Raw genomic sequence first — 56184 nt, 5'->3', positions numbered from 1 at the left:
ATTGCCGTTACCGCCATGCTCGGCATTGCCGGCATGATCGTGGCGCTGGACGCCTTCGGGCCAGTGACCGACAATGCCGGCGGTATCGCGGAGATGTCGCATCTGCCGCCGGAGGTGCGCAAATCCACCGACGCGCTTGATGCGGTCGGCAACACCACCAAGGCCGTCACCAAAGGCTACGCAATCGGTTCTGCCGGTCTCGGCGCGCTGGTACTTTTTGCAGCCTATTCGAACGATCTGAGCTATTTCGCCGCAAATGGCGACAAATATCCTTACTTCGCCGATGTGGGGCAGATCTCCTTCGACCTCTCCAACCCCTATGTGGTTGCCGGCCTGATCTTCGGTGGCCTCATTCCCTATCTCTTCGGTGGCATTGCCATGACCGCCGTCGGCCGTGCAGCCGGCTCGATCGTCGAGGAGGTTCGCCGGCAGTTTCGCGAGAAGCCCGGCATCATGGCAGGCACGGAACGGCCGGACTATGGCCGCGCCGTCGACCTTCTGACGAAGGCGGCGATCCGTGAAATGGTCATCCCTTCGCTGCTGCCGGTGCTGGCGCCCGTCGTCGTCTATTTCGGCGTGCTGCTGCTTTCGGGCTCGAAGGCTTCGGCCTTCGCGGCTCTCGGTGCCTCTCTGCTGGGTGTCATCGTCAACGGCCTCTTCGTGGCGATTTCGATGACTTCGGGCGGTGGCGCCTGGGACAATGCCAAGAAGAGCTTCGAGGACGGTTTCGTCGACAAGAACGGCGAACGTCATCTGAAGGGCTCCGACGCCCACAAGGCGTCGGTGACCGGCGATACCGTCGGCGACCCCTACAAGGACACGGCTGGTCCGGCGGTCAACCCGGCGATCAAGATCACCAACATCGTCGCTTTGCTGCTTCTGGCCGTCCTCGCCTGAAGCGCATCGCCGAAATGAAAAAAGCCCGCGAGACAGTGTTTCGCGGGCTTTTTGCTGGATCGAGCAGAACTTAGTTGCCGAAGTCCTTGAACAGGCTGCGCGCCGCGGCCTGACCGGCGCCGGGCCCGGTCAACAGCTGGCCGAGGAAGCTCGTTTCCTTGCCGCCTGTCGGCGTCGTGCGGGTCAGCATGTCGAAGACCTTGCCGTCCTTCAGCGTGTAGTGAGCAAGCTGGCTGACGGTGCCTTCCTTGTCGAAATAGACGGCCAGGATCGACTGGTCGACCAGCTGCGGCTTCATGAAGGCGACAGGGCGCTTGCGCGTCTGCGAAATGTAGTAGAACACTTCGTTGTCGAAGGTTGCCGTCGTCGAGGGCGTGCCGAGCGAGAGCAGCACCTGCTCGCGGCTGGAGCCGACCGGAACGAGGTTTAGCGTTTCCTGATCAACCACATAGCCCTGATGGAGAACTTCGCCGACATTGGCGGACTGGCAGGCAGAAAGGGTAAAACCGGCGATTGTGGCTACGACCGCCACGCGGCCGAGGGTCTTAAAGTTTTTTCTCAAATACCGCTTCGTCAACGACAGCTCCCCTTGGAGAAACGATGGCAGATCCGCCATTGCAATTCGTGCCTGCTTCGGTAAACCAGCTTCGGCTGTCATGCAACAACGTCATGGGCGCTTGCGCGCATTTCGAGAAAGCCAAGCCCGAGCTTTGTGATGATTTTTGGACTGTTTAAAAGAAAAAGTGGCAACACCGCGATTGTCGAGCGGCAATATGCATTGCTGACGGCCGCCGCACGCCAGCCCTACCTCTACACCGACCTCGATGTGCCGGACACGGTGATGGGACGGTTCGAGATGCTGTCGGCAACGCTGATCCTCTATTTCCGCCGTACGCGCGCTTCGGCGAGGGCGGGCCAGGAAATCGCCCAGGAGATCATCGATGCCTTCTTCGAGGACGTGGATCATTCGATCCGCGAGCTCGGCGTCGGTGACGCCGGCGTGCCGAAGAAGATGAAGAAGCTGGCCGGCATGTATTACGGCCGGCTCGAATCGTACGCGGCGGCGCTGGAAACGAAGGACGTCGAGGCTCTGGCGGCCGCGCTCAGGCGCAACTTCCATCCGGATGGCGGCGACGCCGCGCCTTCGATGGTGGCGCTTGCTGGCTATCTGCTGGCGGTCGAGGCGCAGCTCGTCGATGTCGCGGAAGACGTCGTCGAAGTCGGCCAGTTGCACATTCCGCCGGCTGGGGCGTAATAGAAAACAAGAGCGTCGCCACCGGCAGCCGGTCGGCGGCTGCATTCGCGATGGGCGCCAGGTAAGCCCGCGCGAGGAAGGATCCAATTATGAAAGACGAAAGCCGGCCGGCCTTTTCTTACCCGGTGAAGGTAGGGCACATTTCGGCGAACGCGGTCAGCGTTCACCTCTCCGCCAATGAGCGCGAGCGCAAGGCGCTTGCCGAGCTTTGGAACATCAACGATGTCCTGTCGCTCGAGGCCGACCTGCAAATCGCGCGCTGGAAGAAGGATGGCGTGAAGATCAAGGGCGACGTCAAGGCCCGCATCGTGCAGAGCTGTGTTGTCACGCTTGAGCCGGTCGAAGCCGATATCAACGAGCTGGTCGAGGCGATCTTCGTGCCCGAGGGCTCGCGGCTCGCCCGCCAGACAAGCAATGACGGCGGCGAGATGGTTCTCGACCCTGACGGTCCCGATATTCCCGATACCTTTGTCGGCGACACCATCGACGCCGGCGTCGTCGTCAGCGAGCAGGTCGCGCTCGCGATCGACCCTTATCCCCGTAAGCCCGGCGTGACGTTCGGCGAGCGCATCGAGAGCACATCTGCCGATGACAAGAAGCCGAACCCCTTTGCGGTCCTGAAGGACTGGAAAAAGGACTGAGGTCGCGAAAGCGTCATCTACAATTCGGTTGTCACGCAATGGAAAAGCAGTATTTTGGCCCCAAACCGGCCAGAAGAGCCGCCAAAGCGATCTGCCGCGTGCTTGGCTCAAGCGTCAGAAGCAATATGTTTCGTCTATGCGTTTCCGTTGAGTGCGCCGCGGCGGCACGTGTTGTGTGGCAGAAATAAAGGATAAGACACGCGTGGTCAGAATTTCACTTGACGTGATGGGGGGCGACTATGGTCCTGAAGTCGTCATCCCCGGCGCCGCAAGAGCGCTTGAACGTCATCCGGACATCAAGTTCGTTTTGTTCGGCATCGAAGCGCAGTGCGCGGGCCTCCTTGAAAAATATCCGAAGCTGAAGGCCAACAGCACCTTTTACGACTGCGAGATTGCAGTCGCCATGGACGAGAAACCGAGCCAGGCGCTTCGCCGCGGCCGCGGCAAGTCGAGCATGTGGAAAGCGATCGACGCGATCAACGCCGGCGAGGCAGACGTCGTCGTCTCCGCCGGCAATACCGGCGCGCTGATGGCCATGTCGGTCTTCTGTCTGCGCACCATGCAGGGAATTCAACGGCCGGCGATCGCCGCCATCTGGCCGACGCTGAAGGGCGAGAGCATCGTGCTCGATGTCGGCGCGACGATCGGTGCGGACGCGCAGCAACTGATGGATTTCGCGCTGATGGGCGGCGCCATGGCGCGCGCGCTGTTCGAGATCGAACGACCGATGGTCGGGTTGCTGAATGTCGGCGTCGAGGAGATCAAGGGACAGGAAGAGGTCAAGGAAGCCGGCCGCCTGATCCGTGAAGCCAATATCGACGGCTTCGACTATTACGGCTTCGTCGAGGGCGACGATATCGGTCGCGGAACCGTCGACGTCGTCGTCACGGAAGGTTTTTCCGGCAATATCGCACTGAAGGCTGCCGAAGGCACCGCGCGCCAGATCGCCGAATATCTGCGCGCCGCCATGTCGCGCACGCTTCTTGCCAAGCTCGGCTATATCCTGGCCAAGGGCGCCTTCGACCGCCTGCGGGAGAAGATGGACCCGCGCAAGGTCAATGGCGGCGTGTTCCTCGGCCTCAATGGCGTCGTGATCAAGAGCCATGGTGGTGCGGATGCCGAGGGTTTCGCAGCCGCGATCGACGTCGGCTACGACATGGTGAAGAATGGCCTGAAGGCGAAGATCGAGCTCGATCTGGCGAAGTACCATGGCGGCGAACCGCCCAAGGCCCTTTCCGCCGGCATGAATGATGAGGTTTGAATAGATGATCCGGTCCGTCGTTCGCGGTTTCGGCGCAGCTTTGCCGAAGCGCGTGGTCACCAATCAGGAGCTGGAATCCAAGGTCGATACGTCCGATGAGTGGATCGTGCAGCGCACCGGCATCCGGCAGCGTTACATCGCCGGCGAGGGCGAGACCACGGCTTCGCTCGGCGAAGGGGCGGCACGCGCCGCGCTCGCCAATGCCGGGCTTACGCCTGATGACATCGACCTGATCATCCTGGCGACCTCCACCCCGGACAACACGTTTCCGGCAACGGCCGTCAACATCCAGGACCGTCTCGGCATGCGCCATGGCGCGGCCTTCGACATGCAGGCCGTCTGCTCGGGCTTCGTCTACGCGGTCACCACGGCGGATGCTTATATCCGCGGCGGGCTTGCCAAGCGCGTGCTGGTGATCGGCGCGGAGACATTCTCCCGCATTCTCGACTGGACCGACCGCACGACCTGCGTGCTCTTTGGCGACGGCGCCGGCGCCATCATCCTGGAAGCCCAGGAAGGCGAGGGCACCAATGCCGATCGCGGCGTGCTGACGGCGAAGCTTCGCTCCGACGGTGCGCACCGCGACAAGCTCTATGTCGACGGCGGCCCGTCGACCACGGGAACGGTCGGCCATCTGAAGATGGAAGGCCGCGAAGTCTTCAAGCATGCGGTCGGCATGATCACCGACGTCATCGAGGCCGCCTTCGAGGCGACCGGGACGACGGCCGAAGATCTGGATTGGCTGGTCCCGCACCAGGCCAACCGCCGCATCATCGACGGTTCCGCCAAGAAGCTTGGTATCCCTCTCGACAAGGTTGTGGTGACCGTCGATCTGCATGGCAACACATCCGCAGCCTCCATTCCGCTGGCATTGAATGCGGCGGCGGGCGATGGCCGGATCAAGAAGGGTGACCTTGTCCTGCTCGAGGCCATGGGCGGTGGCTTCACCTGGGGCTCCGTGCTCCTCCGCTGGTAAAGAAATTGCTTAAGCAACAGGCGCTTGACCGCAAAAGGCAAGGGCAATAGTCTTCGGACGCTGATCGGCGTACCAGACGTTGGTGGGGGAAGATGAGCGGAAAAACAGTAACACGGGCGGACTTGGCTGAGTCGGTTTTTCGCAAGGTGGGTCTGTCGAGGACAGAGTCTGCCGAGCTGGTGGAAACCGTCATTGACGAAATATGCAACGCAATCGTGCGTGGCGAGAGTGTGAAGCTGTCCTCTTTCGCGACCTTCCAGGTCCGCGACAAGAACGAACGTATCGGGAGAAACCCGAAAACCGGTGAGGAAGTGCCGATTTCGCCCCGGCGCGTGATGACCTTCAAGGCGTCGAACGTCCTGAAGCAGCGCGTGCTGAAGGCGCATCTGGGCCGCAGGGCCAAGCAGAAACCGGTGTCTCCCGTTTCGTGAACGCCAGACGACAGCCACAAATGTGGTTGAAAACCCATCCATAAGCCGTTGAAATGGAGCCGATTCGTGCCATCATTGGCGCGGTATCGGCTCATTGTCGGCTTTCGAGCCTGAGTCGCATGGCATGGATTGGGAACGATATGGAAAAGAGCCCGGACGCTTTTCGCACCATCAGCGAGGTCGCTGACGATCTCGACCTGCCGCAGCACGTCCTGCGTTTCTGGGAAACCCGCTTCCAGCAGATCAAGCCGATGAAGCGCGGCGGTGGCCGGCGGTATTACCGGCCGGAGGATGTCGACCTTTTGAAGGGCATCCGGCATCTGCTCTATGATCACGGCTATACGATCAAGGGCGTTCAGAAGCTCCTGAAGACCAACGGCAACAAGTTCGTCGCGGCGATTGCGAGCGGCGATCTCGCGACCGTCGAGGCGCTTGCGGCCTCCAGCAACGAAGAGCCCGCACCGCCGAAGGCTGGTCTTTCCGAGGAGGATCAGATCGTTGGCCGCGCCAAGGCGCCCGCGAGCCGCCGCTTCTTCTCCTTCGGCGGCAGCAGTGACGACGTGCCCGAGATCTCTCTCGGAAAGTCCTCGTCCGTGGGCAAGGAGGATCGCGCCCTGCTACAGGAGGCGCTCTATGACCTTCTGGAGTGCAAGCGGTTGCTCGACCAGGTGCGCTGAGAAAGCCATTCCAGAGGATCGATCAAGACCGGTTTCGGATGCCCGACTGAATGTCGGCCGAGCCGTCTCGACGCAAGTATCTTTTATACGGTCACCAAGACGGCGCCTGTGCCGTCGGCGCGCTACCCGACGGCGAGGAGCATATGCGCGCCTATCCGCAAGACGTTCGCGCGACCATCCTCAACAGCGTTTGAAAAAGCGTCAGTAGGAGATGCGGAAGCCGCCGGGGCTCGCCGCGGAGACGTCAGGCTCAGGGTAGGGGCCTGTCCACTGCGCATAGGTCGTGTTGGTCGAACCCGAGGTCGCACAGCCGGAGAGCGTGAGAAGCACAAGCGCGGTGAGGGCCATAAGGGACTTAAGAGGCATGGTTTTCTCCTAGAAGGGGAGACGCTCCAGGCCTCAAGGGCCAGTATCAAACTGTCCCTCAATTCATCCATGATGGCAAGCTCACGTTGCGTTAGGCAGCAAGTTTCGAGCGACGGGATCTCGTTTTGGTGAAGGTTCCGTAGCCGGACGCGCGGTCGGTGTTTTCGTCGCCACGCAGCATCGGACCTCGCAGGCATCCAGTGGCGCGCGGATGGTAGGGGCTTTCTCTGTCCGCAGTCGCGTCACGGGGGCCATGCCATGCCGTGAATTTGCGGAATGTCCTGTCGGACTTTCGGCTCCCAAGCATACTTTTCCACGCCGTTTGTTCCTTTTTCGATCCAGGCCGCATTTTCCCGCTTGCGCTCTAAGCGTTGGTTATATAGGGGTTTCCTCGGTTCGGAGCGTAGCGCAGCCCGGTAGCGCACTTGACTGGGGGTCAAGGGGTCGTGGGTTCGAATCCCGCCGCTCCGACCATTTTCCCCTTCGGCTTTGATGTCCGAAATCCCCCGAGGAACTTCGATTTCCCTTCATCTTTTCGATTAGCGACCGATCACTTCGGCGGCCCTGCCGTGAGGGATGGGCGAATAGCGGGGCATTGTCTTGATGGCCTGGCACGATTTGGGGGGCTTGATGCGTGCGGAAACGGATGAATCGGCTTTGGCTTTAAGCGCGTGTTTTGTCGTCACTTCCGTGGACCGCAGGTTTGTCGAGTTCGCCGGAGTGATGTTGCATACGCTGGCTCTGAATGGCGATGTCGACGAGGTCAACGTCACCGTCTTCTGCGACGGACTGACCCCCAAGGATAAATCGCATCTGAGACAGTGCGGCGGGCGCCTGCGCTTAACGCTGTTCGAATTGTCCGAAGAAACGCTTCGGCAATTCGAGGGCTTGAAGACCAACAGCAACTGGAGCCGGTCGATCTATACCCGGCTTGTCTTGCCAGACCTCCTTGGCTGCAAGGAGGGGCGGCTCGTCTATCTCGACGCCGATACGATCGTGGTCGACAGTCTGCGTCCGTTGCTGAACCTGGATATGTCCGGCATGCCGGTGGCCGCTGTCGGCGGCGTTTCCAACCAGGACAATGCGCGTCTGAAGCTTCCGGACGGAACGAGAACGATGAATTCCGGCGTTTTGCTGATCGACATTGTGGAATGGTTGAAGAGGGATCTTTCCAGTCGCTGCCTCGATATTGTCCGTTCACAGGCCGCAAGGCTGAAATTCTTCGATCAGGACGCTTTGAACATCGCTCTCGCTGGGCAATTCGCTTCCCTCGACCGTCGTTGGAATGTGATCCTGCATTCGCATGCCGACGAACCGGCGATCTTCCATTTCACGCACGACAAGCCCAACTCCGTTCGTTGCCAGCACCCGGCGCAGCCCCTGTATTTGCAGTACCGGCAAGCGACGCCTTGGGCAAAGAAGCGTCTCAAGTCGCGCTGGCACAAGCGGATCAGTCGGCTGACGCACTCCGTCCGAAGACTTTTCGAGCGCTGAAACTCGGCCAGCCGGAGTTCTGTCGGCGGCGTCCGCAATCGTGATGTCTCCTTGCCGGCTCCGGTGCTCCAAGCTTCAGTTTGGCCTTGTAACGGGCTATCTCAGCATCGCCCCGGCTCGGGTCGCACTTGGCTGTGATCGGCGCACGAAACCGCACGGCCCCCCGTTGGTTGCAACGCATAAAATTTATCGCTCATCCGAAATCGCTAAAATGCCTAGTTCCGGTGCGATGGTCCACGCGGCTGGGGCCGATCGCCGTCCTCGCGAAAGTGATGGAATGGCCTTATGGCGGGCGCCTGCCTGCCAAAGGAGGAAATGGAATGAAGACGCTTTCGAAGATTTTTGCCGCGTCGTTGCTCGGGCTTTCGACCCTGACGGCAATGCCGGTCATTTCGACGTCCGGCACCGCCCGTGCCGACGACGCCGTCATCCTCGTTCCGGGCCAGCCTACCGGCTCATCGGGTGATACCGGCACGGCGAGTTCCAACCCGGATACCGGTGCTGCGAGCTCCAACCCGGATACCGGCACCGCCAATTCCAACGGCGATACGGGGGCACCGAGTTCGAATCCCGATACCGGCGGTGGTTCGGGCGCAGAAGGATCGACGCCCTAAGCGATCCTGCAAATGCAGCAAAAGAGGTCCTTCAGCAGGGCCTCTTTTTTGTTCTCTGTAGGCGCGCTGCAGCAATCACGCCGCCGCTGTCCGTTCTAGCTGACTGGCTGAGGGGCGGCCTTCTGCAGTTTTGCCGCGTTCCGGTAAAGGGCCTCCGTGCGGTCGAGCATGACGGCAAGCGTAAAGCGGTCCTTCAGGCTTACCGCGCTGGCCGACAGAGCCTTGAAGAGTTCGGGCTCCGCGGCACTAATCATGCTCTCGGCGAGTGCTGATGTGTCGTCGCTGTTGGGAAGGATATAACCGTTCCGCCCGTCCTCGATCACCGTGCGCGCGCCACCGATATCGGTGGCGATGATCGCCTTGCCGGCCGCAGCGCCTTCAAGCATCACATAGGACATCGCCTCGTAGCGGCTCGGCATCACCAGGAGGTCGAAGGCCGGCACGGCCTGCGGGCCGGTGAAGGCGGAGGTCAGATGCATCCGGTTCTGCAGCCCGCTTTCGGCAATCGCCTTGCGAAGGCTGCCCTCGAGCTCGCCGCTGCCGACCATGACGAGGTGGCTGTTTCTGACCGAGGCGGCCACACTCTTGAAGGCGGCGATCAGCCGTTCCGGCGCCTTCTGGGCGGACAATCGTCCAACGAAGCCGAAAACGAAAGCGTCCGGCGCGATCCCGAAGCTGGCGCGCAGCGTCTGCGCCATTTCGCCCGAGGGCGGTGCCACGCCATTGACGATCACCGACATGCGCTTCTCCGGCATATGCAGTGACAGCGCGTGATGGAACTCGTCGTCGGAGACGCAGATCAGGTGATCGGTAAAGAAGCGGGCCAGCGCCCATTCGATCGTGCCATAGATCAGCCGTCCGCCGCGGCCGAGCGTCGGGTCGAGCGTGCGAAAGGCGTGTGGTGTGTAGATACGCGGCACATGAGAACCGGGCAGCCGCAGGCGCGTCAGCGCACCGGCCTTGGAGCTGTGGCCATGGACGATGTCGAAACCGTTGTTCTGGATGATGCGCCGGAGTTCGAGAAAGCAGCCGACATCAGATGGCCCGGGCGCGCGTCTCATCGAGACGGCGTGTACCGCCGGCAGGCCGATTGCCTTCAGTTCGCGAACGAAACCTTCCTCGGCGCGCACCGGCGAATAGACGGCCTCGACGTGATGCCCGCGCTTGTGCATGCCGCGGCAGAGATCGAGGAAGTGGCGGCCCGAGCCGCCGCCGCTCGGCTCCAGCACTTCTAGGAGCTTGAGGGAAGGGGCCGGCGACCGGCGCGGAACCACATGTTCCATGGTCAGGAGCTCCGGCCGGCGCGCGCCTGCCGGCGATGGCGATATTCAAGGGCGGCGCAACCCCAGATGATTCCGATGAGCAGGTAGAAGTGGCGCCAATGGTCCGTGTCGATGACATTGCCCACCCCGACATGGCCGAGGACGGCGACCCAGGCGATCATCAGATAGGTTTGCCAGGGGCGGTTGAGCAGCAGAAAGCGGAAGCCGAGCGAGAGCGTCCAGATGATCAGCGTCACGTAGCTGATGAAACCGAGCCAGCCGTAGGAGGTCAGCGACTTCAGCCAGACGTTGTGCTCATCCTCCGGAAAGATCGTGCTGAAGACCATGGGACCGATGCCGAGCGGCTTTTCCATCGACATCAGGAAACCGAGCCTGTGGCGGTCGAAGCGCCCGAGGTGGCCGCCGTCGTAATCCTGCACCAGCTGCGATCGGCTGGAAAAGAGGGTTGCGACCTGCTCGGACTGCAGCGCGACGAGGAGGGCGCCGACGATCATGATGCCGCCGACCAGCGCAAGCACCAGGATCCGCAGCCGAAAGAGGCCGTTTCGCTCTTTCAGCAGCATCACGAAGACGAAGGCGACGACGCAGAAGAGGTTGAGGGCCCAGGCTGCGCGGGAAAATGAAAGGAAGACGCCGAGTGCCAGCACCAGCAGCGCGGCGATCTTGAGCGGCGCCTTCTGGATGGGCTGCGTGAGGATGCCGTGGATGAGGTACATGGCCGGCACCGAGAGGAACGGGCCGAAGACGTTCGGATCCTGAAATGCGCCCTTGGCGCGGCCATAGAGCGTGAAGTTTTCCGCACCCGGCACGGCGCCGAAATAGCCGAGGATGCCGAGGAGTGCCGTGATGATGGCCGCCGCCGTCCAGGCGTTGAAGATCAGCCGCAGCCGCTCGTGGCGGTCCTCGATGATGGCTGCGAAGAAGACCGACGATAGCGCGAGGAATCCGGAGACCGCCATGTACATCGGCCCCTTCGTCAGGTCGACCATGACCGTCAGGGACAGCATGCCGCCGACCATGAAAAGGGTCAGAAGCGTCAGCAGCGGGGCGACGCTGCGCGAGATCTTGAGGCCCACAAGCGCCCAAAGGCCGATGAGCGCCACCAGGAACAGCTCATAGGGCGCCGGCTCGAAAATGACGAAGCCGGAGAGAAACACGGCAAAGGCGACGAGCCCGGAGCCGAGCAGCGAGAGCGCCGCAAGCTGGGGACGAGCGATCGGGAGCCGGCCTGTATCGACGGTGCTCAATAGGCATTCTCGGTGTTGAGGAGCCTGAACGGCGTCAGGAATAGGATCTTGAGGTCGAAGAGCAGCGACCAGTTTTCGATGTAGTGCAGGTCGAAGGCGGTGCGCAGGCGGATCTTGTCGTCATTGTCGATCTCGCCACGCCAGCCGTTGATCTGCGCCCAGCCGGTGACGCCGGGCTTGACGCGGTGGCGGGCGAAGTAGCCTTCGACGACGTCGGAATAGGTGCGGTTTTGGGTCTGGGCGAGCACGGCGTGCGGACGCGGCCCGACGAGCGACAGCTCACCCTTCAGCACGTTGAAGATCTGCGGCAGTTCGTCGATCGAGGACTTGCGGATGAAACGGCCGACGGGGGTGACGCGCGGGTCGCCCTTGGTCACGGCGTTGCGGGCCGTCGGGTCGCTCATATGCGTATACATCGAGCGGAACTTGTAAACCTCGATGGTCTCATTGTTGAAGCCGTGCCGCTTCTGCTTGAAGATGATGGGGCCTGGGGAGGTTGCTTTGACCGCAATCGCCGCGCCGAGCATGATCGGCCAAAGAAGCACGAGGGCGACCAGGCTGAAGAAGATGTCGAAGCCGCGCTTGGCGACCGAGTCCCAGTCGGCGATGGGCTTATCGAAGATGTCGAGCATCGGGACGTCGCCGACATGGGAATAGCTGCGCGGGCGGAAGCGCAGATTGTTAGCGTGGGCGGCGAGCCGGATGTCGACCGGCAGGATCCAGAGCTTCTTCAGAAGCTGGAGAATGCGCTTCTCTGCCGTCAGCGGCAGCGAGATGATCAGCATGTCGATGCGGGCCAGGCGGGCGAATTCCACCAGTTCGTCGACTGTTCCGAGCTTCGGGTAGCCGGCGATCACGTTGGGCGAGCGGCGCTCGTCGCGGTCGTCGAAAATACCGCAGATGCGGATGTCGTTGTCGGGCTGGTCCTCGAGCGTGCGGATCAGGTCCTTGGCCGGCTGGCCGCCACCGACGACGACGGCGCGGCGTTCCATCGTGCCGTTTCGGGCCCAATGGCGGATGGAATAGGCGATGAAGGCGCGCTCGGCGATCAGAAAGATTGCGCCGCCGATGAACCAGCCACCGAACCAGACACGTGAATACTGATGGCCGGATTTGAGGAAGAACAGCGCGATGGCGATACCGCCGAATGCGATGGCCCAGGAGGCGAGGATGCGCGGCATCACCCGCAGCCAGGCGCGCAGCGCCGGGATCTGGTAGGTGTCGGCGATCTGCATGGCAGCGACCGCCAGGGCCGAGCCGCCAAAGAGGATTGCCAGATAGAGCGGCAGCTGCTCGAAGCCCGGCTGGACATAAAGCGCGTTGATGCCATAGCCGATCGCAAAGAGCGCGCTGAACTCGAACAGGCGCATCAGCCCCATGATCATCGCCGGCGAATAGGTATCGGCGCTGAACTGCTCGGCGATCTGCCGCGCCAGCGGATTGAGATCCGTGGTCGTCGTTTCGTCCGGCATTTCGCCAGGCGCGCGGGCGCGGATTTCCGAAATCTTCTTGCGAAGCGCTTCGGGATCGAACGAACCCGGGCGGTCAAACTTGTTCATGGCTGTCTTCCGGCGCTGAAGTCCCTCAGCCGGGATAGCAGAAAGCCACTAAGAAACGCTTACGTTGTGGGCAACACGCTATCGGCGGGCGGCTGGTAACGGCACAATTCCCGATAGAGGCTTAACATATCCGCCGACATTACCGAAGCTGCAAATTTCGACTTGAACGTGCTCGGGTCGGGCATCACACGTGCCGCCCAGTCTTTCTCGGTGATTGCGCGGGCCATGATGTCGGCAAGCGACCGGGCATTGGCGGGTTCGGCAAGCGCGGTGCTGTCGCGTCCGAGAATTTCCGGGATGCCGCCGACACGGCTGGCGATAACAGGCTTTCGTGCCGCCAGCGCCTCAAGCACGATATAGGGCATGGATTCGGCCCGCGAGGGAACGACGATGTTGCGCGCCAGCGCGAAGGCGTCACGCGTCTTCATCGCCGGCTGCATGCGGATACGGCGGCCGAGACCCTGCTGCAGCACCAGATCGCTGTATTCCTGCTGCTGCGGGCCGTCGCCGATCATCAGCGCCGACAGCGGCCGGCCGACGAGCCGTTCGGTCTGGGCGAAAGCCTCCACAAACAGATCGGGACCCTTCAGGTCCCGCATCATGCCGATATAGAGAAAATCGACCGCATCCGGCTGAGGCGGGACGACCTCGAACTCCCGATCGTCGATACCATTGTAGATCAGCTCGTTGCGCTCGCGCGGTGCGCCGACTTTTGCGAAATAGGTCCGCCGCTCGAAGTCGCAGACGAAGACGAGGGCGTCGGTGATCCGCTGCTGGATCCGCTCTGCCGGGAAGACCAAACGCCCGGTCAGAGAGCCCGGACGGTAGTGCAGGCTGCCGCCATGCGGCGAATAGAGGCGGGCTACGCGATACTTGTTGACCCGCAGGGCTGAACCGATGAGCCGGGCAATGACGCCGCCTTTGGCGCCGTGCCCATGCAACACATCCGGTCGCAAACTTCTGATTTCTTTGTAGCCGCGCCACAACGCGGCCAAATCCGACGGCCCGACCGAGCGATGGATCGGCATCCGGATGAGGCCGAGCGACAGATAGGGGCGGATTTCGTCGAACAGCCGATCCTCGTGACTGCCGCCTGTCGTGCTGTCGCAGAGGATCCCGACCTCATGGCCGGCCTTGGCATGCGCCTCGGCCAGGTCGCGCACGTGGCGGAATATCCCGCCGACAGGCGACCTGAAGCAGTGGATGATGCGCAAAGGCCGCTCTTGTTGCATCGAAATCAGAACAGGCGTTCGCGAACATAGATCGTGTCGCCGGCAAGAACAGCGTCGGTGATCGGGACCCGGCCGGTGATGATGCGGCCATTGATCTTGCGTGTGATGTCGGCGTTCGACTGGTTGGCGCGCGGCGAGAAGCCGCCGGCAACCGCGATCGCGTTCTGCACGGTCATCCCCGGAACATAGGCATACTGGCCGGCCTGGCCGACTTCGCCCATGATGAAGACGGACCGGTAGCGATCGACCTCGATCGTGACGTCTGGATCGCGCAGATAGCCTTGCTTCAGCTTGGCGGCGATCATGCCTTCGAGTTCGGGCAGGGTCCTGCCGCGCGAGGCGACGGTGCCGATCAGGGGGAAGGCGACGTAGCCGGCCTGATCGACCGTGTAGGTACCGCTGAGGCCGGCTTGTTCGAAAACGTTGATGCGCAAGCGGTCGCCGCTGTCGAGCCGATAGGGCTGGATCGTGGCTTCGCTGAAGGCTTTGGGTGCGGGCTGGTAGCTCGTGCAGCCGCCGAGCAACATCGACAGCGCTGCCGCCGTGATCGCGAGACCCGTCTTGATAGCTGCAGTGGACATGCGGTTCATAGGCTCCGGAAACGACCAGCTTTTGTGACGTTATCGATCCGTTAGGGTTAATAGCAGGTAAACTCGCGGTAGAATTTTCGCGGAGACCTGGCGATGCCGCCCCGCCTTTACCATCCGCAGGTTGATCGCATTAACCCTTGCGTTACCATGTTCCTTTACGGTCCGGCGAGATTTGAAAGTTCGGAGCGACGAGCATGTCGGGAAGCGGCAGCGCACAGCAGGATGTGGATATCGACCTCGGCGGCCTGTTTCGCGCCGTCTGGGATCGGCGCGTCAAGGTTTTGCTCGCCACCGTCGCTGTGGCGGCGCTTGCTTTCGGTGCAGCAAAGATGATCGCGCCGGATTACCAGAGCGAAACCCGCGTGCTGATCGAATCGCGCGAGCCGGAGTTCAGCGGCCCCAACCAGGCTTCCCAGGCGGGAGCCGACCGCGTCTTCGATGAATCCGGCATTCTCAGCCAGGTGCAGGTGCTCAAGTCGGCCGACCTCATCAAGCAGGTCGCTCGCAACATGAAGCTTTACGAGCTCAAGGAGTTCGATCCGTCGTCGGCGCCCTCTGCGCTTTCCGATCTTCTCGTCATGCTCGGCCTGAAGAAGAACCCGCTTGAGATGCCGCCCGAGGAGAGGGTGCTCAAGGAATTCTCCGACAAGCTCCAGGTCTACCAGGTGGAGAAGTCGCGCGTGATCGCGATCGCCTTCACCTCGAAGGATCGCCAGCTTGCGGCCGCCGTGCCCAATGAGATGGCGAAGGTCTTCCTGGCGCTCCAGAGCGGCGCAAAGCTCGATACCAATTCCGAGGCGACACGCTGGCTCGAACCCGAGATCGCCAATCTGCGCGAGAAGGTGCGCGACGCCGAAGCGAAGGTTGCGGCCTATCGCGCCTCGTCCGATCTGCTGCCGACCGGTGAAAGCACCAACTTCGCGACACGGCAGCTTACGGATATCTCGTCGGAACTGGCGCGGGTGCGCGGCGAGCGCGCCAATGCGGAAGCGCGTGCCGCCGGCGTACGCTCGGCGCTGGCAAGCGGCCGCGCGCCGGACACCATTGCCGATGTCGTCGGTTCGCAGATGATCCAGCGGCTGAAGGAGACGGAAGCGAACCTGCAGGCGCAGGTGGCGGACCTCTCGACCACCCTGCTTGACGGTCACCCGCGTCTGAAGGCGCTGAAGTCGCAGCTCGAAGGTATTCGCGGCCAGATCAGCACCGAGACCCGCAAGATCCTGACGAGCCTCGAAAACGAGGCGAAGGTCGGCGAACTGCGCGAACAGCAGCTCGGGCAGCAGTTGAATGCGCTGAAGGCACAGTCGGCGCAGGCCGGCGAAGAAGAGGTGGGGCTGCGCGCGCTCGAGCGCGAAGCGACCGCGCAGCGGCAATTGCTGGAGACCTATCTCGCGCGCTATCGCGAGGCGACATCGCGCACCGTGGAGAATGCGACGCCGGCCGATGCACGCGTCATTTCGAGTGCCGTGGTTCCGACCGGCGCGAGCTTCCCGAAGGTACTGCCGATCACCATCGTTGCAGCGCTTGCAACGTTCCTCCTGACCTGCATTGGCATCATGCTCGGCGAGCTTTTCAGCGGGCGAGCCTTGCGGCCGGTCTCTGCTACGGGCGAACGGGCACCGGTCCGGCCCCGTCCGGCGCTTGCCGCAAGCGTTGCCGATTTGCCGCCGGCCCAGATGGCTGAGGCATCGCCCGTCATTTCGTCCGCAGCCGATGACGCAGTCGACTTGCTGCCTGCGGCGGAGCTTTCGCCTGCCCCGGGCACGGAGGAGGAGGCCGCCGAGGCGGATTTCTCGATCGAAGCCGTCGCCGAGCATCTGCGTGCCACCAATGTGCGCGTTGCGATTTCGGTTTCGCCCGGCGGAGACGAGGGCTCCACCGCGACCGTGATGCTCGCCCGGTTGCTCGCCGAAGAAGAATTGAAAGTCGTGCTGATCGACCTGACGGGCTCTGCCTGCCCGACACGGCTGATGGCGCGCTCGCAGCAGCTCCCGGGGATCACCAATCTCCTGGCGGGGGAGGTTCCCTTCACGGACACGATCCACGCCGACCGCTTTTCCGACGCGCACATCATCCCACAGGGCGACGCCGATCCGCGCCAAGCGATGCGTGGCATCGACAGGCTGAAGATGATCATCGACGCGTTGACCAACGCCTATGATCTCGTCTTGCTCGAATGCGGCCCTGCCGATGAAATGGCCGTGGAGAAGATCGCCGGTCGTGATGGCGCCGAAATCATCCTGTCGGCGCCATCGGTGAGCGACGAGCGGATCGTCGAGGTACTGACGGGCTTCGGCGCGGCGGGCTACCGCGACATCGTGCTGATGACCGGCCAGGTGCAATCGGACCCCGAATACCCGGATCGCGACGCCGCGTAATGGCGGCGCGGGCCTCTGCCGCACAGCGCAGGGACCGTGCTCTAAGCTGGATGATCAGTCGGCGCTGTTGTCGAAGGTCTTGCCTTGCCTGCGTCGTCGCGTGCGCTGGATGCGGGCATAGACGGCCTTGTTCGCCTTGATCGCCCTTTTTGCCCTCACGACGAGGTAGTGCCGCACGCCTGCGAGCCGGCCAGCGAGCGTCACCGGCAGCACGATATCGCGCAACGGCGTCTCGATTGTGCACCAGGAGCGCTTGTAGGGCTGGTCGCCCACGCCGAAGTCGAACAGTCGCACGCCTTCGCCCGAAAGGCGCTCGATCATGCGGTAGAACAGCAATTCACCCGGGCTGGCGTCGCCGGCCAGCGCTTCGTCGATCGACCCGAACTGGCAGATCACGTGATCCGCCTTGCGCGAGAGTCCGGCGACGGCGACGATCCGGCCGTCATTTTCGCCTCGCAGGCGAATGGCATTGAGTTCCATGAGCTGAACCTCATCGTCCACGCGGGCGGCGAGCGCATGGAAAAACGCCTGCGTTTCCGGATCCTGGAAGACATCGGGAAAGCCGAGCGTGGCAAAGCGCTTCGCCTTTTGCCGAAAGAAGGTGTCGAGCAGGGCTTGGGCCTCGTCGCTCGTGCGGGCGACCACATAGTCGTAGCCGCCCATTTCAGCCAGCCGCCGTTCGGAAATGCGCATCTTCTTGCGCCGCCGCTTGGCGTTGAGCTGGGCCAGTGTGGGCTGAATGCCACCGAGAAGGGGAAGCTGGAACGACGGGTTGGGATTGGTAACGCCCGAAAACAGGGCGAGGGGGCTGGGGTCGCCGCGCCAGTCGTTCGGCAGACGATCGAGCATGACGATGTCGGCAAGGCCGCGCAGTGCGTCGCAGATGGCGCGGGCAAGCGCCTCGGCGAGCGCGGGCGTGGTGATGGTGGCCGCGGCGTCGCGGACAAACAGCCCGGTGTTCAGGTTGCTGTGCTCGGTTCCGATCAGTCTCGCCGTTCGAAACACGCGTCCGCGCACCACTTCCAGCGGCAGGATAAGCAGGAGTTCGCCATCGAACGTAATCCGTAGGAGAGCCAGGTCGCTGGCGTGGGTCGCAGCCCAGGCGCGGCACCAATGATAGGCATGGTGCAGCGAGTTCGCGGGAAGGGTGTCGAGCATGCGCCACTCGGTTTCGAGTGTCTCCATGTCGCGGTGAAGCGAGATTTCGAAGCGGCCGACAGCATCGGTCGGATCTGCACGCAAGGACGCATGCACGCGGCGGTCGCCGGAGCCATCCATGGTGAGTTCCGAGTTCGTCATCGCAGGTGCCGTCCGGTCCTTGTTGCGGAGAGATTGAACCTCAAACCCGCTACGATCGCTTTAATTCGGGAGTGCTTATGAAGGTCGATTGGCAATAACCGGCGAACGCGGTTAGCAAAGCGTGAAACGAAATTGACGCCTCACGCGATGAAGCCCGTTGCCAACACGCTGGCCCATTCCAGGCGGTTACGGCGGGCCGCAAGTTGCGACATCGCGGTCCAATCGTAGGTCACGCTGCGAAACGTCACGTCCCATTCCGTCCCCGACTGCTCGACGATGGCGTAGCGCGCGTGCGGGGATCCGGCCTCGACCTTGTGGGCCACCGGCCGGCTGTCGGTGTAGCCGGGGCAGCCGACGCTGCCGGGGTTGACGACCAGGCGTCCGTCGGAGAGGCGGATGACGCGAGGAATGTGGGTGTGGCCGCACAGGATTACCGGATAGTCGATCCCGACAGCTTCGGCCTCGATGGCCGAACGCGCGGCCCTATGAACCGTACCGTGCGCCGTCAGGGCTTCGAGCCAGTAGGTCTCATCGTCGGTCGGGGTCGCATGGCAGAGGAAGAACGTTTGCCTGTGGACGTGTGCGACGGGCAGGGTGGCCAACCACTCGCGGTGCTCCGGCTTCAATTCATCGAACGCCGCGCGATCGGAGAGCCCCATGTCGCGCGGATCGACCGTCAACAGGTAACGGTCGTGATTGCCGCGGATCGAGGGGATCGCCCGTTCCATCAGGATGTCGGCCGTGCGCGCGGCGTTGAGGGGACCGCTCAGATGATCGCCAAGATTGACGATATCGGTGATCCCTTGTGCATCGATGTCGGCGAGCACCGCTTCGAGCGCAAGATCGTTGCCGTGGATGTCCGCGATGACTGCAAGTCGCATGGGCGTCCTCCCGAATGGCTACCGGACCGAGGATCAACGATCCCGAGCGGGCTTTTCCATCCATTTGATGATCAGCATGGCCGGCAAGATCCAGAGCAGGCCGGTGAAGAAGAAATAGGCCAGGTGCACGTACCAGGGAGCGGCGCCGAGCAGCAGCGAGGCGAAGGTAACGGCGGCAAGCGCATAGACGACGACGAGGATGATGATCAGGATCGTGCCGATCAGCTTTCTGAGGCGTACGGGCATTTCATATCTTTCACAGGGGCAAATGCGCGCGGAGCGGCCGCGACCGCATGCCGCAAAGGTTTCGGCCTTGTTTTGCATGCCGCTCTGGTGCAAATCAACGGCTTTCCGAAAGGTGCGACCGTTGATCCGTCCAGTTGCGCCGCTGACAACCCTGCGACACCAGAGGGAACATGATGGCCGGCGTCGAAATGGCGACTGAACAAATGCTTCGAAACGAGATCGGCAGGACCGACCGCAACCGCCGGCAGATCCGCGGCTGGCTGGCGGCCGTGCTCTTCACTCTCTTTGCCCTGGTACTCGTCGGCGGCGCGACGCGTCTTACCGAATCGGGCCTCTCCATCACCGAATGGAAGCCGATCCATGGCGTGATCCCGCCGCTGACGGTGGCCGAGTGGGAAGAGGAGTTCCAGCTCTACCAGCGCATTCCGCAGTATCAGCAGATGAACAGCGGCATGACGGTCGACGAGTTCAAGACGATCTTCTGGTGGGAATGGGCACACCGCCTGCTCGCGCGTACGATCGGCCTGATCTTCGCGCTGCCGCTTGCCTATTTCTGGTTCACCGGAAAGGTTGAGCGCAAGCTGCGCATGCCGCTGCTCGGGATCCTTGCGCTTGGCGGTTTTCAAGGTTTCATCGGCTGGTGGATGGTATCCTCGGGCCTGGTGGAGCGCACGGAAGTGAGCCAGTACCGGCTGGCGACGCATCTCGTCATCGCCTGTCTTATCTTTGCCGCCTGCATGTGGATCTTCCGTGGGCTCAGTCGGCATTCGAATGAAGCGGCACCCACCGACCGCTCGCGCAAGATGGCCATGATCATCGCCATCTTCAGTCTTTTCCAGATCTATCTCGGAGCGCTGGTTGCTGGGCTCGACGCCGGCTTCAGCTACAACACCTGGCCGCTGATGGATGGCGCAATCATCCCGCAGGACCTGTTCCTGCAGCAGCCCTGGTGGATCAACCTGTTCGAAAACCCGAAGACGGTGCAGTTCGTCCATCGCATCGGCGCCTACGTACTCTTTGCCTTTGCGCTGATGCACATGATCGCCTCGCTGCGGGCAGCACCCGAGACCACCCATGCGCGCCGTGCGGTGCTCCTGTTCCTGCTCGTCTCGGCACAGGCGGCGATCGGTATCACCACGCTGGTGCTGCAGGTGCCGATCGGCTGGGGTGTGGCGCACCAGGGCGGCGCGCTCGTTGTGCTTGGCTTTGCCATCGCCCACTGGCGCGGTTTCTACGGTGAGTATCCGCGCCCGACGACGATCGAACTGCGCGACTGACGCCCGGCGAAATCCGGAAAAAGAAAGACCCCGGCGAGCGGCTCGCCGGGGTCTTTTGTTTTTCAGCCGATTGCCGATCAGGCCGACAGCATCAGGTCCATGTTCTGGACCGCCGCGCCCGAAGCGCCCTTGCCGAGATTGTCGAGCAGGGCAACGAGGTTCACATGGTTGCCGCCAGGGGTGCCGAAGACGAAGAGCTTCATCGTGTCCTTGCCGGCAAGCTCGGTGGCGTCGATGCGGGCGAGCTTTTCGCTCTCCTGGAGCGGCACGACCTCCACGATCGACTGGTCGGCATAATGCGCGACGATCGCAGCGTGAATCGTCTCGAGTGTCGTACCAGCGGCGAGGTCCTCAAGATAGAGCGGCACCTGGACGATCATGCCCTGTGCAAACTTGCCGACGGAGGGTGCAAAGACCGGTGCGCGGTCGAGCAGGCCGTGCATCTTCATCTCGGGCACGTGCTTGTGCTTGAGCGTCAGGCCGTAGAGGAAGTGCGGTGCGCTGATGTGGTCGGCATTGGTCTCGTCTTCCATCTGCGCGATCATCTGCTTGCCGCCGCCGGTGTAACCGGAAACCGCATTGACCGTCACCGGATAGCCGTCGGGCAGGATGCCGGCCTGGCGCAGCGGCCGGATCACGCCGATCGCGCCGGTCGGATAGCAGCCGGGATTGGCGACGCAACGGGCGCTGCGGATCTTTTCCGGCTGTGCCTTGTCCATTTCGGCAAAGCCATAGGCCCAGTCGGGCGCAATCCGGTGCGCGGTCGAGGTGTCGATAATGCGGACCTTGTTGTTGCCCGAGACCATGGAAACCGCCTCGCGCGAGGCGTCGTCCGGCAGGCAGAGGATCGCGATGTCGGCGTCGTTCAGAAGATCTTCGCGCATCGCGGCGTTGCGTCGTTCCGCTTCCGGAATGGAAAGCAGTTCGAGATCGCTACGGCCGGCCATGCGCGTGCGGATCTGCAAGCCCGTGGTGCCGTGTTCGCCATCGATGAAGATCTTCGGTTTCATGATTTTCCCGTTCTGCCAGACAGTTAGAAGCCGTTCCGGAATCACTCTGGCATAGAATTGAATCAGTTTCTCAACAGGCCGGCGGAGCGCCGCCAACCCCACCTTTTCTATATAAGCAGCCGCCCTCCATCGCAACGGCAACGGCCGTCTTCAGCGAAGCGGCGCGCGCTCGGCAAGCTTCTCCGCATGCAGCCCCAGCATATACATTGCGACGGTCGCGCCGGCGATCGCCGTGATGTCGGCATGGTCGTAGGCCGGCGCCACTTCGACCACGTCGCTGCCGACCACCGTCAGCGCGCCGAGCTTGCGCAGGACGGACAGGATCTTGGCGCTCGACGGGCCGCCGGCGACCGGGGTGCCGGTGCCGGGCGCATAGGCCGGATCGAGGCAGTCGATATCGAAGGTGAGATAGGCCTTGCGCTCGCCGACCTGCCTTATGATCGTCTCGGCGATGTCGCCGGCGCCCATCTCTTCGACGTCGTAGCCATAGAGAATGCGGATGCCGCAATCCTCGGGCGCGTGCGTACGGATGCCGATCTGGATCGAGGCGTCGGTGTCGATCAGCCCTTCGCGCGCCGCACGGCCGACAAAGGAGCCATGGTCGATGCGGCCGCGCTCGTCGGGCCAGGTATCCTGATGGGCGTCGAACTGGACGAGGGCGAGGGGGCCGTGCAGCGCCGCCTGCGCCTTCAGGATGGGATAGGTGACGAAGTGGTCGCCGCCGAGCGTCTGCAGATAAGCGCCGCTCCTGATGATCTTGGCCGCTTCGCGTTCGATCGTTGCCGGCGTCTTCGAATGGTTGCCGTAATCGAGCAGGCAGTCGCCATAGTCGACCGTTGCCATCTCCGCGAAGAGATCGCGGTCGAACGGGTACTGCGGATCGTTGTCGAAGATGGCCGAGGCGCGGCGGATCGCCTGCGGCCCGAAGCGGGCGCCGGGACGGTTGGACGTGGCGGCGTCGAAGGGAATGCCCCAGACGACGGCATCGACGCCCTTCAACTGCTTCGAATACTTGCGGCGCATGAAGGAGAGAATGCCGGCATGGGTCGGGTCGGACGCCGCCGATGTCAGTGAGCGCGCCGTCAGCGCATGATCGATTGTCCTGTTCGCCATATCCCGCCTCTGCCTCGGAGCCGGACAGCGCGCATCCTCGGCGCGCATCCGCTCAAACCTGTGGTGGCGGAAGGTTGGACAATCGTTGCCGGCAAGGCAAGGCCCTGCCGGCCGTTTCTTCGGCGATTACGAAGCCTTGGCTTCGTAGGTCGGCGCGAAGTCGCCAAGCGCCTTGGCTTCGGTGATGCGCGCGGCGATATCTTCCTCGATGATCGTCTCGAGCTGGGCGAAACTGTCGATCACGTAGTAGATCGGCTGGACGATATCGATGCGATAGGGCGTGCGCAGCACGGTCATCAGGTCGAAGGGCCGAAACTCGACACCTGGGGTTCCCATCGCATTGCGTGTCTCGTTGGGCGAAGACACGATGCCGGCGCCATAGCAGCGGCGGCCCTTCGGCGTGTTGATCAGGCCGAACTCGACGGTGAACCAGAAGATCCGGAACATATGCCAGGAATAGCCCTTGCCGAGCGAAACCGCCTTCTCGCCGAAGCGGCGCACGAAGTTGGCGTAGCTCTGATTGGTGAGCAGCGGGCAGTGGCCGAAGACCTCGTGAAAAATGTCGGGCTCTTCGATGTAATCGATATGCTCGCGGCGGCGAATGAAGGTCGCCAGCGGAAACTTGCCCTGGGACAGCAGTTCGTAGAAGCGGGACGGCGGAATGAGGGCAGGTACACCTTCGACGCCGAAGCCGGTGGTTTCCGCGAGGCGCCGGTTCACGTCCTTCAACTGCGGCACGTGATCAGGGCCGAGATCGAGCGTCTTTGCGCCTTCCAGATATTCGTGGCAGGCCTTGTCGGCGAGCAGCGTCATCTGCCGCTGATAGAGCTCGCCCCAGATCGCGTCTTCTTCCGGGGTGTAGAGATAGGTGCCGTCCGGTTCCGGCAGTTTGGCCGTGTAGCTACTTTCCTTCGTCATGACGTCTCCTCATTCGTCAGATGAACTCTCCTGTTGCAATTGTATCGCGGATGGAGCGAGTATTTGTTCCACAGTTGCCAGGTGGAGGCCTGATGGCGGGAGGAAAATTCGAAATGCCGTCCGATGTGAAAGAAAATCTTCAGCCTGTTCGAAAGCTGCTACGGCTGATTCAGGTCGATAGCGGCCAGTCTCTCTCCGATCTCGCCGAAAAAGCCGGCATGTCGCAAAGCTCGGCCTGGCGACGGCTGCAGGAACTGGAGACGGATGGCGTGATCCGCAAGCGCGTCGCGCTGCTCGATCCGGCAAAGCTCGATCTGAAACTCTGCATCATCGCCCATGTGACGCTCGAAGATCACCACGACGAGGCGATTGCCGCCTTTTCCGCCGTCGTGCGCGAGCGGCCGGAGATCATGGAGTGCTACGCTCTATCCGGAACGTTCGACTATATGCTGAAGATCCGCGCCAATGACGTCGAAAGCTACGATGCCTTCATGACGCGCTACCTGATGCGCAATCCGCATGTGCGCACGGTGGTGTCGAGTTTCGTCCTGCGCGAACTCAAGTCGACGACGGAGCTGCCGATTTAAGCCGGTCGCCAATGGCGGCCTTGCCCCGCGGGAGAACTACGAGCGCTCGAATCCGTATTGGCGTTCGATCTTGCCGACGCGCACCTGGTAATCCTCGTACCAGCGCTCGCGGCCAAGCCGCTGGGCCGTCAGGTGGCGGACATTGTTTTTCCAGGCCGCGATGCTCGCCTCATCGGCCCAGTAGGAATTGGTGAGGCCGAAGCCGTCGGCGCCGCGAACGCTTTCCAGGCCGAGAAAACCCGGCTGCTCGCGCGCAAGCCGCTCCATTTCGTCTGCCATGTTGTCGTAGCCGTGATCACCAGCCGTGCGCTGCGAGGCGAAGGTGACGATGTAATAGGGCGGCTCTGGGGTCTTGGCGACGGGAGAACGGGTCATGCGGTGCCTCAAAGGCTCGACGTTGCGGGATATGGTGCGTCGGATGATAACAAAAAAAGGCGGAGCAAAGCCCCGCCTTTCCAAGTGTCGCAGTTGAAGCGATTAACGCTTCGAGAACTGGAACGAACGACGTGCCTTCGCACGGCCGTACTTCTTACGCTCGACCACGCGGCTGTCGCGGGTGAGGAAGCCACCGCGCTTCAGGACCGAGCGCAGGCCCGGTTCGAAGTAGGTGAGTGCCTTGGAGATGCCGTGACGAACGGCACCGGCCTGGCCGGAAAGACCACCGCCAGCAACGGTCGCGTCGATGTCGAACTGGCCGTCACGGGCAGCTGCGACGATCGGCTGCTGCAGGATCATCTGCAGAACCGGACGGGCGAAGTAAGCCGCGTAGGGCTTGCCGTTGATGGTGATCTTGCCGGTGCCCGGCTTGACCCAGACGCGGGCGACAGCGTCTTTACGCTTGCCGGTCGCGTAGGAGCGACCCTGGGCGTCGACCTTCTTGACGTGAACCGGAGCAGCCGGTTCCGCGGTCGTGGCGATGTCCTTGAGAGCGGAAAGGTCAGCCATTATCAGGCGCTCCTTGTGTTCTTGCTGTTCAGCTTGGCGACGTCGAGGACGGTCGGCTGCTGTGCTTCATGCGGGTGGTTGGCGCCTGCGTATACGCGCAGGTTCTTCATCTGGCGACGGCCGAGCGGACCGCGCGGAACCATGCGCTCGACGGCCTTCTCGAGGACGCGCTCCGGGAAGCGGCCTTCGATGATCTGGCGCGCAGTGCGCTCCTTGATGCCGCCGGGGTAGCCGGTGTGCCAGTAGTACTTCTTGTCGGTGTACTTCTTGCCCGTCAGAACTGCCTTCTCGGCGTTGATGACGATGACGTTGTCGCCGTCGTCAACATGCGGGGTGAAGGTAGCTTTGTGCTTGCCGCGCAGGCGGTTCGCGATGAGAGAAGCGAGGCGACCAACAACGAGGCCTTCGGCGTCGATGATGATCCACTTCTTCTCCACCTCTGCAGGCTTCTGAACGAAGGTTGCCATATCAAAATCTTTCTTTGGACCCGAACGGCGAACCGCTGGGCGTTTCTTGTTGCTTGGTTTTGCCCGGTTTCCAAGGCAAAAGAGAAAGCGGCCCGTAAGGAACGCGATCTGCGGCAGCTTATACGCAAGTGCGAAACAAGCGTCAAGAACGCGAAATCTGTGCGACGGAAATAAAGTCAAGTAAAAACAATATGTTACTGTTGAGGTATTTTGATACCACAAATTATCGTGGCGGAATCGAATAGGTCGCCGTGGCATGCGCGACGAGGTCGTCGTCGCCAACCTTGACGATCGATGCGTCGAGAACGGCAAGCCGCTTGCCGAGTTTGAGGATCCGGCAGGTGCATTCGAGCGGTTCCGGCTCGGGCTTGCGCAGGAAGTTGATGTTGAGATTGGTGGTGACGGCAAGCGCAACCGGCCCGATATGGGCGATCAGCGCGATATAGGCGGAAACGTCGGCGAGTGCGAAAAGGGTAGGGCCGGAGACGGTTCCGCCCGGCCGGATATGCCGTTCGTTCGGATCGAGCCGCATGGTGGCAAAGCCCGGACCGACCGCCGTGACATGGAAGACCTTGCCGTCGGTGTGGACCTGGGGGAAATCCGTGTCGAGAAACCGGTTGAGGTCGTCGACGGTCATGATCGGCTCGATGGTCATGCATTGCATCCTTCAACATGTCTACCCGCCACCTGAAACCGACTGATGGCCCGACGCAAGGCAAAAATGGTCGTAGGCGGAATGCGTCAGCGGGTGTGTCTGTCGGCTTGCACGGCAGGCGCTGCCGGCGTACCACCAAGTCAAAGTTCAAGTTCCAGGAGAAAAAGATGGCCGACGTCGTATCGTTCAAGAAGGAAGAGCCGAACGGCCTGCTGCTGGAAGAACGTTCGGGGCCTGTCTTGCGGCTGACGCTGAACAACCCGCCAGCCAACGTGCTGTCGATCGCCATGATGGAGGCGCTGCACGCCGAGTTCGATGCGGTCGCAACCTCCAAGGACATCAGGGTGGTCGTGCTCGCCGCGACCGGCAAGCTGTTTTCCGCCGGTCACGATCTGAAGGAAATGACCGCGCACCGCGAAGACGACGACCGGGGCCGGGCCTTCTTCGAGCGGACGATCCGCCTCTGCGCCGATCTCATGCTGAAAATCACACGGCTGCCGCAGGCCGTCATCGCTGAGATTGACGGCCTGGCAACGGCAGCCGGCTGCCAGCTGGTTTCCAGCTGTGACCTTGCAATCTGCACCGACAGCTCCACCTTCTGCACGCCCGGCGTCAATATCGGTCTCTTCTGTTCGACGCCGATGGTCGCGCTCACGCGTGCGGCACATCGCAAGCAGGCGATGGAAATGCTCCTGACCGGCGAGACCATCGACGCTTCGACCGCCAAGGATTTCGGCCTCGTCAATCGCATCGTGCCGCAGCAGTACCTGCGCCAAGTGGTCGACAAATATGCTGCGGTCATTGCCTCGAAGTCGCCGCAGGCGCTGAAGATCGGCAAGGAGGCCTTCTATCGCCAGGCGGAGATGGACCTGCCGGAGGCTTACGACTACGCAGTCGGCGTTATGGTTGAGAACATGCTGGCGCGCGATGCCGACGACGGCATCGGCGCGTTCCTCGGCAAGCGCATGCCGGAATGGAAGGAAGACTGACGCTCAGGCGAGTTTCAGAAGCAGGGCGCCAAGTGCGATGACGCAGGCAGCCGCGATGCGCCAGGCGCTGACCGGCTCCTTGAGGAACACGACCGAGATCACCACGGCAAAGAGGATCGAGGTTTCGCGCAGTGCCGCGACGGTTGCGACCGGCGCTTTGGTCATGGCCCAGAGCGCCAGGCCATAGGCGCCGATCGAGCCGGCGCCGCCGATAAGGCCCCGCCACCAGTTCTTGTAGACGTGGCGGGCGACCGGCTTGATGCCGCGCCGGGCAAAAGCCCAGGTGAACAGCAGAACCGGCGGCAGCAGCGCCATCCACAGCGTGTAGGAGATGGCGTTGCCTGAAACGCGCGCGCCGATACCGTCGACAAAGGTGTAACTTGCGATGACGCAGGCATTAAGCAGCGCAAGCACGATCGCGTTCTTGCCGCCCTTGCGCGACTCGAAGGCGAGCGTCAGCACACCGGCAGAGATCGTCAGGATACCGATCATCGTTCCGAAGGTGAGCTTTTCGCCGATCAACGCCCCACTGGTCATCGCGACGATCAACGGTGCCGCGCCGCGCATCAGCGGATAGACAAGGCCGATGTCGCCGGCGCGATAGGATGCGGCGACGAGTTGGAAATAGGCGAACTGGAACAGTGCCGAAACCAGGATGTATGGCCACGCTTCCGGTTTGGGCAACGGCATGAACGGCAGGAAGGGGATGGCGACGGCTGCGGCCCCGAGCGCGATCATTGCAGCGTCGAGCGACTTTTCCGTTCCCGCCTTGACCAACGCATTCCAGGTCGCGTGCAACAACGCCCCGAACAGGACGAGCGCAATGACTTCAACGGGCAAGATGAGACCTCGGAAAACGATGTGGCAGGCTTTGTGATGCTTGTCGCGCCGCACGGACGCAAAAGCAACCGGAAAGTCTTGCAGAAGCGGCAATCTTTGGCGGGGAACGAACGGCCCGCACGGTTGACTTGGCCGGCCTCGCCATCATTATACGACCGTTTAACACGAACGGATCCGAAGCCGCAGATGAACCACGACGCTTACCCGGACTATTATCTCGCCGATATCCTGCGCGAGACCAAGACGATCGCCCTTGTCGGCGCTTCGCCCAATCCTGAGCGTCCGAGCCATCGGGTCATGGCGTTTCTGCTGCGCAAGGGTTACCGGGTGATCCCGATCAATCCCGGGCATGTCGGCAAGAGCATCCAGGGTCAGGCCGTGGTCGGCCGGCTTGCCGATATAAAGGAGCCGATCGACATGGTCGACGTCTTCCGCGCTGCCGACGCCTTGCCGGCGCTCGTCGATGAAATTCTCGCGCTGGAGACGCTGCCGAAAGCGATCTGGGGCCAGCTCTCGGTGCGCAACGATGGTGCTGCGGCGAAAGCGGAAGCCGCCGGCATCAAGGTGGTCATGGACCGCTGTCCGGCGATCGAATACCCGCGTCTGATCGGCTGATCGCGGTCGGCGCATCGCCGGCGGATCACACAACCGTCAGTTCTTGAAAAATCCTCTTTGACCGCATGCGTAGGCTCTGGAATAGTGCCGCGGCTTGCGCGCTCAATCGTGCGAGCACGATAGCGGTTCACGCGTAGATTCAAGGTGATAGAGCGCCCCGGCGCGCCGGCTGGCGGCCGCGCTCTGGTCATGGGAGGGACGAAATGACGAAAGACAACCCTGGTTTCAACACGCTCGCAATTCATGCGGGGGCGCAGCCCGACCCGACCACGGGTGCACGGGCGACGCCGATCTACCAGACGACGAGCTTCGTCTTCAACGACACCGACCATGCGGCGGCACTCTTCGGCCTGCAGCAGTTCGGCAACATTTACACCCGCATCATGAACCCGACGCAGGCGGTGCTCGAAGAGCGCATTGCCGCGCTTGAAGGCGGCACCGCGGCACTCGCCGTTGCCTCCGGCCATGCCGCACAGCTTCTCGTCTTCCACACGATCATGAGCCCGGGCGACAACTTCATCGCCGCCAACCGGCTCTATGGCGGCTCGGTCAACCAGTTCGGTCATGCCTTCAAGTCCTTCGACTGGCAGGTCCGCTGGGCTGACCCTGCCGATCCGGCTTCCTTTGAGGCGAAGATCGACCGGCGCACCAAGGCGATCTTCATCGAGAGCCTCGCCAATCCCGGCGGCACGTTCGTCGATATCGCTGCCATCGCCGAGGTCGCCCGCAAGCACGAGCTGCCGCTGATCGTCGACAACACCATGGCGACGCCCTACCTGCTGCGGCCTCTGGAGCATGGCGCCGATATCGTCGTGCACTCGCTGACGAAGTTCATCGGCGGCCACGGCAACTCCATGGGCGGCGTCATCGTCGACGGCGGCACCTTCGACTGGTCGAAGTCCGGCAAATATCCGATGCTCTCGGAACCGCGTCCGGAATATGCCGGTGTCGTGCTGCACCAGACCTTCGGCAACATCGCCTTCGCCATCGCCGCGCGTGTCCTCGGCCTGCGCGACTTCGGCCCGGCGATCTCGCCGTTCAATGCCTTCATGCTGGTCACCGGTTCCGAAACGCTTCCACTGCGCATGCAGCGCCATTGCGACAACGCGCTTGCGGTCGCCAAGTGGTTGAAGACGCACGACAAGATTTCGTGGGTCAACTATGCCGGGCTTGAGGACGACCCCAACCACGCGCTGCAGCAGCGCTATTCGCCGAAGGGCGCCGGTGCCGTCTTCACCTTCGGCCTCAAGGGTGGCTACGAGGCGGGCAAGCGCTTCGTCGAAGGGCTGGAAATGTTCTCGCACCTCGCCAATATCGGCGACACGCGCTCGCTCGTCATTCACCCGGCCTCGACCACCCACCGCCAGCTGACGCCCGAGCAGCAGGTGGCGGCCGGCGCCGGCCCTGACGTCGTGCGCCTCTCGGTTGGCATCGAGGATGTCTCCGACATCATCGCCGACCTCGAACAGGCGCTGGCCAAGCTCTGAAACACTAGCCGCGAAGGGCGCGCCAGCGCGCCCTTCGCAAGGGTGCCAAGATGACGAATATGCAGAAATTCGACCTGTCCACCGTCGAGGCGGAAACCGGTACGCCGGCGGCCGACCGGCTCATCTCAGGCGCGCCGCAGTTCAAGACCTGGAACCTGGAGGAAGCCGAAGGCGGGCTCTATGCCGGGGTCTGGGAATCGACGCCCGGAAAATGGCGGATCGTCTATGAGGAGTGGGAGTATTTCCACATCCTCTCCGGCTATTCGATCCTCACGCAGGATGGTGGCGAAGCGGCGCATCTGCGCGCCGGCGACAGCATGATCCTGCGTCCCGGGTTCGAGGGCACCTGGGAAGTCGTGGAGACGACCCGCAAGGACTATGTCATCCGCCTTTAATCGCTGCGGTACCGGAGACCCGTAAGCTTCGGTGCTGCTCACCAGACGAGGTCGAGGCGTTCCAGTCCGTGGAAATGAAACGCGTCCTTGACCTCGGGCTCGGTCTTCAGCTGCATGTTCGGCAGGCGCCGAAACAGGATCGGCAGCGCCAGATTGAGCTCCAGGCGGGCGAGCGGCGCGCCGATGCAGAAATGCAGGCCCGCCCCGAAGGAGACATTGGCGCCTTCGTCGCGCGTCGGCCGGAAGGCGTTCGGGTCGGTGAACTTCTTCGGGTCAACATTCGCCGCTCCGAGCAGCAGGCCGACCTTGTCGCCCTGCCGCAGCGTGACGCCTTCGTCGAGTTCGATATCCGACAGCGCGTAACGCTGGAAAATATGCAGCGGTGCGGCAAAGCGCAGGCATTCCTCCACGGTCAGCGCGGTTGCCGCGTCCGTCGCAAACAGGTCTTTCGCCGAAAGTCCGGATTGCAGGATCGTCTTCACCGCATTGCCGATCTGATGCACGGTCGCCTCGTGACCCGCATTGAGGAGGAGGGCGGTGGTCGAGACCAGCTCCGCGTCCGACAGCCGCTCGCTGTCCTTTTCCGAGGTGATCATGTGTGTCAGCAGGTCGTCCGCGGGGGTGCGGCGCTTCTCGGCGATGATGCCGCGCAGATAATCGGCAAAATCCGCGGAAGCCTGGTTGGCGTCGAGTTCGGTCTCGTAGCTGGGATTGAAGACATACATCCGAACCATGCGATGCGACCAGTCGAGCAGATCGGGCGCTGCCTCGACGGGAATGCCGAGCATGCGGGCGATGATCGTCACGGGAAGCGTTTCGGCAAAGCTCTTCAGCAGTTCGACCCCGCCGTCATCGGCAAAGCCGTCGATCAGGGTATGGGACAGTTGCTCGATGTCTGGCCGCAGCTGTTCGATCTGCCGCGAAACGAAGGCGCGGTTGACGAGCGTGCGCAGCCGGGTGTGTGCGGGCGGCTCGAGCTCCAGCAGCGAATGTTCTTCGAGCGCGTCGAAATCCTTCAAATGCGGCTTCGGCGCCGGCAGGCCAAGTTCGTCGCGCGTCGCCACATGCAGGATCTGCCGGCCGAAACGCCGGTCGCGCAGAAGCGCGTTCACCTGGTCGTAGCCAGCGAAATACCACTGCTGTCGTTCCTCCCAGAAGAAGGCCGGGCACTGCGCATGGATCTCGGCATAGGCTGCGAGCGGGTCACGGTAGAAGGCTGGATCGCGCGCGTCGATGGAAACGCGCCTCAGCGCGCAGTCGATGGAAATGGCAGGCATGGCAGGGGCTCTTCGCGGACTTCAATGGCCCTTATGTCTAAGGGAATCGCGGTTCGGCCGGCAAGCGCGGATATCGCACCCCTCGGGGCGTTGACAGCACGTGCCATGGCGGCCAATCTCTCCTGGCTGCGTAGGGCGCATCGGCAGAGAGCTGAAAGGGCAACGCCCGCCTACGGAACACAGACCGTAGTTGCGCCCATGCCAAACCTTGAAAACCTGAAGAAGCAGGCGAAGCAATACCTCAGATGGCATCGCGACCAGTACTATCCGGTCGCCGCCGAGATCAGGGCTGCCTTGCCGCGCTTCCGCGATCTTGACGATCACGCCATTCTGACGGCTGAGTTCAAGCTCGCCGACGCGCAGGAACTCGTCGCGCGTCAATCGGGGTTCGAAAGCTGGCAGGCGCTCAAATCAGGAGCCCTGACAATGACCAAACAATCGAAACCCGCCACACCGCTGCCTGTGCTGCAATCGACAGCCGCACAGTTGTTCGTTGCCGACATCGGGGCCGCGTGCGACTTCTTCACCGAGAAGCTCGGCTTTGCGGTCGATTTCGTCTACGGCGATCCGCCCTTCTATGGGCAGGTGATCCGGGACAATGCCCGGCTCGCTCTGCGTCTCGTTTGCGAACCCGTCTTCGTCGGCGACATCCGGCAGCGCGAGCACCTACTTTCCGCCTCCATCGCCCTCGATACCGCCAATGACATCAAGCAATTGTACCTGGGCTACCAATCGGCCGGGGTCTCTTTTCACCAAGCGTTGCGTACGGAACCCTGGGGTGCGCGTACGTTTATCGTGCTCGATCCCGACGGAAACCTGATCCTGTTTGCAGGGCCAGCCGACTGAACTGAAAAGCGGGAAGGGGCGCCGGTAGCGTGCGTTTGCCGCCGGCGCCCGCGTCTTCCGGCACGCCATCCGCGGGGAACAAACTTCCCCTGTTCTCCCTTTTTCTATGGCACCAGGCGACCTATTTGCGCATGATGCGGCCAGCAAGCAGGGAGCGGCATGGGAAAAAACCAGTCCAGTCTATCGGCGGGGATCGTCGCTGCGATCCGCAAGAGACGTCCCACCGTCGTTCACCGCGAAGCCGCGGTCAGCCGCGGCGATATCGTCATCGCCTCCTACAACATCCACAAATGCGTCGGCACCGACGGGCGCTTCGACCCCGGCCGTACCGCCAATGTCATCGGTGAACTTGGTGCCGATATCGTGGCGCTTCAGGAGGCCGATCAGCGCTTCGGTGAGCGCGCCGGTCTTCTCGATCTCGAACACCTGCGTCGGGAGGCGCATCTTGTTTCGGTGCCGATTTCCGGCTTTTCGACCAAGGGGCATGGCTGGCACGGCAACGTCCTGTTGCTGCGCGAGGGCGCCGTTTCCGACGTGCGGCAGTTGAAGCTCCCTGGCGTCGAGCCGCGCGGTGCGCTGGTCGTCGATCTCGACCTGAAAGTGGGGCCGCTGCGCATCATCGCCGCCCATCTCGGTCTTCTCCGGCATTCGCGCGCCCAGCAGGCCGAGGCGATCCTCGAGGCGGCATCCGATGCCAACGGGCGACCGACGCTTCTCATCGGTGATCTCAACGAATGGCGGATGGGGCGGCGTTCGTCGCTGTCCTTCCTCAGCCCGGTATTCGACCCGTCCCATGCGACGGTCGCCAGTTTTCCCTCGCGCTTCCCGCTGTTGCCGCTCGACCGTGTGCTCGGCAATCCGCACCATCTGGTGACGTCGGTCGCGGTGCACGATTCGCCGCTGGCGCGGATCGCCTCGGATCATCTGCCCGTAAAGGCCTCGATCGACCTGAAGGCCGTGCAGCCGGAGCCAAGAGACGGCAAGCGGGTGGAAGCGGGTCGCGCGGGGTCGGCCTGACGGCGCGGACGAGTTTTCGATGTGGTCCTCTGTCCTGTTCACCATTGCCGTCATCCTCGGACTGCTCGTGGCGACCGTGCTTTACATCTACGGCCGCTTCGGCCGACGCCCGCACGGGCCGCCGTCAAACGCCCTTCCGCTGGCCGATGCCGGCACGGAACTCGACCGCTACCTGGCGCCGCTCGTTGACGCCCAGGCGGGTGCCAATGGCGTGGCGCTGGTTTCCGACAATATCGAGGCCCTGGTTGCGCGCGCGCACGCGGCACGGCGCGCCGGACGCAGCCTCGATCTGCAGTACTATTACTGGAAGGGCGACCTGACCGGTCTTCTTCTCGCCCGTGAGATCCTGGCCGCCGCAGACCGCGGCGTGCGCGTCCGGCTGCTGCTCGACGACATCAATGCCGGCATCCACGACCGCATGTGCATCGCGCTCGACGCCCACCCCCATATCGACGTGCGGCTCTTCAATCCGAGCCGGGCGCGCACTGATCGCTTTCGCCGCGGCTTCGAAATGGCGATCCGCGCTTTCAGCGCAACGCGCCGCATGCACAACAAGCTCTGGGTGGCCGATGGCCGCGTTGCGATTGCCGGCGGCCGCAACATCGGCGACGCCTATTTCGATGCCGCCGAACTCTCCAATTTCCGCGATCTCGATGTCTGGATGGTGGGGCCGGTGCTGGATCAGGCGTCGGCCATGTTCGACCGCTATTGGAATAGTGCCTCCGTGCTTCCGATCGCAGCGCTGCGCACGCCGCGCAAGCAGTATTTGCCCGCGCTACGCGAGGCCGTCGACGGATTGGCCCGCACGCCGGCGGGGCGGTTCTATCTGGAACGCATCGACAAGGCGGTGGAGGAGGCGGAGATCTACCACGGCACGCGGCAGCTTCACTGGAGTTCCGATATCCGGCTGGCATCCGATCCGCCGGAAAAGGCGCTGATGCAGCGACGCCAGAACTGGCTGTTGCGCGAGCTTTTTCCGCTGATCGAGGCTGCCACGCGGGATTTGAGGATCATCTCGCCCTACTTCATCCCCGGCGTTGCCGGCACACGGGGGCTCGCCGCCATCGTTTCGCGCGGCGCTCGCGTCGCCGTCCTCACCAATTCGCTTGCGGCGACCGACGTTGCCGCCGTTCACGGCGGTTATGTCAAATATCGCCGCAAGCTCATCCGGGCCGGCGTCGCGCTCTTCGAGTTGAAGGAGCAGGGCGATGTTGCCGAGGGGCACCGCATGACGCTGTTCGGACGCCGCAATGCGAGCCTGCACAGCAAGGCCTTCGTGGTGGACGGCTTGCACGGTTTCGTCGGCTCGATGAACTTCGATCCGCGCTCAGCCTCGCTCAATACGGAAATGGGCGTGGTCTTTCAGGATGCGGCACTTGCCGGCGAACTGGCTTCCATGTTCGAGGAGGAAACCTCGCCGGCAATCAGCTACCGGGTCGACATCGAAGGGTCACGCCTCATCTGGCGCGATCGCGCCAATGGCTCCGAGCGGCTGGTGCGCCATGAGCCGGATGCGAGCCTAACAAGGCGCATGATCGCCGGGCTGATCCGCATTCTGCCTATCGAGTCGCAGCTGTGAACCGTGGCTTGCTTGCCTCATTTGCGCTTCGTTTACCGATATCGTTGATCGCTGTGCGCAGCGTCTGGGTGTGCGGTCTTGGTCGAGGACGTTGCGCAAAAAATGCTCTATCGCCAACCATGTGTGGAGGACGGCCAAACTTCGAGGCGAACAGTGCCTTCGATTAAGCTTATCGAAGCTTCGCGACTTGAAGTGCAGGGTGTTGACACTCTATGTAGGAGCAGAAGGTAAATCCCGTGATTCCCGGTTCGCAAAGGTTTTGCGAGCCCGATTGATGAAGGTTCGATATGAGAAATCCCGTTGATACCGCCCTGGCACTGGTGCCGATGGTTGTTGAGCAGACCAACCGCGGTGAACGTTCCTACGATATCTTTTCGCGCCTTCTGAAGGAGCGCATCATCTTCGTGACCGGCCCGGTCGAAGATCAGATGGCAACGCTCGTCTGCGCCCAGCTTCTTTTCCTCGAAGCGGAAAACCCGAAGAAGGAAATCGCGCTCTACATCAACTCGCCGGGCGGCGTCGTCACGTCGGGCATGGCGATCTACGACACGATGCAGTTCATCAAGCCGGCCGTTTCGACGCTCTGCGTCGGCCAGGCCGCCTCGATGGGTTCGCTGCTCCTGGCCGCCGGCCACAAGGACATGCGTTTCGCCACGCCGAACGCGCGCATCATGGTTCACCAGCCCTCGGGCGGCTTCCAGGGCCAGGCCTCGGATATCGAGCGTCACGCCAAGGACATCCTGAAGATGAAGCGTCGCCTCAACGAGGTTTACGTCAAGCATTGCGGCCGCACCTACGAGGAAGTCGAGCAGACGCTCGATCGCGATCATTTCATGAACGCGGACGAAGCTCTGAACTGGGGCCTCGTTGACAAGGTGCTGACCTCGCGCGAAGAAATCGAAGGCGGCGAGCAGGCCTGATAACGCGCATTTGTGTCGGGATAGATGTAATTGTGACACAATTGTAATGGCTCAAGGGCTTTATCGACAGGGTAAAGCCGGTAATATGAACCATTAATGCTATGTTGGAATCTGACGGCGTAGTGTTGGTTCGAGTTGGGAGAGTCGTTGCGGCCGCGTCGGGCGTCTTCGCCAGGGGCGGTAAGTACTCCCGGAAGCCCTGCGTAAGGTTGAGGCGCAAGGCAAATTGAGTGGTCCGCGATACTTATCTTGAAAGTGTCCGGCGTGCTGGAAGGAAGTCGAAATGAGCAAGGTCAGCGGAAGCAACGGCGGTGACTCGAAGAATACACTTTATTGTTCGTTCTGCGGCAAGAGCCAGCACGAAGTCCGCAAGCTGATTGCCGGACCGACCGTGTTCATCTGCGATGAATGCGTCGAACTGTGCATGGACATCATTCGCGAAGAGAACAAGACGTCGATGGTCAAGTCCCGCGACGGTGTTCCGACCCCTCAGGAAATCATCAAGGTTCTGGACGAATACGTCATCGGCCAGCAGCAGGCCAAGCGCATCCTGTCGGTCGCCGTTCACAACCACTACAAGCGCCTGGCGCACGCCGCCAAGGGCAGCGACGTCGAACTGGCGAAGTCGAACATCATGCTGGTCGGCCCGACCGGCTGCGGCAAGACCTATCTCGCCCAGACGCTCGCCCGTATCATCGACGTGCCGTTCACCATGGCCGACGCCACGACGCTGACCGAAGCCGGTTACGTCGGTGAAGACGTCGAGAACATCATCCTGAAGCTGCTCCAGGCGGCCGACTACAACGTCGAGCGCGCCCAGCGCGGCATCGTCTACATTGACGAAGTCGACAAAATTTCGCGCAAGTCCGACAATCCGTCGATAACGCGCGACGTATCGGGCGAGGGCGTGCAGCAGGCGCTTCTGAAGATCATGGAAGGCACAGTTGCCTCGGTACCGCCGCAGGGCGGCCGGAAGCATCCGCAGCAGGAATTCCTGCAAGTGGATACGACCAATATTCTCTTCATCTGCGGCGGCGCCTTTGCCGGCCTCGACAAGATCATCTCCGCCCGTGGCGAGAAGACCTCGATCGGTTTCGGCGCAACGGTCCGCTCGCCGGAAGATCGCCGTGTCGGCGAAGTTCTGCGCGAACTGGAGCCGGAAGATCTCGTCAAGTTCGGCCTGATCCCGGAATTCATCGGTCGTCTGCCGGTTCTGGCGACGCTCGAAGATCTCGATGAAGATGCGCTGATCCAGATCCTGTCCGAGCCGAAGAACGCTCTGATCAAGCAGTACCAGCGCCTGTTCGAGATGGAAGACGTCGAACTGACCTTCCACGAGGACGCGCTTCGCGAGATTGCCCGCCGGGCGATCGTGCGCAAGACCGGTGCCCGTGGCCTTCGCTCGATTATGGAAAAGATCCTGCTCGACACCATGTTCGAGCTGCCGACGCTCGAAGGCGTGCGCGAAGTGGTCATCTCCGACGAGGTGGTCAAGGGCTCTGCCCGGCCGCTTTACATCTACTCGGAACGGTCGGACGAAAAGACCAACGTTTCGGCCTGAGCGTCCTGAAATATCCTTTGAGAAGCCCGCCTTGAGCGGGCTTTTTCATGTCTACTTCATGTCTTCACACTTAGCTGTTGAGACACGGACGCAGGGGCGCAGATTTCACAATTCGATTGTTGCTAAAGTGCCGCAAACAACGCAATGATGTAACGATTCAATGAAGGACCTTGATGGTTGCGGTCCAAGAGCTTGTAGTCCGTCGCAAGGTCCGCAACAGCATTGATGCGTAGTCAGAAGGACCCGGCCACAGTTTGTGGATGTCTGCGTCGAGCCTTGAAATGGACGCGGTTGCACTCCACTTTCATGTGGAAAATATGACAGCCGGGAGTGCCTGTAGGGCTCCCGGAAACGGGCCCGAAATCGGGACGGAAAGGAAATGACATGACGAACAAAACGTCACCGGCGACTGAAAGCGCGACCTACCCGGTCCTGCCGCTCCGCGACATCGTAGTCTTCCCGCACATGATCGTGCCGCTTTTCGTCGGCCGCGAAAAGTCGATCCGTGCGCTTGAGGAAGTCATGGGCACCGACAAGCAGATCATGCTTGCCACCCAGATCAACGCCACCGACGACGATCCGGAACCGTCCGCGATCTACGAAGTCGGCACCATCGCCAACGTCCTGCAACTGCTGAAGCTGCCCGACGGCACCGTCAAGGTGCTGGTCGAAGGCCGCGCGCGCGCCAAGATCGACGGCTACACGCCGCGCGAAGAATTCTACGAGGCTGCCGCGCACACGCTGAGCGAGCCGGAGGAAGACCCGGTCGAGATCGAGGCGCTCAGCCGCTCTGTCGTCTCCGAGTTCGAAAGCTACGTGAAGCTCAACAAGAAGATCTCCCCCGAGGTCGTCGGTGTTGCCAGCCAGATCGAGGACTATTCGAAGCTGGCCGACACGGTGGCTTCGCACCTTTCGATCAAGATCGTCGAAAAGCAGGAAATGTTGGAGACCACCAGCGTGAAGATGCGCCTGGAAAAGGCGCTCGGCTTCATGGAAGGCGAGATCTCCGTCCTGCAGGTGGAAAAGCGCATCCGCTCGCGCGTCAAGCGCCAGATGGAGAAGACCCAGCGCGAATACTACCTCAACGAACAGATGAAGGCGATCCAGAAGGAACTCGGCGACGGCGAAGACGGCCGCGACGAGATGGCCGAGATCGAAGAGCGTATCGCCAAGACCAAGCTTTCCAAGGAAGCGCGCGAAAAGGCTGACGCGGAGCTGAAGAAGCTGCGCCAGATGAGCCCGATGTCGGCGGAAGCCACCGTCGTTCGCAACTACCTGGATTGGCTGCTCGGCCTGCCCTGGGGCAAGAAGTCGAAGATCAAGACCGACCTGAACCATGCCGAGGAGGTGCTCAACGTCGATCACTTCGGCCTCGACAAGGTCAAGGAACGCATCGTCGAGTATCTCGCCGTGCAGGCCCGTTCGACCAAGATCAAGGGCCCGATCCTGTGCCTCGTCGGCCCTCCGGGCGTCGGCAAGACCTCGCTCGCCAAGTCGATCGCCAAGGCGACCGGCCGCGAATACGTGCGCATGGCACTCGGCGGTGTTCGTGACGAAGCCGAAATCCGTGGCCACCGCCGCACCTATATCGGCTCCATGCCGGGAAAGGTCGTCCAGTCGATGAAGAAGGCGAAGCGGTCCAACCCGCTGTTCCTGCTCGACGAAATCGACAAGATGGGCCAGGACTTCCGCGGCGATCCGTCGTCGGCGCTGCTCGAGGTGCTGGATCCGGAACAGAACTCGACCTTCATGGACCACTACCTGGAAGTCGAATACGACCTGTCCAACGTGATGTTCATCACCACCGCCAACACGCTGAATATCCCGGCGCCGTTGATGGACCGCATGGAAGTGATCCGCATCGCCGGCTACACCGAAGAGGAAAAGCTGGAAATCGCCAAGCGGCACCTGCTGCCGAAGGCGATCCGCGACCACGCGCTGCAGCCGAAGGAGTTTTCGGTCACCGACGGCGCGCTGATGGCGGTCATCCAGACCTACACCCGCGAAGCCGGTGTGCGTAACTTCGAGCGCGAGCTGATGAAGCTCGCCCGCAAGGCCGTGACCGAGATCATCAAGGGCAAGGCCAAGAAGGTCGAAGTGACCGCTGCCAACATCAACGATTACCTGGGCGTTCCGCGCTTCCGCCACGGCGAAGCCGAACGTGACGACCAGATCGGTGTTGTCACCGGTCTCGCATGGACCGAGGTCGGCGGCGAGCTGCTGACGATCGAAGGCGTCATGATGCCCGGCAAGGGCCGCATGACCGTCACCGGCAACCTGCGCGACGTGATGAAGGAATCGATTTCGGCAGCGGCGTCCTATGTCCGCTCGCGCGCGATCGACTTCGGCATCGAACCGCCGCTGTTCGACAAGCGTGACATCCACGTGCACGTGCCGGAAGGTGCGACGCCGAAGGATGGCCCGTCGGCGGGTGTCGCCATGGCAACCACGATCGTGTCGATCATGACCGGTATCCCGATCTCCAAGGATGTCGCCATGACTGGCGAGATCACGCTGCGCGGCCGCGTGCTGCCGATCGGCGGTCTTAAGGAGAAGCTCCTGGCAGCGCTTCGGGGTGGCATCAAGAAGGTGCTGATCCCGGAAGAGAACGCCAAGGATCTTGCCGAGATCCCGGACAACGTGAAGAACGCGCTCGAAATCATCCCGGTTTCGCGGATGGGCGAAGTGCTCGAACACGCTCTGGTGCGCATGCCGGAACCGATCGAATGGGACCCGGCAAACGAGCCGGCAACCGTTGCACCGGTTGATTCGCAGGACGAAGCAGGCTCTTCGATCGCCCACTAACGGGTGCTCGAAAATGGGCGCCGCCGGCTCGCGCGGCGCTCATTTTGCAGAAAAATTGGGAAGACCGGCCATTGGCCGGTCTTTTTTGTTGTAAAAGCGCCCTGCAAGCCTTGCATTCCAAGGGATTAGGCGCAATTGGGAAAGGCAAGACGCGGGCGAAGCGCAAGCCGCCGCGCCTTAAAACACAGTCGTTTCGAACCAATCTGAAAGGGGTGGAAACATGAACAAAAATGAGCTCGTGTCTGCCGTTGCTGAGAAGGCCGGACTTTCCAAGACCGACGCATCTTCTGCAGTTGATGCAGTTTTCGAGACCATCCAGGCTGAGCTGAAGAACGGCGGCGACATTCGCCTGGTCGGCTTCGGCAACTTCTCGGTTTCGCGCCGCGAAGCCTCGAAGGGCCGTAACCCGTCCACGGGTGCGGAAGTTGACATCCCGGCACGCAACGTGCCGAAGTTCACGGCCGGCAAGGGTCTGAAGGATGCCGTCAACGGCTGATGAGATTTGCTTGGCGGCCGGACACGAGGCCGGCAGTCCAGGTATTCGAGGGTTCGGCGCAAGCCGGACCCTTTCGCATTTTGGGGCAGCCCTTGCGGGTACCCACCATTTGCTCTAGGGCTTGCCCATTCTCAGGGCGGGGTGAAAGTCCCCACCGGCGGTAAGGGCATGACAGCGCTACGTCTTGAAGACGCGCGAAGATGGCCCAAGCCCGCGAGCGCCTCTCCTCGATTTCTTGGGGGAGGGTCAGCAGATCCGGTGCAACTCCGGAGCCGACGGTCATAGTCCGGATGAAAGAGAATGGTCGCCGGCACGAAGGGCAGGGATGCCCGGGGTCGTGTCGTGCGCTCATGCGTCCTGATTTGTGTTTGGTCCGCTTTCAGGGTGCATGACATGAATCAGACTTCCCTCGGTTTTTCCTCCTCGCGCGCCATGGCCGGAGCCGGCTTCATGGTGCTGGCCGGGATCGCCTTTGCCGGCCTCAATGTCGTCACCCAATGGCTGACGATGAAGCTCGGTTTCCCCGCCACCGCCATGGCGTTCTGGCAATATGCCTTCGCCTTCCTCTTCTCGCTGCCGTTTCTGCGACGCGCCGGGCTCTCGGCCATGCGCACCGACTATCCCTGGCGCCACGTCGTGCGCGTGGTGCTGGCCGCCTTCGGGGTCGGGGCCTGGGTCTCGGGGCTTGCGCACGTGCCGATCTGGCAGGCGATCGCGCTGGTCATGACCTCGCCGTTCTTCATCATCCTCGGCGCCCGCCTGTTTCTCGGCGAACGTGTCGGCGCGGCGCGCTGGGCAGCAACCGCGGTTGGCTTCGCCGGGGCGATGATCATTCTCGAACCCTGGTCGGACAGTTTCAGCTGGGCCGCCCTTCTGCCGATCCTGTCGGCGCTTTTGTGGGGGGCTTCGTCGCTCATCACCAAGAGCCTCACCAGTCTTGAGCGCCCCGAAACGATCACGGTCTGGCTGCTTGTGCTTCTGACGCCGATCAACGGCGCCATCGCGCTTTCGGCCGGTTTCACCGTGCCCGATGGCGCAGCGCTCGGCTTCCTGCTGCTTGCCGGGATCCTGACCGTCGTCGCCCAATATCTGCTGACGCTTGCCTATACGGTGGCCGACGCCGCCTATGTGCAGCCTTTCGACGACCTGAAGCTGCCGCTCAACGTCTTTGCCGGCTGGCTGGTCTTCGGTTACGCGCCGACAGGGTATCTTTGGGTCGGCGCCGTGCTGATCCTTGGCGCTTCGCTGTTCATCATGCGCAACGAGATGCGGCGCGAGCGCGCCGCTCCGGCGACCGGAACGGTGTAAAACCCGAGCGTTGTCATTCGGCTGTCATCGGCATCGCGCAGAACCCCCATGTTTTCAGTGTTCGCACATGGGGGATTTCATGACCATCACTTCGCGCGTGACCGCGCTCGCGGCCGTTCTTCTTGCCTCCGCAGCATTTCCTGCGGCGGCCGAGCCCGTCTTCAACCGCATTGCATCCTTTGCTGTTGCCGATAACCTGCCGGAAGGCGATGCGCGCAAGACGCCGACATCCGCCGAAATCATCACGGCCAGCGAAGACGGCAATCTGCTCGTCTATTCCGACAGCCCCGGCAAGCGCGTCGGCCTGATCGACATCACCGATGCCAAGGCGCCCAAGGCAGCCGGCACGGTTTCCTTTGACGGCGAGCCGACCTCCGTCACCATCGCCGGTGCAAAGGCACTCGTCGCGGTCAACACGCGCGAGAGCTTCGTCAAGCCGTCGGGGCTTCTGGCGATTGTCGATCTGGCGTCGAAGAAAGTCGATGCGACCTGTGATCTCGGTGGCCAGCCGGATTCGATCGCCGTCAACAAGGACCGCACGCTTGCTGCCATCGCCATCGAAAACGAGCGCGACGAAGAGCTGAACGATGGCAAGATCCCGCAGATGCCGGCCGGCGACCTCGTCATCCTGTCGCTGAAGGATGGTGTTGCCGATTGCGGTTCGCTGAAGCGCGTGACGCTGACCGGTCTTGCCGAAATCGCCGGGGAAGACCCGGAGCCGGAGTTCGTTTCCTTCAACGGCAAGGACGAGATCGCGCTGACCCTGCAGGAAAACAATCACATCGTCATCATCGACGGCAAGACGGGGACCGTGAAGACGCACTTCTCCGCTGGCACGGTCGACCTCAAGAACATCGACACCAAGCGTAACGGCGCGATTGCCTTCAAGGACGAGCAGCCGGGCCGCAAGCGCGAGCCCGATGCGGTGAAGTGGCTCGACGACAACCGCATCGTCGTTGCCAACGAAGGCGACTATGAAGGCGGTTCGCGCGGCTTCACGATCTTCGACACCACCGGCAAGGTGCTGTTCGAATCGGGCGCGAGTTTCGAGCACGCGATTGCCGCCATCGGCCACTATCCAGAGAAGCGCTCTTCCGCCAAGGGCGTCGAGCCCGAGGGTCTGGAAGCGGCGAAGTTCGGCGACGACAATCTGTTCTTCGTGCTGGCCGAACGCGCTTCGATCGTCGGCGTCTACAAGGACACGGGCGCAGAGCCCGAGTTGCTGCAGCTCCTGCCGTCGGGCATTTCGCCGGAAGGCGCCGTCGCGATCCCGTCGCGCAATCTCTTTGCGAGCGCAAACGAAGTCGATCTCGTCGAGGATGGCGGCGCACGCTCGCACGTCATGATCTATGAGCGTGCCGAGGGCGAAGCAGCCTATCCGCAGATCCGCTCCGCCGAGAAGGACGGCCTGCCGATCGGCTTCGGTGCGCTCTCCGGTCTCGTTGCCGTCGCCGACAAGCCCGGCTTCCTGCGCGCCGTCAATGATTCGGTCTACTCGTCGCAGCCGACGATCTTCACCATCGACGCGACCCAGAAGCCGGCGTTGATCACCGAAGCGCTCGCCATCACCCGTGACGGCGCACCGGCTCAGAAGCTCGACATCGAAGGCATCACCAATGACGGGGAAGGGGGCTTCTGGCTCGCGTCGGAAGGCAACTCCGACAAGCTCTACAGCCACGCGATCTTCCACGTGAACAAGAAGGGTGAGATCAAGAAGGAAATCGCCCTGCCGGAAGCGCTGCGCGCCGGCGAAACCCGCTTCGGCTTCGAAGGCATCACCGTTGTCGGCGAAGGCGACGAGCAGACGCTGTGGATGGCGGTTCAGCGCGAATGGAAGGATGACGAGAAGGGCTTCGTCAAGCTCGTCTCCTACAACCCGAAGAGCGAAGAATGGGGCGCCGTGCGCTACCCACTCGAAAAGGCCGGTGACGGCTGGGTTGGTCTGTCGGAAATTTCCGTCCACGGCGACTATGCCTATGTCATCGAGCGCGACAACCTGATCGGTCAGGCTGCCAAGCTCAAGAAGATCTATCGCGTTGCGCTCTCGGAACTGAAGCCAGCTGCCCTTGGCGGTGAACTGCCCGTCGTCAAGAAGGAAGAGGTTCGTGACCTCATTCCGGAACTGAAGGCGCTGAATGGCTACGTCGTCGACAAGGTCGAAGGCTTCACCGTCGATGCCGCCGGAAACGGCTATGTCGTCACCGACAATGACGGCGTCGACGACTCCTCTGGTGAAACCCTGTTCTTCTCCATTGGCGCCATCAACGCGATGTAAGCGTTACCGCCCGGAGAAAACGGGAGAGGCCGGGACATGACGTCCCGGCCTCTTTCTGTTTCGGCATTTGTGATTTGCGACGAGCGAGAACGCTCCTAGCGGGCGATCGCGACCTGCGCAGCCTCTTCGGCCTCATCCTTGCGCTTGCGGATCTCGTCCGTCCGGTCGACCAGCTTGCCGACGATATCGTAGAGCGCGTCGAGTTCTTCATCGTCGAGGGCCGAGAAGATCTCCTCGAGCAGCTGTTTGCGGGGATGTTCGGCAGCTTCCAGAACGATGCGGCCGGTTTCGGTGATCGAGACAATCTTGGCGCGCCGGTCTTCAGGATCGGGCTTGCGCATGACCAGGCGGTCACGCTCCAGGCCGTCGATCGCTTCGGTGACCGTGCGCGGCGCAAAGTTCAGCGCACAGGCGATGTCGGTCGAGCGACAGGGGCCGAGCTTGCTGAGGAAGAAGAGGAACTTGCTGCGCGCCAGCGACACGCCTTCCTCGGTCATCGATTCGTTCACCAGCCGGTGAACCCGGTGGTAAAGCTCGAACAGTCTATCGGAAACTTCAAATGTCTTCTTCATGATCGTCGCTGGAATTTCATGAGGTGCCATGTGAAATGGCAGTAACATTAGTGATAGTTATAATTGCCGCCTTTGTCGACACAAACCTCCGGCGTTTCACGGTAACTCCATCGTCGACAAAGAAACGGCCGCCATTTCTGGCGGCCGTTTCATTTTGTTCGGCAAGAAATTCTCGCGATCGGCGACCGTTTGCGTGTCACACGACGTGCGCGTCACCTCGGGTCGCGATCAGGCGGCCCAACGCGATGCGTTGGACGATTGGGCGTAACCGTGACCACCGGCCTCGCCCAGCGTGAAGCGTGCGATCAGCTCGCGCAGACGGCCGGCTTCCTGGGCAAGTTGGGCGCTTGCCGCATTGGCTTCCTCGACCATCGCCGCGTTCTGCTGGGTGACCTGGTCCATCTGGTTGACTGCCGTATTGACCTCGGAGAGCCCGGCGGACTGTTCCTGTGCCGAGACGGCGATCGCGTCCATGTGCTGGTTGATCGTGACGATGAAGCCTTCGATCGTGCGCAAAGCTTCGCCGGTTTCGCGAACGAGCCGGACACCGCTTTCGACTTCGACGGCGGAGTTGCGGATCAGATCCTTGATCTCCTTGGCCGCGTTGGCCGAGCGCTGGGCAAGCTCGCGCACTTCCTGGGCGACGACGGCGAAGCCCTTGCCGGCATCACCGGCGCGGGCGGCTTCGACGCCGGCGTTGAGCGCCAGCAGGTTGGTCTGGAAAGCGATCTCGTCGATCACGCCGATGATGTTGGAGATCTGGCTCGACGAATGCTCGATGCGGCCCATGGCGTCGACTGCGCCCGAGACGATCGCGCCGGACTTGCGGGCGCTTTCGTTGGCCTGACCGGCAACGGTGCGGGCCTCGTGGGTGCGCTTCGACGAATTGCCTACATTGACGGTGATCTGGTCGAGCGCGGCTGCGGTCTCTTCCAGCGAGGCCGCCTGCTGCTCGGTCCGTCGCGACAGGTCGTCGGCGCTCTGGCTGACTTCTCGGGCACCGCTGTCGATGCTGCCCGAGGCCGACGAGACGGCGGCAAGCGTGTCGGCGAGTTGGGCGACAGCCTGGTTCAGGTCGTGACGCAGCTGCTCGAAATCGGGCGAGAAAGGCTCGTTAAGCTGGAAGGCGAGATCGCCCGAGGCGAGGCGGCGCAGGCCGGTGGCAAGGCCGGCGGTTGCTTCCTGAAGGCGACGCTGGGCCGCTGCTTCCGCTTCTTCCGTCACGCGCAGGCGCTCGGCTTCCGCCTTGGCGCGCTGTGTCTGGGCGTCGGCTTCGAGATGCTGGTTGGTGATCGCAGCCTGGCGGAAGACCTCGACGGCACGGGCCATCTCGCCGATTTCGTCCTTGCGGGCGCCATAGGGGATGCTGCTGTCGGTGTCGCCTTCGGCAAGGTGTGCCATCGATCGGGTGATGATCTGGATCGGGCGGGCAATGCCGCGCACGGCATAGAGGATGGCGCCGAGCACGATGACGGCGGCAAGGGCGATGACGCCGATCTCGATCATGCGGATCTGGTCATGCGTCGCCGAGCTTGCGGCAACGGCGGCATCTGCACCGGCGAGGTTCAGCGCACGCATTTCCTTGATCGCTTCGTCGACCTTGCCTTCGGTCTCGCGCATCTCGACCTTGAAGACGCTCTGCGCCTTCATGTTCTCGAGGTTGTTGGAGAGCTTGACCATGCCTTCGGCGACCGAGAGATAGGCCTGATAGGCGGTCCGGACATTGTCGAGCGCTGCCTTGTCGGCATCGGTGACCATCAGGCTCGAATATTCGTCGGCGAGCTTGTTGAAGCCTGCGACGGTCTCGCTGATGACCTTCTCCGCCGCCTTCTTTTCAAACGGGGTCAGGGAAATCAGATGGCGCGCAAACGCCATGCGGGTATCGGAAAGCTGCGTTTCGAGCGCGCGGGAAAGCGAGACGCGCGGCAGCCACGTGGTGGCGATCTCGTTGTTGCGCTCGTTCATCATCTTGATGCCGCCGAGAGATGAAACGGCAAGTGCCGAGACGATAACGGCAACCACGAGGAAAAGGGCAATAAGCGTGTGGGAAATCTTGAGCCGTGACATGGTACCCCCGGAAGGACGGCCGTCCGTAAAACTGTACTTGAATTAAGTCATTCCGGCTCTTTATCGTCATGACGGAGCGGATAGCCGAAGCAGGAATCATTCCGGTGCCTGGCCGCGCGTGAAACGCAGCCGGGGCAAACCTATCGAACAAGATGTTACAAAAGCCCTAATCGATTAAAGTGAGTATAATCTGATATTTGCAGGTAGCGCCGCGATATCTGAAACGGACGATGTTAACTATTGCCGCCGGTCGCGTCTGTATTAGCGTTGCCTTTACTTCAGAGCTCCGGAATATGCTTTCCGGCAGGTTGCGCATCTCGCAAGTGGATGACGCATGACGGCTGATTGACGGGCGGTGGCGGGGCGGCCATGGTCGGCCATGCCCTTCCGTTTCGTCCATACCGCAGACCTGCATCTCGATTCGCCCCTCCGCAGCCTCGCCCTTAGAAACGCCGATCTCGCAGAGATCGTGCGCGGGGCGTCACGGCAGGCCCTGGTCAAGATCGTCGATCTTTGCATCGCCGAAGAGGCCGATGCCTTGCTGATTGCCGGCGACCTCTATGACGGCAGCCAGACGTCGATGAACACGGCTCTTTTTCTCGGACGGGAACTGCGCAGGCTCGACGAACATGGCATCCGCGTCTTCATCATCCGCGGCAATCACGACGCCCAGTCACAGGTCACCAATGAGCTGACGCTGCCGCCATCGGCCCACGTCTTCAAGGGCAGGCCGAAGGCGGTGGTCGCCAAGACGCTGGCAAGCGGTCGTGACGTCTATGTGCACGGGGTAAGCTTCGCCAGCCCGCATGCGCCCGAAAGCCTGCTTCCGGCCTTCCAGCCGCCGGTGCCCGGCGCGGTGAACATCGGCATGCTGCACACGAGCCTCGCAGGCGCCGCCGGTCATGATCTCTATGCTCCCTGCAGCGTCGCCGATCTCGTTGCCCATGGTTTCGATTACTGGGCGCTCGGCCACATTCACCAGCGGCAGGTCCATGCGGTAGAGCCCTTCATCGTCATGCCGGGCATGCCGCAGGGCCGCGACATCAACGAGGTCGGCGTGAAGAGCGTGTCGCTCGTCACGGTCGACGACGAGGGCCGCCTCAGTGTTGCCGAGCGGGCGATTGGCATTGCCAGCTTCGAACGCCTTCGTGCCGATCTGACGGGCATCACGGAATGGCGCGATATGCTCGATGCCGTCAGGCAGGCGCTGTCGCGAATCTGTAGTGAATCAGCGGCAGAGAACGTCATCCTGCGCCTGGCACTCGCCGGCGCGACGCCCTTGGCCTGGCGCCTTCGCCGCGACGCCGACCTGCTACGGGCGGAAATCGATAACATCGCCGCCGGGATCGCCGGATGCTGGATCGAGAAGGTCGAACTCACCTGCGGCAACGCCCGGATCGAAAAACCGGGCACCATGCTCGATCCCGTCGAAGAGTTGGCCGCACTCGTCGAAACGGACGTCCTGCCGGCGCACGGGTTCCGCCAGGACGTGCTGGCAGCCGTGGAAGATGTTTTGCAACAGCTTCCGCCCGAGCTTCGCCAATCGCTGGCGCCGGACGAAGAGGCGGTCGCGCGGCTGGCGTTTGAAGCCGGCGTGTCGGGAACCGCCGAGGTGCTCGCCCATCTGCACGGCGGCGGTGCCGGCGAGGGTGGCCACTAATGCGGCTCAGCGCGCTCGATCTCGTCCGCTACGGCAAGTTCACCGATCGCCGCCTCGACTTCGGCGACAGCGTGCTCGGTACGCCCGATCTCCACATCGTCTACGGCCCGAACGAGGCTGGAAAGTCGACCCTGTTCTCCGGCTTCCTCGACCTGCTCTTCGGCATCGAGCATTCGAGCCCCTATGGCTTCCTGCACCCATACCAGACGATGCGCGTGGGCGGCACGATCGAAGCGGCTGGCCGCAGCGATCGCGTCTTCCGGATCAAGCGAAAGACGAACTCGCTGGTCGGCCTCGACGAGCAGCCCTTGCCCGACAACCTGTTTTCCGGAGCGCTCGGCGCGATCGATCGCGACACCTACCAGATGATGTTCTCGCTGGACGACGAGAGCATCGAGAAGGGCGGCGAAGCGATCCTGAAAAGCGAGGGCGAACTCGGGTCGCTGCTGTTTTCGGCAAGCTCGGGATTGCCGGACAGCACGGCGATCCTTGCAGCTCTGCGCGGGCAGGCCGACGGCTTCTATCGGCCACAGGCGCGCAAGCACCAATTGGCGGAACTGAAAGGCGAGCTTGAAGCCCTGAGGGTCGAACGCAATGCGCTCGATATCAATGCGCGCGAATATGCGGCGCTGCGCAAGACGTTGACGCAGGCGCGAGAACGCCACGACGAAGGGATCACGCGCCGTGCCGAACTGCGGCTGGCGCGGACCCGTCTGAAAGCCGAGATTGAAGCGCTGCCCCATTTCGGGCGGTTGCGTGCCCTCCGTGCGGAGCTGGCGAGCGCTCCGCCGCTGCCGGTCCCGCCGGCGGAGTGGGCGAGCGAGCTGCCTGCGCTTCGGCGCCAGGAAGCGGAGATCGAGATCAGGCTGCGGCAGAGCGACAGCGAGATGCAGCATCGCAGCGATGCGCTCGAGGAAATGCCGCTCGACAAGGAAGGCCTCTGCCTGATCGAGCGCCTGACCGCACTTCAGGAAACCGCGCTTGATGCGCGCTATGTCACCGCCGCGCGCGACATGCCGTCTCGACTGGAGGATCTGGCGCGGACCGGGGCAGAAATTCTTGGTTGCCTGCTGCGGCTCGGCGAACCGGCCGACCGCGATCCCGCGTCGCTTTTGTTGGCGGCCGGGACCGGCGCACAGCTTCAGGATCTGGCGCGCCGGCACTCGGCGCTTGTGGAGCGTGTTGCCTCGGCTCGTCTGGAGCTGCAGAGCGCGGTCGAATCGGATCGGGATGCTGAAGGCGGCCTGCTAAAGCTCGAAGAGCAGGGGGCGGCTGATATCTCCGGGCTTGCCGAAAAGCTGTCGCTGTTGCGGCGCAGTGATTGCGTCCTGCGCAAGCAGGCGGCCCAACAGGCGATCGACCGGCTGGATGCTGAACTCGCCGATAGGCTCGTACAACTGAGGCCCTTTGCCGGAACGGCCGATGACCTGCTCGCGCTCGACGTTCCGTCGCCGGCAACGCTGGAGACCTGGCGCAAGGCGGCTACCAGCCAGGAGGAACGGCATCTGCGTGTTGTCGACCGCATCGCCGCCGATGAGGAGCTGCTGGCGGGGGATGAGGCGCGACTGGCCGGACTTTCCGCCGTCGGCGGTACGATGGACGATCTCTCGGCCGTAGCGCTGCGCCAGCGCCGCGATGAAGCGTGGCGCCAGCACAAGGTTGAGCTTGCTCTGGAAACGGCCGCTGCCTTCGAGCAGGTGATGAGCGAAGACGACGAGGTTTCCGCGCGACGCCTTGCGGACACCGCGCGGCTTGCCGACATGCGCGGCCTGTCGCTGTCGATCGCCGAGCGGCGCGCCCGCATCGAGGCGCTGCGTCACCAGGAGAAGCAATCTCTGGCCGACGCGGCGGCGCAGGCACAGGTGTTGGCAAAAGGTGTGTTGGCCTGCGGCTTACCTGGCGCGGTGAGCCTGACGCAGCTGGAGGCCTGGCTGATCACACGGCTTGCGGCGCTGGAGCTGCGTGTGCACTTGCGCACCGCGCGCCAAGATTTCGATCGCGCCCATGCGGAGGAGGCCGAAGCTATTGCCGGCCTGCGCGAGGAGCTTGCGGCCATAGACTTAGGTGGACGCCTGCCGGAGCGGCTCGACAAGCTTCTCCTTGCCGCCGAGCAAGCGGTGTCGCAGGCGCGCGCGCTGGATGGCGCCCGCAGTGCGGCCCGTGAGGCGGCAAAGCGGGCGCGAACGCTTCTGGAAAGCCGGCAGTCGGCGCTGGATATGGCCGAAGACGCGATCGCCGCCTGGCACGAGCAATGGACGGAGGTTCTTGCCAAAAGCTGGCTGGCCGCGCGAAGCGAACCGCTGACGCCGGAGCAGACCGGCCCGATGCTGGCGATCCTGCAGGAGCTAGACAAGCTGACGCAGCGCAAGGTCGATCTCGAGTATCGCATCGCCGGCATGCGCAAGGACCAGTTTGAGTTCGACCGTGTCATTGCCGAGCTTGCCGGCGGGGCGGTCGCTGACGACACGCTGACGACCTACATGACGTTGAAGACGCGCGCCGCCGAGGCGCAGCGGCTTTCGGATCGCCGCGCAACCTTCCTCGCCGAACTCGCCCGTCTGGAGGAAGAGCGGCGTGTCGCGGGTGCGGAGCGGGAACTCCATCTGGCGCGTAGGCGGCAGGTGCTTGAATTCTTCGATTGCGAAACGCTCGACGAGGCCGCGCAGCTATTCGAGGCTGGCCGGGAACAGCAGCGCCTGCGTGAACGCATTGCCGAATCGGAAGCAGAACTTGCCTCTCGCCTTGAGGTCGCCGAGAGCGGGCAGGCGGAAGCTTTGCTCGCGGAACTTGACGATACGGCGGTTCGGCTGGAACTGGCGCGGCTGGATGCGGCACTCGAAGAATGCGACCGCGACGTCAGTGAACTGCATACGCAAATGCGGGAAAGGGAAAAGGCGCTCGCAGCTGTCGAAGGCGGCGACACGGTCGCAGAACTCGAGCAAAAGCGGCGGACGCTGCTGCTCGACATCGAAAACAAGGCGCTTGCCTATCTGCGGCTTCGCGCCGGCGTCATTGCCGCCGAGACCGCGCTTCGTCTTTTCCGCGAGCGGCACCGCAGCGCCATGATGCGGCGCGCGTCGGAGACTTTCAGCCGGATCAGCGGCGGAGAATATTCAGGCCTGTCGGCGCAGTCCGACCGGGGCCAGGAGTTCCTGATCGCCAATGCTGCGGCCGGCGGATCGAAACTTGCAAGGGACCTTTCCAAGGGCACGCGCTTTCAGCTCTATCTGGCACTCAGGATCGCCGGCTATCACGAAATCGCCGCCGCCCGCGAATCGCTGCCCTTCATCGCCGACGACATCATGGAGACCTTTGACGACGGGCGCGCAGGCCGCGCCTTCGAGCAAATGGCCGAAATGGCGCGTGTCGGCCAGGTGATCTATCTGACGCACCACGAACATCTTTGCGAGATCGCCCGTGAGGCCTGTCCGACTGTGACAATTCACAGGTTATGATAGGCTCGCGGATGAGGTCGGGCCTGTTGGCCGTAGCGCATTTCTGCTGACGACGAGCGCGCATACGAAAATCGGAGGAACGAGAGATGGACATCATACCCGGTGGATCGAGACCTTCGATGCGCGCTCCGGCGGAATACTTCACCGGCACGGTGCGCCAGGACCCGGTAATCGAGGCCGCTGCACCGGCGCGCGTCCGCGCCGTCAGCGTCACCTTCGAGCCCGGCGCGCGCACGGCCTGGCATACGCATCCGCTCGGCCAGACCCTGGTTGTCACCGCCGGCCGTGGCCTCGTGCAAAGCTGGGGTGGCCCGGTGCAGGAGATTCGCATGGGCGATGTCGTCTGGTTCCCGCCGGGTGAAAAGCACTGGCACGGTGCAGCACCCGATACGGCCATGGTCCACCTTGCGATTCAGGAAGCGCTCGACGGCAAGGCTGTGGATTGGCTGGAGCATGTCAGCGACGAGCAGTATCGCGGCGGCTAGCGCCGCTGCGCCACCGACACATTGCGATTTGGCGGTCTTGCTGCTTCAGGCGAGGGTGACGGTGGCGGGTATCGCGATCGGGGCCGTCGAATCCCTGATTCCCGGCCGCTGACGGCCGAGCTCTAAAGCGAAGGCAACTCAGAACGAAAGGCAGATCGCAAACGGCGCGCTATAACGTGCGCGACAAATGCGGCGGGTTCGATGATATTTTTCTTCGGGAGAAAATGGTGGGCGATGAGAGACTCGAACTCCCGACATCCTCGGTGTAAACGAGGCGCTCTACCAACTGAGCTAATCGCCCTTCCGCGTTTGGACCGGATCAGTCCGCCGCGTCGGTGGCCGTGATCTAGGCGTAACCGAAAAAAACCGCAAGAGCATTTGTATCGTTTTTTTGATTTTTTTTGTTGGCGATTGCGCGATCCCCTGAAACTGCGGGCTTCGTGCTTGTGGACAAAATACGCGTATGGCGCCCCGGCAACGATGCGCGGGGGAGGGAGGGAAGAAGATCCGGAATCAACCTCCCTGTATGCGCATGGACCAGAGCATGATCGGGGAGGGGCGATGGGCCGGTGGCGGCAGGCGCCATTGGTCCATTCTGATTTCGATCGTTTTATTGCCCTGTGGATCAATTTTCATTCCGTCACGGATTTGTCTTCAAACACGCTTGACACCCCAATCCGAACCGCTTAGTTAGCCGCTCATCGAACGGCGCTGCTGCTCGATGCGGGGCGGAAACGCCTCAACCAAGTCAAGATGATGCGGGTGTAGCTCAGTCGGTTAGAGTGCCGGCCTGTCACGCCGGAGGTCGCGGGTTCGAGCCCCGTCACTCGCGCCACTCTTGAACTGGAATTGCCTTAGGTTCTCATCGAGGGCTGATGGTGATACTAATGATCGTTCGCGGTCATCATGCGCGGGTGTAGCTCAGTCGGTTAGAGTGCCGGCCTGTCACGCCGGAGGTCGCGGGTTCGAGCCCCGTCACTCGCGCCATTTCTTCTCTCCTCCTTTCTTGCAAATCGCGTCGGCCTTAGGGCCGGATTGTGCGCTGCGGCAATCTGTCTCGTCTCGCTTTGTTTTACCGTAAAGTTCGCGTCGGCCCGCAAATCGGCGCTTTGTCGGTATCACCCGTCTGATCCTGTGGTGCGAAGCGGTTTAAATGGCCCCTCAAGGCTTGCGCGACGACGCGGGCTGCGCTAACCACTCCGGCGTTGCAACATATTTTTCGGCCTGCGAGATTTGTTGTTCTGGCGCTCTCCCATGCGCCCTCCCGCAGGCAGGGACGGATAACAATGACTGAACTTCTCGGTTCCTACGTTCCGATCGCGATTTTCATTGGAATCGCATTGGTGATCGGTGTGGCGCTTCTGATTGCTCCTTTCGCCGTCGCCTTCAAGGCTCCTGATTCGGAAAAGCTGTCGGCCTACGAGTGCGGCTTCAATGCGTTCGACGACGCCCGCATGAAGTTCGACATCCGCTTCTACCTCGTGTCGATCCTCTTCATCATCTTCGATCTTGAAGTCGCCTTCCTCTTCCCCTGGGCGGTATCGTTCCATGAGCTCGGCTGGTTCGGGTTCTGGTCGATGATGGTCTTCCTCGGTGTGCTGACGATCGGCTTTATCTATGAATGGAAGAAGGGAGCGCTGGAATGGAACTGACCTCCGGCACCACGCTCGTTGCGCCCAAGCCGAAAGGGATCATCGATCCCTCCACCGGCAAGCCGATTGGCAGCAATGACGCATTCTTCGGCGAGATCAACAATGAGCTCGCCGACAAGGGTTTTCTGGTCACCTCGACCGACGAGCTCATCAACTGGGCCCGTACCGGTTCGCTGATGTGGATGACCTTCGGTCTCGCCTGCTGCGCGGTCGAGATGATGCAGATGTCGATGCCGCGTTACGACGCAGAGCGTTTCGGCTTTGCGCCGCGCGCCTCGCCGCGCCAGTCCGACGTCATGATCGTCGCCGGCACGCTGACCAACAAGATGGCGCCTGCGCTCCGCAAGGTCTATGACCAGATGCCGGAGCCGCGTTACGTCATCTCGATGGGCTCGTGCGCCAATGGCGGCGGCTACTACCACTATTCCTATTCCGTTGTTCGCGGCTGCGACCGCGTCGTTCCCGTCGACATCTATGTGCCAGGCTGTCCTCCCACGGCAGAAGCGCTGCTTTACGGCGTGCTCCTGCTGCAGAAGAAGATCCGCCGGACCGGCACGATCGAGCGCTAAGGGCAGGGGGTCTTTGATATGAGTGAAGCCCTGAATGAGCTTGCGTCCTACCTGCGTGAAACGCGCGGCGCGCTGATCTCCGACGCATCGCTGGCCTATGGCGAGCTGACGCTGACGACGACCTCGGCGAACCTGATCGCGCTGCTGACGTTTCTTCGTGACGATGTGCAGTGCGCCTTCGTCAATTTCGTCGATGTCTGCGGCGTCGACTGGCCGCAGCGGCCGGACCGTTTCGACGTTGTCTATCATCTCTTGTCGCCGCGCCAGAACCTGCGCGTGCGCATCAAGGTCGCAACCGGCGAAAACGAGCCGGTTCCGTCGGCCACGCCGGTCTATCCCGGTGCCGACTGGTTCGAGCGCGAAGCCTACGACATGTACGGCATCCTGTTTACCGGCCACCCTGACCTGCGTCGCATCCTGACGGACTACGGTTTCGAAGGACATCCGCTGCGCAAGGACTTCCCGGTCACCGGTTTTGTCGAAGTGCGTTACGACGACGAAGCAAAGCGCGTCGTCTACGAACCCGTCGAACTGAAGCAGGAATTCCGCAACTTCGACTTCCTCTCTCCCTGGGAAGGCACGGACTACGTGCTGCCCGGCGACGAGAAGGCGAAAGCACGGTGAGACTAAATGGTCCGCGGTAGCCGGTGAACGGCTGCCGTCCGGCCTGGAGCAATCGGTATGACCGAACATAACGTCCGCAATTTCAACATCAACTTTGGCCCGCAGCATCCGGCGGCCCACGGCGTTCTTCGTCTGGTGCTCGAGCTTGATGGCGAAATCGTCGAGCGCGTCGATCCGCATATCGGCCTGCTGCATCGCGGCACCGAGAAGCTGATCGAGACCAAAACCTATCTGCAGGCCGTGCCCTATTTCGACCGCCTCGATTACGTGGCGCCGATGAACCAGGAGCACGCTTTCGCTCTGGCTGTTGAGAAGCTGACGGGCACGGAAGTTCCGATCCGCGGCCAGCTCATCCGCGTTCTCTATTCGGAAATCGGCCGTATCCTGTCGC

53 protein-coding genes, 4 tRNA genes and 1 riboswitch (2 of these 58 running past the window's edge) are annotated in these 56184 nt (G+C 62.4%); of the genes, 35 read left to right on the top strand and 22 right to left on the bottom strand.

Annotated elements, in window-relative coordinates; translation table 11 throughout:
* On the top strand, positions 1-897 hold the 3' end of the coding sequence (locus tag JVX98_RS15840; RefSeq protein ID WP_192447308.1) for a sodium-translocating pyrophosphatase. The gene continues 1239 nt to the left of window position 1, outside the view; 897 of the gene's 2136 nt are visible here — the last part of the coding sequence; its start codon lies beyond the left edge, outside the window; its stop codon occupies positions 895-897.
* Between the two features lie 70 nt (positions 898-967).
* Here JVX98_RS15840 and JVX98_RS15835 read toward each other — a convergent pair whose 3' ends face one another.
* Positions 968-1474, bottom strand: coding sequence for an outer membrane protein assembly factor BamE (locus JVX98_RS15835; RefSeq protein ID WP_043611497.1), 507 nt, complete (start codon positions 1472-1474; stop codon positions 968-970).
* 138 nt (positions 1475-1612) lie between these two features.
* Between JVX98_RS15835 and JVX98_RS15830 the strand changes: the two genes are divergently transcribed.
* From JVX98_RS15830 to JVX98_RS15805, 6 genes are all read left to right on the top strand, one after another.
* On the top strand, positions 1613-2152 hold the full coding sequence (locus tag JVX98_RS15830; RefSeq protein WP_043611452.1) for a ubiquinol-cytochrome C chaperone family protein: 540 nt from the start codon (positions 1613-1615) through the stop codon (positions 2150-2152).
* 89 nt (positions 2153-2241) lie between these two features.
* Positions 2242-2793 (top strand): DUF177 domain-containing protein, encoded by a 552-nt coding sequence (locus JVX98_RS15825; protein ID WP_205239147.1) that lies wholly within the window; start codon positions 2242-2244, stop codon positions 2791-2793.
* 202 nt (positions 2794-2995) lie between these two features.
* Entirely contained in the window at positions 2996-4054 is a 1059-nt protein-coding gene (gene plsX / locus JVX98_RS15820) for a phosphate acyltransferase PlsX (RefSeq protein WP_192447305.1), read from the top strand.
* Positions 4055-4058: 4 nt separating this feature from the next.
* Positions 4059-5030 carry a beta-ketoacyl-ACP synthase III gene (locus JVX98_RS15815; RefSeq protein WP_192447304.1) on the top strand — a complete coding sequence of 324 codons (972 nt, stop codon included), beginning with the start codon at positions 4059-4061 and terminating at the stop codon, positions 5028-5030.
* 92 nt (positions 5031-5122) lie between these two features.
* The gene (locus JVX98_RS15810; RefSeq protein ID WP_034803721.1) at positions 5123-5461 is read left to right on the top strand and encodes an integration host factor subunit alpha; all 339 of its coding nucleotides are present in this window, start codon (positions 5123-5125) and stop codon (positions 5459-5461) included.
* A gap of 140 nt (positions 5462-5601) precedes the next feature.
* Positions 5602-6138: a MerR family transcriptional regulator gene (locus tag JVX98_RS15805; RefSeq protein WP_034803717.1), complete on the top strand. Its 537-nt coding sequence runs from the start codon at positions 5602-5604 to the stop codon at positions 6136-6138.
* A gap of 201 nt (positions 6139-6339) precedes the next feature.
* On the opposite strand, the gene JVX98_RS15800 is transcribed toward JVX98_RS15805, so the two are convergent.
* Complete coding sequence (locus JVX98_RS15800) at positions 6340-6504, bottom strand: hypothetical protein (RefSeq protein ID WP_192447303.1); 165 nt, start codon at positions 6502-6504, stop codon at positions 6340-6342.
* A 397-nt stretch (positions 6505-6901) separates the two neighbouring features.
* On the opposite strand from JVX98_RS15800, the gene JVX98_RS15795 reads away from it, so the two are divergent.
* The 3 genes from JVX98_RS15795 to JVX98_RS15785 all read left to right on the top strand — a co-directional run bounded on the left by JVX98_RS15795 (position 6902) and on the right by JVX98_RS15785 (position 8612).
* Positions 6902-6978: transfer RNA gene (locus tag JVX98_RS15795), tRNA-Pro, on the top strand.
* Between the two features lie 156 nt (positions 6979-7134).
* Positions 7135-7998, top strand: coding sequence for a glycosyltransferase family 8 protein (locus JVX98_RS15790; protein ID WP_205239146.1), 864 nt, complete (start codon positions 7135-7137; stop codon positions 7996-7998).
* Positions 7999-8318: 320 nt separating this feature from the next.
* Positions 8319-8612: a hypothetical protein gene (locus tag JVX98_RS15785; RefSeq protein WP_205239145.1), complete on the top strand. Its 294-nt coding sequence runs from the start codon at positions 8319-8321 to the stop codon at positions 8610-8612.
* Positions 8613-8707: 95 nt separating this feature from the next.
* Here JVX98_RS15785 and JVX98_RS15780 read toward each other — a convergent pair whose 3' ends face one another.
* The 5 genes from JVX98_RS15780 to JVX98_RS15760 all read right to left on the bottom strand — a co-directional run bounded on the left by JVX98_RS15780 (position 8708) and on the right by JVX98_RS15760 (position 14514).
* Positions 8708-9895, bottom strand: a complete 1188-nt coding sequence (locus JVX98_RS15780; protein WP_205239144.1) for a glycosyltransferase — start codon at positions 9893-9895, stop codon at positions 8708-8710.
* Positions 9896-9897: 2 nt separating this feature from the next.
* Positions 9898-11142, bottom strand: a complete 1245-nt coding sequence (locus JVX98_RS15775; protein ID WP_205239143.1) for an O-antigen ligase — start codon at positions 11140-11142, stop codon at positions 9898-9900.
* On the bottom strand, positions 11139-12512 hold the full coding sequence (locus JVX98_RS15770; RefSeq protein WP_371826566.1) for an undecaprenyl-phosphate glucose phosphotransferase: 1374 nt from the start codon (positions 12510-12512) through the stop codon (positions 11139-11141). The genes JVX98_RS15775 and JVX98_RS15770 overlap by 4 nt, the downstream gene beginning before the upstream one ends.
* Before the next feature lie 248 nt (positions 12513-12760).
* Positions 12761-13933: a glycosyltransferase family 4 protein gene (locus JVX98_RS15765; RefSeq protein ID WP_205239141.1), complete on the bottom strand. Its 1173-nt coding sequence runs from the start codon at positions 13931-13933 to the stop codon at positions 12761-12763.
* Between the two features lie 5 nt (positions 13934-13938).
* Complete coding sequence (locus tag JVX98_RS15760) at positions 13939-14514, bottom strand: polysaccharide biosynthesis/export family protein (RefSeq protein WP_034804249.1); 576 nt, start codon at positions 14512-14514, stop codon at positions 13939-13941.
* Positions 14515-14717: 203 nt separating this feature from the next.
* Between JVX98_RS15760 and JVX98_RS15755 the strand changes: the two genes are divergently transcribed.
* Positions 14718-16901, top strand: coding sequence for an exopolysaccharide transport family protein (locus tag JVX98_RS15755; protein WP_205239140.1), 2184 nt, complete (start codon positions 14718-14720; stop codon positions 16899-16901).
* 54 nt (positions 16902-16955) lie between these two features.
* Here the strand turns inward: JVX98_RS15755 and JVX98_RS15750 are convergent, their stop codons facing one another.
* The 3 genes from JVX98_RS15750 to JVX98_RS15740 all read right to left on the bottom strand — a co-directional run bounded on the left by JVX98_RS15750 (position 16956) and on the right by JVX98_RS15740 (position 19327).
* Positions 16956-18200: a GNAT family N-acetyltransferase gene (locus JVX98_RS15750; RefSeq protein WP_205239139.1), complete on the bottom strand. Its 1245-nt coding sequence runs from the start codon at positions 18198-18200 to the stop codon at positions 16956-16958.
* 140 nt (positions 18201-18340) lie between these two features.
* Positions 18341-19081, bottom strand: coding sequence for a metallophosphoesterase (locus JVX98_RS15745; RefSeq protein WP_205239138.1), 741 nt, complete (start codon positions 19079-19081; stop codon positions 18341-18343).
* A gap of 33 nt (positions 19082-19114) precedes the next feature.
* Positions 19115-19327, bottom strand: a complete 213-nt coding sequence (locus tag JVX98_RS15740) for a DUF2842 domain-containing protein (protein ID WP_043611500.1) — start codon at positions 19325-19327, stop codon at positions 19115-19117.
* Between the two features lie 173 nt (positions 19328-19500).
* Between JVX98_RS15740 and JVX98_RS15735 the strand changes: the two genes are divergently transcribed.
* Entirely contained in the window at positions 19501-20604 is a 1104-nt protein-coding gene (locus JVX98_RS15735; RefSeq protein ID WP_205239137.1) for a COX15/CtaA family protein, read from the top strand.
* A 77-nt stretch (positions 20605-20681) separates the two neighbouring features.
* Here the strand turns inward: JVX98_RS15735 and argC are convergent, their stop codons facing one another.
* From argC to JVX98_RS15720, 3 genes are all read right to left on the bottom strand, one after another.
* Positions 20682-21614, bottom strand: a complete 933-nt coding sequence (gene argC, locus JVX98_RS15730; RefSeq protein ID WP_192447293.1) for an N-acetyl-gamma-glutamyl-phosphate reductase — start codon at positions 21612-21614, stop codon at positions 20682-20684.
* Between the two features lie 150 nt (positions 21615-21764).
* A complete protein-coding gene (gene speB, locus JVX98_RS15725; RefSeq protein ID WP_205239136.1) occupies positions 21765-22727 on the bottom strand; it encodes an agmatinase in 963 nt (320 codons plus the stop codon).
* Between the two features lie 126 nt (positions 22728-22853).
* A complete protein-coding gene (locus JVX98_RS15720; RefSeq protein ID WP_205239135.1) occupies positions 22854-23645 on the bottom strand; it encodes a phenylalanine 4-monooxygenase in 792 nt (263 codons plus the stop codon).
* Between the two features lie 113 nt (positions 23646-23758).
* Between JVX98_RS15720 and JVX98_RS15715 the strand changes: the two genes are divergently transcribed.
* Entirely contained in the window at positions 23759-24232 is a 474-nt protein-coding gene (locus JVX98_RS15715) for an Lrp/AsnC family transcriptional regulator (RefSeq protein WP_205239134.1), read from the top strand.
* Positions 24233-24268: 36 nt separating this feature from the next.
* Here JVX98_RS15715 and JVX98_RS15710 read toward each other — a convergent pair whose 3' ends face one another.
* The 4 genes from JVX98_RS15710 to JVX98_RS15695 all read right to left on the bottom strand — a co-directional run bounded on the left by JVX98_RS15710 (position 24269) and on the right by JVX98_RS15695 (position 26299).
* Positions 24269-24607: an antibiotic biosynthesis monooxygenase gene (locus tag JVX98_RS15710; protein WP_205239133.1), complete on the bottom strand. Its 339-nt coding sequence runs from the start codon at positions 24605-24607 to the stop codon at positions 24269-24271.
* Between the two features lie 102 nt (positions 24608-24709).
* Positions 24710-25177: a 30S ribosomal protein S9 gene (rpsI, locus tag JVX98_RS15705; protein ID WP_043611468.1), complete on the bottom strand. Its 468-nt coding sequence runs from the start codon at positions 25175-25177 to the stop codon at positions 24710-24712.
* A 2-nt stretch (positions 25178-25179) separates the two neighbouring features.
* Positions 25180-25644, bottom strand: coding sequence for a 50S ribosomal protein L13 (rplM, locus tag JVX98_RS15700; protein ID WP_043611469.1), 465 nt, complete (start codon positions 25642-25644; stop codon positions 25180-25182).
* 223 nt (positions 25645-25867) lie between these two features.
* The gene (locus JVX98_RS15695) at positions 25868-26299 is read right to left on the bottom strand and encodes a PaaI family thioesterase (protein WP_043611470.1); all 432 of its coding nucleotides are present in this window, start codon (positions 26297-26299) and stop codon (positions 25868-25870) included.
* A 167-nt stretch (positions 26300-26466) separates the two neighbouring features.
* Here JVX98_RS15695 and JVX98_RS15690 point away from each other — a divergent pair, with 167 nt between their 5' ends.
* Positions 26467-27288: an enoyl-CoA hydratase gene (locus JVX98_RS15690; protein WP_205239132.1), complete on the top strand. Its 822-nt coding sequence runs from the start codon at positions 26467-26469 to the stop codon at positions 27286-27288.
* Positions 27289-27291: 3 nt separating this feature from the next.
* Here JVX98_RS15690 and JVX98_RS15685 read toward each other — a convergent pair whose 3' ends face one another.
* Positions 27292-28128, bottom strand: a complete 837-nt coding sequence (locus JVX98_RS15685; protein WP_192447288.1) for a DMT family transporter — start codon at positions 28126-28128, stop codon at positions 27292-27294.
* Between the two features lie 186 nt (positions 28129-28314).
* Here JVX98_RS15685 and JVX98_RS15680 point away from each other — a divergent pair, with 186 nt between their 5' ends.
* From JVX98_RS15680 to JVX98_RS15670, 3 genes are all read left to right on the top strand, one after another.
* Entirely contained in the window at positions 28315-28743 is a 429-nt protein-coding gene (locus JVX98_RS15680) for a CoA-binding protein (RefSeq protein ID WP_205239131.1), read from the top strand.
* Between the two features lie 203 nt (positions 28744-28946).
* Complete coding sequence (locus tag JVX98_RS15675) at positions 28947-30230, top strand: O-acetylhomoserine aminocarboxypropyltransferase (RefSeq protein WP_043611472.1); 1284 nt, start codon at positions 28947-28949, stop codon at positions 30228-30230.
* Between the two features lie 50 nt (positions 30231-30280).
* The gene (locus tag JVX98_RS15670) at positions 30281-30625 is read left to right on the top strand and encodes a cupin domain-containing protein (RefSeq protein ID WP_043611473.1); all 345 of its coding nucleotides are present in this window, start codon (positions 30281-30283) and stop codon (positions 30623-30625) included.
* Between the two features lie 38 nt (positions 30626-30663).
* Here JVX98_RS15670 and JVX98_RS15665 read toward each other — a convergent pair whose 3' ends face one another.
* A complete protein-coding gene (locus JVX98_RS15665) occupies positions 30664-31902 on the bottom strand; it encodes a cytochrome P450 (RefSeq protein ID WP_205239130.1) in 1239 nt (412 codons plus the stop codon).
* A 198-nt stretch (positions 31903-32100) separates the two neighbouring features.
* On the opposite strand from JVX98_RS15665, the gene JVX98_RS15660 reads away from it, so the two are divergent.
* The 9 genes from JVX98_RS15660 to JVX98_RS15620 all read left to right on the top strand — a co-directional run bounded on the left by JVX98_RS15660 (position 32101) and on the right by JVX98_RS15620 (position 44709).
* Positions 32101-32748 (top strand): VOC family protein, encoded by a 648-nt coding sequence (locus JVX98_RS15660; RefSeq protein ID WP_205239459.1) that lies wholly within the window; start codon positions 32101-32103, stop codon positions 32746-32748.
* Positions 32749-32907: 159 nt separating this feature from the next.
* Positions 32908-33765 (top strand): endonuclease/exonuclease/phosphatase family protein, encoded by an 858-nt coding sequence (locus JVX98_RS15655; RefSeq protein ID WP_043611476.1) that lies wholly within the window; start codon positions 32908-32910, stop codon positions 33763-33765.
* A 19-nt stretch (positions 33766-33784) separates the two neighbouring features.
* On the top strand, positions 33785-35344 hold the full coding sequence (locus tag JVX98_RS15650) for a phospholipase D family protein (RefSeq protein WP_205239129.1): 1560 nt from the start codon (positions 33785-33787) through the stop codon (positions 35342-35344).
* Between the two features lie 287 nt (positions 35345-35631).
* Positions 35632-36264, top strand: coding sequence for an ATP-dependent Clp protease proteolytic subunit (locus tag JVX98_RS15645; RefSeq protein ID WP_205239128.1), 633 nt, complete (start codon positions 35632-35634; stop codon positions 36262-36264).
* A gap of 283 nt (positions 36265-36547) precedes the next feature.
* Positions 36548-37825, top strand: coding sequence for an ATP-dependent Clp protease ATP-binding subunit ClpX (gene clpX, locus JVX98_RS15640; RefSeq protein WP_043611478.1), 1278 nt, complete (start codon positions 36548-36550; stop codon positions 37823-37825).
* A gap of 384 nt (positions 37826-38209) precedes the next feature.
* Positions 38210-40630 carry an endopeptidase La gene (lon, locus tag JVX98_RS15635; protein WP_043611479.1) on the top strand — a complete coding sequence of 807 codons (2421 nt, stop codon included), beginning with the start codon at positions 38210-38212 and terminating at the stop codon, positions 40628-40630.
* A 220-nt stretch (positions 40631-40850) separates the two neighbouring features.
* On the top strand, positions 40851-41126 hold the full coding sequence (hupB, locus tag JVX98_RS15630; protein WP_034803616.1) for a DNA-binding protein HupB: 276 nt from the start codon (positions 40851-40853) through the stop codon (positions 41124-41126).
* Between the two features lie 123 nt (positions 41127-41249).
* Positions 41250-41432, top strand: a riboswitch (FMN riboswitch).
* Between the two features lie 87 nt (positions 41433-41519).
* Entirely contained in the window at positions 41520-42434 is a 915-nt protein-coding gene (locus JVX98_RS15625; RefSeq protein WP_205239127.1) for a DMT family transporter, read from the top strand.
* Positions 42435-42501: 67 nt separating this feature from the next.
* On the top strand, positions 42502-44709 hold the full coding sequence (locus tag JVX98_RS15620) for an esterase-like activity of phytase family protein (protein ID WP_205239126.1): 2208 nt from the start codon (positions 42502-42504) through the stop codon (positions 44707-44709).
* Between the two features lie 95 nt (positions 44710-44804).
* Here the strand turns inward: JVX98_RS15620 and JVX98_RS15615 are convergent, their stop codons facing one another.
* Complete coding sequence (locus JVX98_RS15615; protein ID WP_043611481.1) at positions 44805-45281, bottom strand: MarR family winged helix-turn-helix transcriptional regulator; 477 nt, start codon at positions 45279-45281, stop codon at positions 44805-44807.
* 228 nt (positions 45282-45509) lie between these two features.
* On the bottom strand, positions 45510-47348 hold the full coding sequence (locus tag JVX98_RS15610) for a methyl-accepting chemotaxis protein (protein WP_205239125.1): 1839 nt from the start codon (positions 47346-47348) through the stop codon (positions 45510-45512).
* Positions 47349-47727: 379 nt separating this feature from the next.
* Between JVX98_RS15610 and JVX98_RS15605 the strand changes: the two genes are divergently transcribed.
* The 3 genes from JVX98_RS15605 to JVX98_RS15595 all read left to right on the top strand — a co-directional run bounded on the left by JVX98_RS15605 (position 47728) and on the right by JVX98_RS15595 (position 52948).
* The gene (locus JVX98_RS15605; protein ID WP_205239124.1) at positions 47728-49008 is read left to right on the top strand and encodes a DNA repair exonuclease; all 1281 of its coding nucleotides are present in this window, start codon (positions 47728-47730) and stop codon (positions 49006-49008) included.
* Positions 49008-52463: an AAA family ATPase gene (locus JVX98_RS15600; protein ID WP_205239123.1), complete on the top strand. Its 3456-nt coding sequence runs from the start codon at positions 49008-49010 to the stop codon at positions 52461-52463. Before JVX98_RS15605 ends, JVX98_RS15600 begins: the two co-directional genes overlap by 1 nt.
* Positions 52464-52549: 86 nt before the next feature.
* The gene (locus JVX98_RS15595; protein WP_192447278.1) at positions 52550-52948 is read left to right on the top strand and encodes a cupin domain-containing protein; all 399 of its coding nucleotides are present in this window, start codon (positions 52550-52552) and stop codon (positions 52946-52948) included.
* Positions 52949-53173: 225 nt separating this feature from the next.
* Here the strand turns inward: JVX98_RS15595 and JVX98_RS15590 are convergent.
* A tRNA-Val gene (locus tag JVX98_RS15590) sits at positions 53174-53249 on the bottom strand.
* A 457-nt stretch (positions 53250-53706) separates the two neighbouring features.
* Between JVX98_RS15590 and JVX98_RS15585 the strand changes: the two genes are divergently transcribed.
* From JVX98_RS15585 to JVX98_RS15560, 6 genes are all read left to right on the top strand, one after another.
* Positions 53707-53783: transfer RNA gene (locus JVX98_RS15585), tRNA-Asp, on the top strand.
* A gap of 75 nt (positions 53784-53858) precedes the next feature.
* Positions 53859-53935: transfer RNA gene (locus JVX98_RS15580), tRNA-Asp, on the top strand.
* Positions 53936-54234: 299 nt separating this feature from the next.
* Positions 54235-54600, top strand: coding sequence for an NADH-quinone oxidoreductase subunit A (locus JVX98_RS15575; protein WP_034803593.1), 366 nt, complete (start codon positions 54235-54237; stop codon positions 54598-54600).
* The gene (locus tag JVX98_RS15570; RefSeq protein ID WP_034803591.1) at positions 54591-55169 is read left to right on the top strand and encodes an NADH-quinone oxidoreductase subunit B family protein; all 579 of its coding nucleotides are present in this window, start codon (positions 54591-54593) and stop codon (positions 55167-55169) included. The genes JVX98_RS15575 and JVX98_RS15570 overlap by 10 nt, the downstream gene beginning before the upstream one ends.
* Before the next feature lie 18 nt (positions 55170-55187).
* A complete protein-coding gene (locus tag JVX98_RS15565; protein ID WP_043626158.1) occupies positions 55188-55793 on the top strand; it encodes an NADH-quinone oxidoreductase subunit C in 606 nt (201 codons plus the stop codon).
* A 57-nt stretch (positions 55794-55850) separates the two neighbouring features.
* On the top strand, positions 55851-56184 hold the 5' end (the start) of the coding sequence (locus JVX98_RS15560) for an NADH-quinone oxidoreductase subunit D (RefSeq protein WP_043626155.1). Its footprint extends 857 nt past the window's final position; the window shows 334 of its 1191 coding nt (coding positions 1-334); its start codon is at positions 55851-55853; the stop codon falls past the right edge of the window.

It is taken from the genome of Ensifer sp. PDNC004 (assembly GCF_016919405.1).
GTDB lineage: Bacteria > Pseudomonadota > Alphaproteobacteria > Rhizobiales > Rhizobiaceae > Ensifer.
Note: the sequence above shows the minus strand (reverse complement) of the source record. Positions and strands in the feature narration are given on the sequence as shown.

Coding starts and splice junctions, on each gene's coding strand:
- JVX98_RS15830 (WP_043611452.1), top strand. CDS start 1,613: ATGATTTTTGGACTGTTTAAAAGAAAAAGTGGCAACACCGCGATTGTC.
- JVX98_RS15825 (WP_205239147.1), top strand. CDS start 2,242: ATGAAAGACGAAAGCCGGCCGGCCTTTTCTTACCCGGTGAAGGTAGGG.
- JVX98_RS15815 (WP_192447304.1), top strand. CDS start 4,059: ATGATCCGGTCCGTCGTTCGCGGTTTCGGCGCAGCTTTGCCGAAGCGC.
- JVX98_RS15810 (WP_034803721.1), top strand. CDS start 5,123: ATGAGCGGAAAAACAGTAACACGGGCGGACTTGGCTGAGTCGGTTTTT.
- JVX98_RS15805 (WP_034803717.1), top strand. CDS start 5,602: ATGGAAAAGAGCCCGGACGCTTTTCGCACCATCAGCGAGGTCGCTGAC.
- JVX98_RS15800 (WP_192447303.1), bottom strand. CDS start 6,504: ATGCCTCTTAAGTCCCTTATGGCCCTCACCGCGCTTGTGCTTCTCACG.
- JVX98_RS15790 (WP_205239146.1), top strand. CDS start 7,135: ATGCGTGCGGAAACGGATGAATCGGCTTTGGCTTTAAGCGCGTGTTTT.
- JVX98_RS15785 (WP_205239145.1), top strand. CDS start 8,319: ATGAAGACGCTTTCGAAGATTTTTGCCGCGTCGTTGCTCGGGCTTTCG.
- JVX98_RS15780 (WP_205239144.1), bottom strand. CDS start 9,895: ATGGAACATGTGGTTCCGCGCCGGTCGCCGGCCCCTTCCCTCAAGCTC.
- JVX98_RS15770 (WP_371826566.1), bottom strand. CDS start 12,512: ATGCGCCTGTTCGAGTTCAGCGCGCTCTTTGCGATCGGCTATGGCATC.
- JVX98_RS15765 (WP_205239141.1), bottom strand. CDS start 13,933: ATGCAACAAGAGCGGCCTTTGCGCATCATCCACTGCTTCAGGTCGCCT.
- JVX98_RS15760 (WP_034804249.1), bottom strand. CDS start 14,514: ATGTCCACTGCAGCTATCAAGACGGGTCTCGCGATCACGGCGGCAGCG.
- JVX98_RS15755 (WP_205239140.1), top strand. CDS start 14,718: ATGTCGGGAAGCGGCAGCGCACAGCAGGATGTGGATATCGACCTCGGC.
- JVX98_RS15750 (WP_205239139.1), bottom strand. CDS start 18,200: ATGACGAACTCGGAACTCACCATGGATGGCTCCGGCGACCGCCGCGTG.
- JVX98_RS15745 (WP_205239138.1), bottom strand. CDS start 19,081: ATGCGACTTGCAGTCATCGCGGACATCCACGGCAACGATCTTGCGCTC.
- JVX98_RS15740 (WP_043611500.1), bottom strand. CDS start 19,327: ATGCCCGTACGCCTCAGAAAGCTGATCGGCACGATCCTGATCATCATC.
- JVX98_RS15735 (WP_205239137.1), top strand. CDS start 19,501: ATGGCCGGCGTCGAAATGGCGACTGAACAAATGCTTCGAAACGAGATC.
- argC (WP_192447293.1), bottom strand. CDS start 21,614: ATGAAACCGAAGATCTTCATCGATGGCGAACACGGCACCACGGGCTTG.
- speB (WP_205239136.1), bottom strand. CDS start 22,727: ATGGCGAACAGGACAATCGATCATGCGCTGACGGCGCGCTCACTGACA.
- JVX98_RS15720 (WP_205239135.1), bottom strand. CDS start 23,645: ATGACGAAGGAAAGTAGCTACACGGCCAAACTGCCGGAACCGGACGGC.
- JVX98_RS15715 (WP_205239134.1), top strand. CDS start 23,759: ATGCCGTCCGATGTGAAAGAAAATCTTCAGCCTGTTCGAAAGCTGCTA.
- JVX98_RS15710 (WP_205239133.1), bottom strand. CDS start 24,607: ATGACCCGTTCTCCCGTCGCCAAGACCCCAGAGCCGCCCTATTACATC.
- rpsI (WP_043611468.1), bottom strand. CDS start 25,177: ATGGCTGACCTTTCCGCTCTCAAGGACATCGCCACGACCGCGGAACCG.
- rplM (WP_043611469.1), bottom strand. CDS start 25,644: ATGGCAACCTTCGTTCAGAAGCCTGCAGAGGTGGAGAAGAAGTGGATC.
- JVX98_RS15695 (WP_043611470.1), bottom strand. CDS start 26,299: ATGACCATCGAGCCGATCATGACCGTCGACGACCTCAACCGGTTTCTC.
- JVX98_RS15690 (WP_205239132.1), top strand. CDS start 26,467: ATGGCCGACGTCGTATCGTTCAAGAAGGAAGAGCCGAACGGCCTGCTG.
- JVX98_RS15680 (WP_205239131.1), top strand. CDS start 28,315: ATGAACCACGACGCTTACCCGGACTATTATCTCGCCGATATCCTGCGC.
- JVX98_RS15675 (WP_043611472.1), top strand. CDS start 28,947: ATGACGAAAGACAACCCTGGTTTCAACACGCTCGCAATTCATGCGGGG.
- JVX98_RS15670 (WP_043611473.1), top strand. CDS start 30,281: ATGACGAATATGCAGAAATTCGACCTGTCCACCGTCGAGGCGGAAACC.
- JVX98_RS15665 (WP_205239130.1), bottom strand. CDS start 31,902: ATGCCTGCCATTTCCATCGACTGCGCGCTGAGGCGCGTTTCCATCGAC.
- JVX98_RS15660 (WP_205239459.1), top strand. CDS start 32,101: ATGCCAAACCTTGAAAACCTGAAGAAGCAGGCGAAGCAATACCTCAGA.
- JVX98_RS15655 (WP_043611476.1), top strand. CDS start 32,908: ATGGGAAAAAACCAGTCCAGTCTATCGGCGGGGATCGTCGCTGCGATC.
- JVX98_RS15650 (WP_205239129.1), top strand. CDS start 33,785: ATGTGGTCCTCTGTCCTGTTCACCATTGCCGTCATCCTCGGACTGCTC.
- JVX98_RS15645 (WP_205239128.1), top strand. CDS start 35,632: ATGAGAAATCCCGTTGATACCGCCCTGGCACTGGTGCCGATGGTTGTT.
- clpX (WP_043611478.1), top strand. CDS start 36,548: ATGAGCAAGGTCAGCGGAAGCAACGGCGGTGACTCGAAGAATACACTT.
- lon (WP_043611479.1), top strand. CDS start 38,210: ATGACGAACAAAACGTCACCGGCGACTGAAAGCGCGACCTACCCGGTC.
- hupB (WP_034803616.1), top strand. CDS start 40,851: ATGAACAAAAATGAGCTCGTGTCTGCCGTTGCTGAGAAGGCCGGACTT.
- JVX98_RS15625 (WP_205239127.1), top strand. CDS start 41,520: ATGAATCAGACTTCCCTCGGTTTTTCCTCCTCGCGCGCCATGGCCGGA.
- JVX98_RS15620 (WP_205239126.1), top strand. CDS start 42,502: ATGGGGGATTTCATGACCATCACTTCGCGCGTGACCGCGCTCGCGGCC.
- JVX98_RS15615 (WP_043611481.1), bottom strand. CDS start 45,281: ATGAAGAAGACATTTGAAGTTTCCGATAGACTGTTCGAGCTTTACCAC.
- JVX98_RS15610 (WP_205239125.1), bottom strand. CDS start 47,348: ATGTCACGGCTCAAGATTTCCCACACGCTTATTGCCCTTTTCCTCGTG.
- JVX98_RS15605 (WP_205239124.1), top strand. CDS start 47,728: ATGCCCTTCCGTTTCGTCCATACCGCAGACCTGCATCTCGATTCGCCC.
- JVX98_RS15600 (WP_205239123.1), top strand. CDS start 49,008: ATGCGGCTCAGCGCGCTCGATCTCGTCCGCTACGGCAAGTTCACCGAT.
- JVX98_RS15595 (WP_192447278.1), top strand. CDS start 52,550: ATGGACATCATACCCGGTGGATCGAGACCTTCGATGCGCGCTCCGGCG.
- JVX98_RS15575 (WP_034803593.1), top strand. CDS start 54,235: ATGACTGAACTTCTCGGTTCCTACGTTCCGATCGCGATTTTCATTGGA.
- JVX98_RS15570 (WP_034803591.1), top strand. CDS start 54,591: ATGGAACTGACCTCCGGCACCACGCTCGTTGCGCCCAAGCCGAAAGGG.
- JVX98_RS15565 (WP_043626158.1), top strand. CDS start 55,188: ATGAGTGAAGCCCTGAATGAGCTTGCGTCCTACCTGCGTGAAACGCGC.